Annotated in this window: 48 protein-coding genes, 1 tRNA gene and 3 rRNA genes (2 of these 52 running past the window's edge); 16 read left to right on the plus strand and 36 right to left on the minus strand. The window is 54.2% G+C overall.

The genetic code is table 11. From position 1 onward, the window contains the following. Positions 1-1,346 carry the 3' portion of a glycerol-3-phosphate 1-O-acyltransferase PlsB gene (gene plsB, locus AAEY27_RS20645; protein ID WP_342322648.1) on the plus strand. 1,078 nt of this gene lie to the left of the window's left edge, so 1,346 of the gene's 2,424 nt are visible here — the last part of the coding sequence; its start codon lies beyond the left edge, outside the window; it ends in the stop codon at positions 1,344-1,346. A 102-nt stretch (positions 1,347-1,448) separates the two neighbouring features. Here the strand turns inward: plsB and ubiA are convergent, their stop codons facing one another. The 5 genes from ubiA to malK all read right to left on the minus strand — a co-directional run bounded on the left by ubiA (position 1,449) and on the right by malK (position 6,636). Then, entirely contained in the window at positions 1,449-2,318 is an 870-nt protein-coding gene (gene ubiA / locus AAEY27_RS20650; protein WP_342322649.1) for a 4-hydroxybenzoate octaprenyltransferase, read from the minus strand. 13 nt (positions 2,319-2,331) lie between these two features. Further along, entirely contained in the window at positions 2,332-2,829 is a 498-nt protein-coding gene (gene ubiC / locus AAEY27_RS20655) for a chorismate lyase (protein WP_342322650.1), read from the minus strand. Between the two features lie 182 nt (positions 2,830-3,011). Beyond that, on the minus strand, positions 3,012-3,959 hold the full coding sequence (gene malM / locus AAEY27_RS20660; protein WP_342322651.1) for a maltose operon protein MalM: 948 nt from the start codon (positions 3,957-3,959) through the stop codon (positions 3,012-3,014). A 107-nt stretch (positions 3,960-4,066) separates the two neighbouring features. Then, positions 4,067-5,410: a maltoporin gene (locus AAEY27_RS20665; protein ID WP_342322652.1), complete on the minus strand. Its 1,344-nt coding sequence runs from the start codon at positions 5,408-5,410 to the stop codon at positions 4,067-4,069. Between the two features lie 116 nt (positions 5,411-5,526). Beyond that, on the minus strand, positions 5,527-6,636 hold the full coding sequence (gene malK / locus AAEY27_RS20670; RefSeq protein ID WP_342322653.1) for a maltose/maltodextrin ABC transporter ATP-binding protein MalK: 1,110 nt from the start codon (positions 6,634-6,636) through the stop codon (positions 5,527-5,529). A 371-nt stretch (positions 6,637-7,007) separates the two neighbouring features. Between malK and malE the strand changes: the two genes are divergently transcribed. The 3 genes from malE (at position 7,008) to malG (ending at position 10,725) form a co-directional block, all read left to right on the plus strand. Next, the gene (gene malE, locus AAEY27_RS20675; protein WP_342322654.1) at positions 7,008-8,189 is read left to right on the plus strand and encodes a maltose/maltodextrin ABC transporter substrate-binding protein MalE; all 1,182 of its coding nucleotides are present in this window, start codon (positions 7,008-7,010) and stop codon (positions 8,187-8,189) included. A gap of 86 nt (positions 8,190-8,275) precedes the next feature. Further along, a complete protein-coding gene (gene malF / locus AAEY27_RS20680) occupies positions 8,276-9,820 on the plus strand; it encodes a maltose ABC transporter permease MalF (RefSeq protein WP_342322655.1) in 1,545 nt (514 codons plus the stop codon). Positions 9,821-9,834: 14 nt separating this feature from the next. Then, complete coding sequence (gene malG / locus AAEY27_RS20685) at positions 9,835-10,725, plus strand: maltose ABC transporter permease MalG (RefSeq protein WP_342322656.1); 891 nt, start codon at positions 9,835-9,837, stop codon at positions 10,723-10,725. 99 nt (positions 10,726-10,824) lie between these two features. On the opposite strand, the gene psiE is transcribed toward malG, so the two are convergent. Further along, a complete protein-coding gene (gene psiE / locus AAEY27_RS20690; RefSeq protein WP_342322657.1) occupies positions 10,825-11,235 on the minus strand; it encodes a phosphate-starvation-inducible protein PsiE in 411 nt (136 codons plus the stop codon). A 152-nt stretch (positions 11,236-11,387) separates the two neighbouring features. Here psiE and AAEY27_RS20695 point away from each other — a divergent pair, with 152 nt between their 5' ends. Then, a complete protein-coding gene (locus tag AAEY27_RS20695; protein ID WP_342322658.1) occupies positions 11,388-11,897 on the plus strand; it encodes a GNAT family N-acetyltransferase in 510 nt (169 codons plus the stop codon). A 53-nt stretch (positions 11,898-11,950) separates the two neighbouring features. Here AAEY27_RS20695 and AAEY27_RS20700 read toward each other — a convergent pair whose 3' ends face one another. The 7 genes from AAEY27_RS20700 to pgi all read right to left on the minus strand — a co-directional run bounded on the left by AAEY27_RS20700 (position 11,951) and on the right by pgi (position 18,932). Beyond that, positions 11,951-12,286, minus strand: a complete 336-nt coding sequence (locus AAEY27_RS20700; RefSeq protein ID WP_342322659.1) for a hypothetical protein — start codon at positions 12,284-12,286, stop codon at positions 11,951-11,953. A gap of 1 nt (position 12,287) precedes the next feature. After that, on the minus strand, positions 12,288-12,866 hold the full coding sequence (locus AAEY27_RS20705; protein WP_342322660.1) for a glycoside hydrolase family 19 protein: 579 nt from the start codon (positions 12,864-12,866) through the stop codon (positions 12,288-12,290). A gap of 197 nt (positions 12,867-13,063) precedes the next feature. Then, positions 13,064-15,154 carry a YjbH domain-containing protein gene (locus AAEY27_RS20710; RefSeq protein WP_342322661.1) on the minus strand — a complete coding sequence of 697 codons (2,091 nt, stop codon included), beginning with the start codon at positions 15,152-15,154 and terminating at the stop codon, positions 13,064-13,066. A 2-nt stretch (positions 15,155-15,156) separates the two neighbouring features. Continuing rightward, complete coding sequence (locus AAEY27_RS20715; protein WP_342322662.1) at positions 15,157-15,894, minus strand: capsule biosynthesis GfcC D2 domain-containing protein; 738 nt, start codon at positions 15,892-15,894, stop codon at positions 15,157-15,159. Further along, positions 15,894-16,529 (minus strand): YjbF family lipoprotein, encoded by a 636-nt coding sequence (locus tag AAEY27_RS20720; RefSeq protein ID WP_342322663.1) that lies wholly within the window; start codon positions 16,527-16,529, stop codon positions 15,894-15,896. Before AAEY27_RS20720 ends, AAEY27_RS20715 begins: the two co-directional genes overlap by 1 nt. Before the next feature lie 64 nt (positions 16,530-16,593). Next, positions 16,594-16,836, minus strand: a complete 243-nt coding sequence (gene yjbE / locus AAEY27_RS20725) for an exopolysaccharide production protein YjbE (protein ID WP_342322664.1) — start codon at positions 16,834-16,836, stop codon at positions 16,594-16,596. Positions 16,837-17,282: 446 nt separating this feature from the next. Further along, entirely contained in the window at positions 17,283-18,932 is a 1,650-nt protein-coding gene (gene pgi / locus AAEY27_RS20730) for a glucose-6-phosphate isomerase (protein WP_342322665.1), read from the minus strand. A gap of 336 nt (positions 18,933-19,268) precedes the next feature. Here pgi and lysC point away from each other — a divergent pair, with 336 nt between their 5' ends. Continuing rightward, a complete protein-coding gene (lysC, locus tag AAEY27_RS20735) occupies positions 19,269-20,618 on the plus strand; it encodes a lysine-sensitive aspartokinase 3 (RefSeq protein WP_342322666.1) in 1,350 nt (449 codons plus the stop codon). A gap of 87 nt (positions 20,619-20,705) precedes the next feature. Here lysC and AAEY27_RS20740 read toward each other — a convergent pair whose 3' ends face one another. Further along, a complete protein-coding gene (locus AAEY27_RS20740) occupies positions 20,706-21,491 on the minus strand; it encodes a nucleotidyltransferase domain-containing protein (RefSeq protein WP_342322667.1) in 786 nt (261 codons plus the stop codon). A 61-nt stretch (positions 21,492-21,552) separates the two neighbouring features. Continuing rightward, entirely contained in the window at positions 21,553-22,695 is a 1,143-nt protein-coding gene (locus AAEY27_RS20745; RefSeq protein WP_342322668.1) for a slipin family protein, read from the minus strand. 474 nt (positions 22,696-23,169) lie between these two features. Between AAEY27_RS20745 and rtcR the strand changes: the two genes are divergently transcribed. Continuing rightward, positions 23,170-24,756 carry an RNA repair transcriptional activator RtcR gene (gene rtcR / locus AAEY27_RS20750; protein ID WP_342322669.1) on the plus strand — a complete coding sequence of 529 codons (1,587 nt, stop codon included), beginning with the start codon at positions 23,170-23,172 and terminating at the stop codon, positions 24,754-24,756. A gap of 179 nt (positions 24,757-24,935) precedes the next feature. Then, positions 24,936-25,877 carry a ketopantoate/pantoate/pantothenate transporter PanS gene (panS, locus tag AAEY27_RS20755; RefSeq protein WP_342322670.1) on the plus strand — a complete coding sequence of 314 codons (942 nt, stop codon included), beginning with the start codon at positions 24,936-24,938 and terminating at the stop codon, positions 25,875-25,877. A gap of 53 nt (positions 25,878-25,930) precedes the next feature. Here panS and AAEY27_RS20760 read toward each other — a convergent pair whose 3' ends face one another. Continuing rightward, complete coding sequence (locus AAEY27_RS20760; RefSeq protein ID WP_342322671.1) at positions 25,931-26,269, minus strand: helix-turn-helix domain-containing protein; 339 nt, start codon at positions 26,267-26,269, stop codon at positions 25,931-25,933. A gap of 97 nt (positions 26,270-26,366) precedes the next feature. On the opposite strand from AAEY27_RS20760, the gene AAEY27_RS20765 reads away from it, so the two are divergent. Then, complete coding sequence (locus AAEY27_RS20765; RefSeq protein WP_342322672.1) at positions 26,367-26,639, plus strand: DUF3811 domain-containing protein; 273 nt, start codon at positions 26,367-26,369, stop codon at positions 26,637-26,639. Here the strand turns inward: AAEY27_RS20765 and rluF are convergent, their stop codons facing one another. After that, complete coding sequence (rluF, locus tag AAEY27_RS20770; protein ID WP_342322673.1) at positions 26,640-27,503, minus strand: 23S rRNA pseudouridine(2604) synthase RluF; 864 nt, start codon at positions 27,501-27,503, stop codon at positions 26,640-26,642. Positions 27,504-27,743: 240 nt separating this feature from the next. Between rluF and AAEY27_RS20775 the strand changes: the two genes are divergently transcribed. Further along, the gene (locus AAEY27_RS20775; RefSeq protein WP_342322674.1) at positions 27,744-28,061 is read left to right on the plus strand and encodes a type II toxin-antitoxin system RelE/ParE family toxin; all 318 of its coding nucleotides are present in this window, start codon (positions 27,744-27,746) and stop codon (positions 28,059-28,061) included. Further along, positions 28,054-28,332 carry an addiction module antidote protein gene (locus tag AAEY27_RS20780; RefSeq protein ID WP_342322675.1) on the plus strand — a complete coding sequence of 93 codons (279 nt, stop codon included), beginning with the start codon at positions 28,054-28,056 and terminating at the stop codon, positions 28,330-28,332. The genes AAEY27_RS20775 and AAEY27_RS20780 overlap by 8 nt, the downstream gene beginning before the upstream one ends. A gap of 26 nt (positions 28,333-28,358) precedes the next feature. Here AAEY27_RS20780 and AAEY27_RS20785 read toward each other — a convergent pair whose 3' ends face one another. From AAEY27_RS20785 to metH, 4 genes are all read right to left on the minus strand, one after another. Beyond that, positions 28,359-29,990: a Na/Pi cotransporter family protein gene (locus tag AAEY27_RS20785; RefSeq protein WP_342322676.1), complete on the minus strand. Its 1,632-nt coding sequence runs from the start codon at positions 29,988-29,990 to the stop codon at positions 28,359-28,361. Positions 29,991-30,154: 164 nt separating this feature from the next. After that, the gene (locus AAEY27_RS20790) at positions 30,155-30,628 is read right to left on the minus strand and encodes a hypothetical protein (RefSeq protein WP_342322677.1); all 474 of its coding nucleotides are present in this window, start codon (positions 30,626-30,628) and stop codon (positions 30,155-30,157) included. Further along, complete coding sequence (locus AAEY27_RS20795; protein ID WP_342322678.1) at positions 30,612-31,421, minus strand: hypothetical protein; 810 nt, start codon at positions 31,419-31,421, stop codon at positions 30,612-30,614. Before AAEY27_RS20795 ends, AAEY27_RS20790 begins: the two co-directional genes overlap by 17 nt. Positions 31,422-31,649: 228 nt before the next feature. Beyond that, positions 31,650-35,336, minus strand: coding sequence for a methionine synthase (metH, locus tag AAEY27_RS20800; protein ID WP_342322679.1), 3,687 nt, complete (start codon positions 35,334-35,336; stop codon positions 31,650-31,652). Positions 35,337-35,529: 193 nt separating this feature from the next. Between metH and iclR the strand changes: the two genes are divergently transcribed. Further along, on the plus strand, positions 35,530-36,354 hold the full coding sequence (gene iclR / locus AAEY27_RS20805) for a glyoxylate bypass operon transcriptional repressor IclR (protein ID WP_342322680.1): 825 nt from the start codon (positions 35,530-35,532) through the stop codon (positions 36,352-36,354). A gap of 122 nt (positions 36,355-36,476) precedes the next feature. Next, positions 36,477-37,496, plus strand: a complete 1,020-nt coding sequence (locus AAEY27_RS20810; protein WP_342322681.1) for a hypothetical protein — start codon at positions 36,477-36,479, stop codon at positions 37,494-37,496. Between the two features lie 8 nt (positions 37,497-37,504). Here the strand turns inward: AAEY27_RS20810 and aceK are convergent, their stop codons facing one another. The 9 genes from aceK to AAEY27_RS20855 form a co-directional block, all read right to left on the minus strand. Then, positions 37,505-39,253, minus strand: a complete 1,749-nt coding sequence (gene aceK / locus AAEY27_RS20815) for a bifunctional isocitrate dehydrogenase kinase/phosphatase (RefSeq protein ID WP_342322682.1) — start codon at positions 39,251-39,253, stop codon at positions 37,505-37,507. 71 nt (positions 39,254-39,324) lie between these two features. Continuing rightward, on the minus strand, positions 39,325-40,629 hold the full coding sequence (gene aceA, locus AAEY27_RS20820) for an isocitrate lyase (protein ID WP_342322683.1): 1,305 nt from the start codon (positions 40,627-40,629) through the stop codon (positions 39,325-39,327). 34 nt (positions 40,630-40,663) lie between these two features. Then, entirely contained in the window at positions 40,664-42,265 is a 1,602-nt protein-coding gene (aceB, locus tag AAEY27_RS20825; protein ID WP_342322684.1) for a malate synthase A, read from the minus strand. A 245-nt stretch (positions 42,266-42,510) separates the two neighbouring features. Further along, positions 42,511-43,440, minus strand: a complete 930-nt coding sequence (gene metA / locus AAEY27_RS20830; protein WP_342322685.1) for a homoserine O-acetyltransferase MetA — start codon at positions 43,438-43,440, stop codon at positions 42,511-42,513. A gap of 134 nt (positions 43,441-43,574) precedes the next feature. Next, positions 43,575-44,003 (minus strand): YjaA family stress response protein, encoded by a 429-nt coding sequence (locus tag AAEY27_RS20835; RefSeq protein WP_342322686.1) that lies wholly within the window; start codon positions 44,001-44,003, stop codon positions 43,575-43,577. 180 nt (positions 44,004-44,183) lie between these two features. Then, positions 44,184-44,299: ribosomal RNA gene (gene rrf, locus AAEY27_RS20840) — 5S ribosomal RNA — on the minus strand. 102 nt (positions 44,300-44,401) lie between these two features. Further along, positions 44,402-47,307, minus strand: a 23S ribosomal RNA gene (locus AAEY27_RS20845). 231 nt (positions 47,308-47,538) lie between these two features. After that, positions 47,539-47,614 (minus strand) — tRNA-Glu (locus tag AAEY27_RS20850). A gap of 85 nt (positions 47,615-47,699) precedes the next feature. After that, positions 47,700-49,241, minus strand: a 16S ribosomal RNA gene (locus AAEY27_RS20855). Together the 16S, 23S and 5S rRNA genes with 1 tRNA gene alongside form the textbook arrangement of a ribosomal RNA operon. Positions 49,242-49,814: 573 nt before the next feature. Here AAEY27_RS20855 and purH point away from each other — a divergent pair. Together purH and purD are read left to right on the plus strand one after the other, a co-directional pair. Then, positions 49,815-51,404 (plus strand): bifunctional phosphoribosylaminoimidazolecarboxamide formyltransferase/IMP cyclohydrolase, encoded by a 1,590-nt coding sequence (gene purH, locus AAEY27_RS20860; protein ID WP_342322687.1) that lies wholly within the window; start codon positions 49,815-49,817, stop codon positions 51,402-51,404. Positions 51,405-51,419: 15 nt separating this feature from the next. Beyond that, positions 51,420-52,712: a phosphoribosylamine--glycine ligase gene (gene purD / locus AAEY27_RS20865; protein ID WP_342322688.1), complete on the plus strand. Its 1,293-nt coding sequence runs from the start codon at positions 51,420-51,422 to the stop codon at positions 52,710-52,712. Between the two features lie 192 nt (positions 52,713-52,904). Here purD and AAEY27_RS20870 read toward each other — a convergent pair whose 3' ends face one another. The 6 genes from AAEY27_RS20870 to nudC form a co-directional block, all read right to left on the minus strand. Then, positions 52,905-53,597, minus strand: a complete 693-nt coding sequence (locus AAEY27_RS20870) for a DUF1481 domain-containing protein (protein WP_342325665.1) — start codon at positions 53,595-53,597, stop codon at positions 52,905-52,907. A 12-nt stretch (positions 53,598-53,609) separates the two neighbouring features. Beyond that, positions 53,610-53,882 carry a nucleoid-associated protein HU-alpha gene (gene hupA / locus AAEY27_RS20875; RefSeq protein WP_035890328.1) on the minus strand — a complete coding sequence of 91 codons (273 nt, stop codon included), beginning with the start codon at positions 53,880-53,882 and terminating at the stop codon, positions 53,610-53,612. Between the two features lie 186 nt (positions 53,883-54,068). Further along, entirely contained in the window at positions 54,069-54,659 is a 591-nt protein-coding gene (locus tag AAEY27_RS20880) for a YjaG family protein (RefSeq protein WP_342322689.1), read from the minus strand. A 33-nt stretch (positions 54,660-54,692) separates the two neighbouring features. After that, positions 54,693-55,373 carry a deoxyribonuclease V gene (nfi, locus tag AAEY27_RS20885; protein WP_342322690.1) on the minus strand — a complete coding sequence of 227 codons (681 nt, stop codon included), beginning with the start codon at positions 55,371-55,373 and terminating at the stop codon, positions 54,693-54,695. 9 nt (positions 55,374-55,382) lie between these two features. Next, the gene (hemE, locus tag AAEY27_RS20890; protein ID WP_342322691.1) at positions 55,383-56,447 is read right to left on the minus strand and encodes a uroporphyrinogen decarboxylase; all 1,065 of its coding nucleotides are present in this window, start codon (positions 56,445-56,447) and stop codon (positions 55,383-55,385) included. A gap of 39 nt (positions 56,448-56,486) precedes the next feature. After that, positions 56,487-57,260 carry an NAD(+) diphosphatase gene (nudC, locus tag AAEY27_RS20895; RefSeq protein WP_342322692.1) on the minus strand — a complete coding sequence of 258 codons (774 nt, stop codon included), beginning with the start codon at positions 57,258-57,260 and terminating at the stop codon, positions 56,487-56,489. An 80-nt stretch (positions 57,261-57,340) separates the two neighbouring features. Here nudC and rsd point away from each other — a divergent pair, with 80 nt between their 5' ends. Next, on the plus strand, positions 57,341-57,671 hold the 5' portion of the coding sequence (gene rsd / locus AAEY27_RS20900) for a sigma D regulator (RefSeq protein WP_342322693.1). 173 nt of this gene lie beyond the right edge of the window; the window shows 331 of its 504 coding nt (coding positions 1-331); it begins with the start codon at positions 57,341-57,343; its stop codon lies off the right edge, out of view.

Raw genomic sequence — 57,671 nt, forward strand, 5'->3', positions numbered from 1 at the left:
AGCTCTATTCCACGGTGTTCCGCGAATATCTGGGCGAGTTGTTCAGCCGCGGTTATTCGGTGGAATATTTCGTCGAAGGCGGTCGTTCACGCACCGGGCGTTTGCTGGATCCGAAAACCGGTACGCTGTCGATGACTATCCAGGCGATGCTGCGCGGCGGCACGCGCCCCATCACGCTGGTGCCGATTTATATCGGCTATGAGCATGTGATGGAAGTCGGGACCTACGCCAAAGAACTGCGCGGCGCGACCAAAGAGAAAGAGAGCCTGTTGCAGATGGTGCGCGGCCTGAGCAAGCTGCGTAACCTGGGTCAGGGGTATGTGAACTTCGGCGAGCCTATTCCGTTGATGAACTACCTGAACCACCATGTGCCGGAGTGGCGCGAATCGATCGATCCGATTGAAGCTATCCGCCCGGCATGGCTGACGCCAACGGTGAATAACATTGCCGCCGATCTGATGGTGCGCATTAATAACGCGGGCGCGGCGAACGCCATGAACCTGTGTTGTACGGCGCTGCTGGCATCGCGTCAGCGTTCGCTGACCCGCGAGCAACTGACCGAACAGCTCAATTGCTACCTCGATTTGATGCGTAACGTGCCGTATTCCCCGGATTCAACGGCCCCGGCCGCCAGCGCGGCACAGCTTATCGATCACGCGCTGCAGATGAACAAGTTCGAGGTCGAGAAAGACACCATCGGCGATATCATCATTCTGCCGCGCGAGCAGGCAGTGCTGATGACTTATTACCGCAACAACATCGCACACATGCTGATGCTGCCATCGCTGGTAGCAGCCATTGTGACTCAGCATCGCGCGATTTCCCGCAGTGAGATCCTGCGCTACGTCGAGTTGCTCTATCCGATGTTAAAAGCCGAGCTGTTCCTGCGTTGGGAAAAAGCAGAGCTGGCGGAAGTACTGGAGAACCTGACACAAGAGTTGCTGCGCCAGGGTCTGATCATCATCAAAGAGGATCGCCTGAGCATCAACCCGGCGCATTCCCGCACCTTGCAGTTGCTGGCGGCTGGCGCGCGCGAAACCTTGCAGCGTTACGCCATTACCTTCTGGCTGCTGAGTGCGACCCCGTCAATGAACCGCAGTACACTGGAGAAAGAGAGCCGTACGCTGGCTCAGCGTTTGTCGGTGCTGCATGGCATCAACGCGCCGGAATTCTTCGATAAAGCGGTGTTCAGTACGCTGGTGTTGACGCTGCGCGATGAAGGCTACATCAGCGATACCGGCGATGCCGATCCGTCGCGGACGTTAGCTGTATATCAGATGTTGGCAGAGTTGATGACGTCGGATGTGCGTTTGACGATTGAGAGCGCGACACAAGCAGAAGCGTGATAACCCATGGCCCGGTGGCGCTATGTTTACCGGGCCAATGAGGTTTTGTCGGCCGGATAAGGCATAGCCGCCATCCGGCATGCAACACAAAACAGCGTTAAATCAGCGCAGGTAGCTCAACGCCAGCCCTAAAAACAGCACCAGCCCAACGTAGTTATTGTTCAAAAATGCTTTAAAACAGGCATCGCGTTCGCGGCCCGCAATCAGCACCTGCTGGTAAACAAACAGCGCGCCCGCCGCCAGCACCGTTGTGTAATAGATCCAACCCAGCCCGTTCAGCCAGCCAATCGCCGCCATCAGAGCCATCACCATAGCCTGCAAAATACCGATAATCAGCTTGTCGTGGCGACCAAACAAAATCGCCGTCGATTTGATGCCAATCTTCAGGTCATCATCGCGATCGACCATCGCGTACTCCGTGTCGTAAGCCACCGCCCACAGAATATTGGCGAGGAACATTACCCAGCAACTCAGCGGCACCGATTCACTCACGGCGGCGAAGGCCATCGGAATCGACCAGCCAAACGCCGCGCCCAGCACCACCTGCGGCAGATGCGTGTAGCGCTTCATAAACGGGTAGACCCACGCCAGCGCTAGTGCGGCAACCGAAAGCAGGATGGTCATCACATTCAGGGTAAGCACCAGCGCAAACGCCAGCAGCACCAGCACGATAAACAGCGCCCGCGCTTCATTCTCTGTCACGGCACCGCTGGGCAACGGGCGATTCGCCGTGCGCTTAACGTGACCGTCAAATTTTCTATCGGCGTAATCATTGACCACGCAACCCGCGGCACGCATCAGCCACACGCCCGCGACAAACACTAACAAAATCCACCACGGCGGCACGCCGGGCGTAGCCACCCACAGCGCCCACAGCGTCGGCCACAACAACAACAACGCACCAATCGGTTTGTCTGTACGCATCAGGCGATGAAAGGCCAACAGCTTATTCTGCGTGAGACTCCACTCCATTTTTTTATTCCTCTCAGTACAGCGGCGACGCAGGCAAAAACAGTTCGGTCAGTAGCAACGGTTTTCCGCCCAGACGCAGGCGGGAACGGCGTCCCCACAACTGCTCATGACGTCCAATTTCAATAAAGTCACGCGTTAGCGTAGAAGAGGTAAAGAGATATCGCCCCAGCGGCGTTTTACCCAATTGTTGCAGCGCCAGCTCCGGGCCGCTGAGTGTCGATTCCGGCACCACTGTACGCCCGGCGAGCCAGGGAACATCATCTGCGTAAAGAATGATTTCCCGCAGCCAGTAACGCGGCTCTTTCGGCAGTTGGTCGCGCTCTTGTTCAATCTCGTCTGGCGTGACAAAACCTTCGCGAATCAATGTGACGCTGACCTTTTTGCCCTGTTGCTCAAAACGTTTGGTCATCGAATCTTCCAGCAACAGCCAGTCCAGCAGTTGTGGTTCAAGCGCGGGGATTGCGTCCAGGTAGCGCAGCGCACGCAATTGCGTAAGCGCAGGATGTGACATGCCTTACTCTCCGGTACATAACGTAGCAATAGTGTATCGCAGAACAGGCAAACGGGTGGCGGGAAAAGTTCTTTCAGTTTTCATCAGCGCAACAGATACGCAACAGCGCGCATCTGCGCCGGAAAAAAAGGTGCGTCAGGCGACGCACCAGTTACTGCAAATATCAACATTGCGGGGAGAGATTACCCCTTGCCTTTTACACTGCTGATAAAAGTGGCGCGGGCAGTTTTCGACCCGAGACGTTCTGCTTCATTCAATAATTTCAACGCCTTATCGATATCACCTTTGGCAGCAGCTTCTTTAATCGCACGGTTGAAATAGCTTTCCGTATCGTTAAGCATCGGCTCACTTTTCGCCGCAGGTGCCGGAGCAGGCGCGGCGACCGGTGCTGGCGCAGGCTGCGCGCTATAGGCCGGTGCAGCCGTGTTGCCGACCGTCACCGCGCTCGGTGCGGACGAACCAAACAGCGGGCCAACCAGCACGCTGGAGCCGCTGCTGTTTTTCACTTTCAGGTTCACAACGCCATCGGCAATGTGGCGAGCCACCGGATCGGGAATGGAAGGAATCGCATTACCCACGCCCTTCGCATAGGCTTTGGCGGGATCGAGCAGCGTGGTGGTTTTTTGCAAATCACTTTCCGTGGTAAACGCGAGAATATAGAGCTTTTGCTGACCCAGCGCGGGCGTCAGGCGCATAACGCCCTCCAGCCGGTCAGCGCTCAATACGCCCGGTTCCTGGTAGGTAAAGTAACTACTCGGAAAGAACGCAGCAGGCGTCATATTTTGATCAAATACCAGCACGTTCGGTGCAAATACGCCGGTTTGTTTATTCACATCGCTGGAGAGCGTCAACGTGAGCTCGCCAATATTGGCCGGAACACTGAAAGCCGCCACTGGCCCGCTAATGCCCGCCACGTTCAGATGCTGTCCGCCAGTCGCCAGCTGAACGGTTTGGGTTTTTGACGTATCAACGGGCGTCCAGGTGAGTTGCTGTAATGCGGAAGTCGGAATCGACGGTGCTGCCGCCGTGTTTTGCGGAACGATATTGACATCAGCCAGACTGACGCCCGGCGCGCCTGCGAGCAAACCCGCAGAGAGACACAGAGCGATAACGTTTTTTTTCATTTTCATTGTGATCACCTTCATGATGCTAAACAGCGGTAGCCAGGCAATAGCGCGCTGTTTGTAAGGAGTAGAGGGGCTTGCGCCCCTCTTTTAGACATTACGCGATGACGCGCTTACCACCAGATTTCCATCTGCGCGCCGAAGGTCCACTCGTCGTTATCGCCACGACCAAAGGACTGACCGCCTGTACCATTGCGCGTTGCCAGCGCGTAGTCGGCGTTAGTGGCCGGCGTACCGTTAGTGTTGTAACCCCATTTTTCATCCCATTTCGCATAGGTTGCGAACACGCGGATAGCCGGACGGGACCAGATGCTGTCGCCAGCCTGCCATTGTTGCGCAAGGGTAATTTTGTACTGGTTGTTGGTGTCGTTGGTACGCTGGGACTTCACGTTGTCATAGCCAACTTCCAGCAGGGTGCTCATGATTGGCGTCCATTTGAACATTGGGCGCACACCAACGGTCCACCATTTGGTGCCGTTGTTGTTGTCCCAATCGATATCCTGATACATACCGACGTACATCAAGTCCCAGCTATCGCCAAGAGAGATGGCGCCGTGATCGAGGATACGCAGCAGGCTACCATTATTATTGGCGCTGTAAGGCAAGTTACTGTTGCTATCGATGCCAATACCCGAGCCCTGAGACAACCCTTTGCCCTGTGAAGTCAGCGCATCGGTCGCGTACTGAACGATAAATTTGTTATAGCCTTTCAACATGCTCTGGACGTGTTCTGCGGTGAACATCCAGCCATCTTTTGTTTCGGTCTCGTCAAATAAACGGTAACCGTCACGGGTGTTAGCACGACCGTAATCCACGCCCAGTTCTAATGTGCCGCCAGGGTTGATTGCCATCTCCGCTAAACGCACATCGAAGACATCGTTCGCGGTTTTTTCGGTGTAATCATAAATGCTGTCGCTGGCGAAGGTAGATGAACCGCCCGCTTCGGAAGAACGCGTCGCGGCTAAAGAGAGTTTACCGAAGCCGAGATCGACATTTTCCAGACCGGCGCCAGGACCAGAAATATCCCAGTAGTAGAAGTCGATCATGTGCACGTCATGACGCTGGTAGAAGCGTTTACCTGCCCAGATGGTGGCGCCTGGCAGCGCGTCAATCAGGTTTTTACCTTGTACGTTCGCTTCACGGAATGCCGGACTGGTGGCTTCCCAGTCATTTTGTTGAGCGACGGAATACGCGACGTTAGTGTCGAAATAGAAGCTTTTATCGCCTTCTTTCCACACTTCCTGACCGAGTTTTAATTCTGCATAGGTTTCGCATTCGTTACCGAGACGGTATTTACTTTGAGCACCGGTCGCCTGGAAGCATTGCTGCTCGCCGCCGCTGCCCGTCCAGCCAATGCCGGAACGCGCGTACCCTTTGAAGTCGACAGCGCCCGCCTGAGCAGACAAAATGCCTGCCGTAATGGCGAGAGCCAATGGAAGTTTGCGCAGAGTAATCATCGTTCTATCTCCTGAGAGCTTGCTTTTCTTTTTTACACGCCCCCCTTCGCGCTATCTCTTTGTTGGCTATCTCGATATAACGCGAATGGTTTGTGTAAACGTTTTATTTGGAATGCTTAAACGCCAGGTTCTTTATGCAACCGGCGGCAGGCGGTGCCATCTTCACGAAACAGATGACAACGCTCCGGCGGTAAGCCGATGGCGAATGTGGCACCCTCTTCTACCAGCACCACGTCGGACTGGCGGTACACCAAGTTCTGACGTATTGCGGGGATCTGGATATGAATCTGTGTTTCATGACCAAGTTGTTCGACGACCTGCACTTCGCCTTCCAGCGTGACATCGGCGATGTCACTGGGCAGCAGATGCTCCGGGCGAATGCCTAACGACATATTCGCGCCGACCTGCACATTGGCGCTGTCCACCGGCAGCCACACGCGCTGGCGGTTCGGTAGCTCAACCTGCACCTGTTCAATGGCCGTGGCGGTCACTTTTACCGGCAGGAAGTTCATCTTCGGCGAACCGATAAACCCGGCGACAAAGCGGTCTGCCGGGTAGTGATAAAGTTCCAGCGGCTTGCCGACCTGCGCCACGCGCCCGGCATCCAGCACCACGATTTTGTCGGCCAGCGTCATCGCTTCGACCTGATCGTGGGTGACGTAAATCATCGTGCGGCCCAGGCGCTTATGCAGGCGGGAGATCTCAATGCGCATCTGCACACGCAGAGCGGCATCCAGGTTGGAGAGCGGTTCATCAAGCAGGAAAACACGGGGTTCAGCGACCAATGTGCGGCCAATCGCCACGCGCTGACGCTGGCCGCCGGAAAGCGCTTTCGGTTTGCGCTCCAGCAAATGCGCCAGTTGCAGCACTTCCGCCACCTGCGTCACGCGCGATTTGATCAGATCTTTTTTCGCGCCCGCCAACTTCAGACCGAAAGACATGTTTTCCGCCACCGACAAATGCGGATAAAGCGCGTAAGACTGGAACACCATGCCGACACCGCGTTCGGCAGGAGGCACATCATTCATGCGGGCATCGCCAATCAGCAAATCCCCGCTGGTAATCGTTTCCAGCCCAGCAATCATGCGCAGCAGCGTCGATTTACCACAGCCTGACGGGCCGACAAACACCACGAATTCTCCTTCGTGGATGTCGAGACTGATCTCTTTGGAGACCACCACATCGCCCCAGGCTTTCGTTACATTACGCAGCGTTACGCTCGCCATGCCCTTCTCCCTTCGTTACAACCTGTCACCAACAGATACCTTCAACATTGGCTGACTATGGGGCATCGATTCAGCGGGGGAATCCTCCACCCCCCTGGTTTTTTATGGGGGAGGAGGCGGGAGGATGAGGCGCGCTGCTCTGCCCCCCTGGCGGGCGGGCAGCGGGCATTTTCGTGACGGGCTTTGCAAAAAACGGCGCAATATTGTGTGCGCTGACACACATAATAAAAATCTCTGTAACAGAGATCACACAAATCACCCCAGGGGCGTAGGGTTAAGGAGGATGAGAAGCGCTTGTCAACAAAGGAGACTAACCCCCGTCAAACCACCTTGCGCGTATCCACGAGCACATCACCTAAAGGACGGGATATATGAAAATCAAAACAGGCCTCGCATTGTCCGCACTGGCGACGATGGTGTTCTCTGCCTCTGCCCTCGCCAAAATTGAAGAAGGTAAGCTGGTTATCTGGATTAACGGCGATAAAGGCTATAACGGCCTTGCCGAAGTGGGTAAGAAATTCGAGAAAGATACCGGCATCAAAGTGACCGTTGAACACCCGGACAAACTGGAAGAGAAGTTCCCGCAGGTTGCGGCAACGGGCGATGGCCCGGACATTATTTTCTGGGCACATGACCGTTTCGGCGGTTACGCGCAATCGGGCCTGCTGGCGGAAGTCACCCCGGATAAAGCTTTCCAGGACAAGTTGTTCCCTTTCACCTGGGACGCGGTGCGTTACAACGGCAAGCTGATCGCTTACCCGATTTCGGTGGAATCCCTGTCGCTGATTTATAACAAAGACCTTGTGCCTAACCCGCCAAAAACCTGGGAAGCGATCCCGGCGTTGGATAAAGAGCTGAAAGCGAAAGGCAAGAGCGCGCTGATGTTCAACCTGCAAGAGCCGTACTTCACCTGGCCGCTGATTGCCGCCGATGGTGGTTACGCCTTCAAGTATGAAAACGGCAAATATGATGTGAAAGATGTCGGCGTCGATAATGCGGGCGCGAAAGCTGGCCTGGGCTTCCTTGTGAAGCTGATTAAAGACAAACACATGAATGCCGACACCGATTATTCGATTGCCGAAGCGGCGTTCAACAAAGGCGAAACCGCGCTGACCATCAACGGGCCATGGGCGTGGGCAAACATTGATAAGAGCAAAATCAACTACGGCGTTGCGCCACTGCCGACCTTCAACGGCAAGCCGTCTAAACCGTTCGTCGGCGTGCTGAGCGCTGGCATTAACGCCGCCAGCCCGAACAAAGAACTGGCGAAAGAGTTCCTCGAAAACTACTTGCTGACCGATCAAGGTCTGGAAGAGGTGAACAAAGACAAACCGCTGGGCGCGGTCGCGCTGAAAACCTACCAGGAACAACTGGCAAAAGATCCGCGCATTGCCGCCACGATGGATAACGCGAAAACCGGCGAAATCATGCCGAACATTCCGCAAATGGCCGCCTTCTGGTACGCCACTCGCACCGCCGTTATCAATGCCGTTAGCGGTCGCCAGACCGTTGACGCCGCGCTGAAAGACGCGCAGGGCCGTATCACGAAGTAAGCAGCATGGCAGGTGGCGCTCATCGTAGGTCAGGTAAGCGCAGCGCCACCTGACACTCGTTTTCACCGTTGTAAAAGGATGTTCCCATGGATGTTGTAAGAAAACGCCACTGGTGGCAAAGCTCAAAAGTTGCGTGGGCCGCCATCACCTTAATTGGGCTTTTAGTGGCTTACCTTGTCGTCATGATGTATGCCCAGGGGGAATACCTTTTTGCCATCACCACGCTCGTGCTTAGCTCGGCGGGCCTCTACATTTTTGCGAACCGCAAGGCCTACGCCTGGCGCTATGTTTACCCCGGCGTGGCAGGTATGGGGCTGTTTGTTCTGTTCCCGCTGATTTGCACCATCGCCATCGCGTTCACCAACTACAGCAGTACTAACCAGTTAACGCAGGAGCGCGCGCAGCAGGTATTGCTCGATCGCGCATATCAGGCGGGAAAAGCCTATAACTTCGGGCTTTACCCGGCGGGCGATACCTGGCAACTGGCGCTGACCGACGGTGACAGCGGCAAAAATTACCTCTCTGACGCGTTCAAACCTGGCACAGAACAGCAACTGACGTTAAAAGAAGTGGCGAACTTGCCCGCAGGTGAACGCGCCAATCTGCGTGTCATTACGCAAAACCGCCAGGCGCTGAACCAACTCACCGCAATTTTGCCGGACGAGAGCAAAGTCGCCATGAGTTCGTTGCGCCAGTTCTCCGGTACGCGCCCACTTTACCAGGTCGAACCGGACGGCACGCTGCTCAACAACCAGAGCGGTGCCAAATACCGCGCGAACAATGAGATTGGCTTCTTTCAGGCGATTAACGCCGACGGCAGTTGGGGCAGCGAAAAACTCAGCCCCGGTTATACCGTGACCATCGGCTGGGATAACTTTACCCGCGTGTTTGTTGATGAAGGCATTCAGAAACCGTTTCTCGCGATTTTCGTCTGGACGGTGCTGTTCTCGGTGCTCACCGTGGTGCTCACCGTGGCCGTGGGCATGGTGCTGGCCTGCGTGGTGCAGTGGGAATCCCTAAAAGGCAAAGCGATTTATCGCGTGCTGCTGATTCTGCCCTATGCGGTGCCGTCATTCATTTCGATCCTGATCTTCAAAGGCTTGTTTAACCAGAGTTTCGGTGAGATCAACATGATGCTGAGCGCGCTGTTTGGCATCAAACCGGCGTGGTTTAGCGATCCGACAACCGCCCGCGCGATGATCGTCATTGTGAATACCTGGCTCGGTTACCCCTACATGATGATCCTCTGCATGGGCCTGCTGAAAGCGATCCCCGACGATCTGTATGAAGCGTCGGCGATGGACGGCGCCGGGCCGTTGCAGAACTTTTTCCGCATCACGTTTCCGCTGCTGATCAAGCCGCTGACACCGCTGATGATCGCGAGCTTCGCCTTTAACTTTAATAACTTTGTGCTGATCCAACTGCTGACCAACGGCGGGCCGGATCGCATTGGCACCACCACGCCAGCGGGTTATACCGATCTGCTGGTGAGCTACACCTACCGCATCGCCTTTGAAGGCGGCGGCGGTCAGGACTTTGGGCTTGCTGCCGCCATCGCCACGCTGATCTTCCTGCTGGTGGGCGCGCTGGCTATCGTCAACCTGAAAGCCACGCGCATGAAATTCGATTAAGGAGGACGAAAATTATGGCTATGGTGCAGGCGAAATCGCAAAAGCTGCGACTGTTTATCACCCACGCGTTACTGCTGGTGTTTATTGCCGCCATTATGTTTCCGCTGCTGATGGTCGTCGCCATTTCGTTGCGTGAAGGCAACTTCGCGACCGGCAGCTTAATCCCGGAAAATATCTCGTGGGAGCACTGGCGACTGGCGCTGGGCTTTAGCGTCGAACACGCCGACGGACACGTCACACCGCCGCCGTTCCCGGTGCTGCTGTGGCTGTGGAACTCGGTGAAAATCGCCGGGATCACCGCCGTGGGCATTGTCGCGCTCTCCACGACCTGCGCGTACGCCTTTGCCCGCATGCGTTTTCGCGGCAAAGCGACGCTGCTGAAAGGGATGCTGATTTTCCAGATGTTCCCGGCGGTGCTGTCGCTGGTGGCGTTATATGCATTGTTTGACCGCCTCGGCCAGTACATTCCGTTTATTGGGCTGAATACACACGGTGGGGTGATCTTCGCTTATCTCGGCGGAATTGCGCTGCATGTGTGGACGATCAAAGGGTATTTCGAAACCATCGACGGATCGCTGGAAGAAGCGGCCGCGCTGGATGGCGCAACGCCGTGGCAGGCATTCCGCCTGGTGCTGTTGCCGCTGTCGGTGCCGATCCTCGCGGTGGTGTTTATTCTGTCGTTTATCGCCGCCATCACCGAAGTGCCGGTCGCGTCACTGCTGTTGCGCGATGTGAACAGCTACACGCTGGCGGTCGGCATGCAGCAATATCTCAATCCGCAAAACTATTTGTGGGGCGATTTTGCCGCGGCGGCGGTGCTCTCCGCCATCCCGATTACGCTGGTTTTCCTGCTGGCTCAGCGCTGGTTGGTTAACGGCCTAACCGCAGGCGGTGTGAAAGGTTAAGTTTCATCGTTGTTATTACTGAAGTTATTGCCACTGCACCCTCAACTTGTATTAACGCTAACTTGTGAAGTCATTGGCGGCCTTAAAGGCCGCCTTTTTTTATTCACGCTTCAGCCGTGATGAATTGCACAACCATAACGTGATCACCATCAGCAGGATCGCCGCTGAGTAGATCAGCACATCCATTGGCGACTGATGATCGATGATGATCAAGCGGACAATCGCGGTAATACCGATATAGATAAAATAGCGCAGCGGGAAGTGCAGACCGGACTGAAAGTATTTCACAATCAGGGCGATAAATTCGAAGTAGAGGAAATAGACCACCAGTCCTTCCACCAGCTCATATTTGCTGGTTTGTACCGGGGAAAACAGCACATCTGCCAGATGCAGCGTCTCTTTCCCCAGAAAGACAATCAGGATCAAACCCAGCGCCAGCAGGCCCAGGCTTAGCACGGTCTGCAAGATGGTCGAAATAAACTCAACGCGCGGACGAGTTAGCGACGTCATAACAGCACCTCGTTGTTCAGGGAGAAAAGTATGTGGAGACCCCTTTGTATATCCCGGAAATGTGATCCAGATCTACTTTTTTTACTTATCTTGCATAACGCCTCGTGATGAGATGCGTCATTGAAATTTCGACGCAGAAGGCCAAAAAGAGAATGGTGACAGTACGTAAGGCGAACACAGACGACGCGGCGTTGTTAAGTGAAATGGGCTATGCCAGTTACACGCACCATTTTGCCCCTCTGTGGCGTGAAAAAAGTGAATTAGCCGCTTTTTTGCAACAAGAGTATTCCCTGCCGGTGCTGCAAAAGAGCCTGCAAAGCGAGGCCAGCAGTTGGTTTATCGCGCTCGCCCCGGCACCGGTAGGTTTCGCGAAAGTCTCCTGGCATTGCGCCGTCGAAGACAACGGCCCGGCGGGAACATTACTGCATAAACTCTATTTTCTCCCCGGCGAAACGGGCAAAGGCTACGGCGAACAGGTGTTTGCACAGATGGTGCGCCTGGCGAAAAAACGAGGGGAAACCTTTTTCTGGCTGGAAGTGTTGGATGCCAATCCACAAGCGCGGCGTTTTTATACCCGCCAGGGGTTGGCACATATTAAAGATGTCGTATTTAGCACGCCGTCCCAGCAAAGCACGCTGCATATTTTGGGTAGACATATTTAACTTTTTGCGGGAAGCGTCGTTAACAGCGCTTCCCGAATGCGCAGGCGTTAAATTTATGGATTTGTGTATTCTAAAATCTCTTCGCCAAGCAATGTGCAGTCAGGAAGAAAAATAAATCGCATTCTGTATTTACCTTTATAAATATAGCCCCACGTTTCTAACACATCGAAATGCTGTAATTTATTTCCCGGGTTCGTTATTTTATTTAGCGGCGAAACCTTATCATCAATAACTATTCTGCTGTCATTATCACGAAAGTAGGCGAGTAGTTTGTTTGACTCCTTTAGCGCTTCGCCTTTACAAGCAAGTGAAGATTTCATTTCTGCTGCCGAGATATTAACGGCAGGAAAAAACAATAAACAAAATATTAGTGCAGTCAAGATTCTCATATTAAATACCTAATTCTCTTTTTGCTCTTACCAGGGCATTTTTTCTTTCCTGAAGCCCATTATAGCCACCGTTCACTAATAGCGTGACTTTGTTTATATCGTCTCTGTCTGCTGCGGCATTTACATTTCGCAAATCCCAATAGTAACAAGCGGCCTTGACGGCAACATAAGGGTTTGTGCCGACGCGGGTTGGGTTGTTAACGTAATCTTTGTTGAATGTCTTACCAAATTTATCGTAATTTTCCCTGCCGGTAAGGTGTAACAGCCCACGACCAATGAATGTGGGGCCATCTCCTTGCTGCGTATTTCCTAACCCTCGACCGATAGCCGTATCATAGTCATATTCCTTGCCGCCATACTTTGGCACCTCTGTTAACTGCGCGAAGTTCGCGGTCTCAACGCAAGCCTGTGCAAGAAAATGTGCGACCCTGAGCTTTGTATTAATTCGATAAATAGTAAACCAGTTATTCAAATGCGGTGCGATTGCATGAACATTATAATATTGAGAATTAAGCAAGCTTTCTTTGTGATTATAATGTCTGGCTATATTCCAAAGCATATCAGCACTAATATCCATCATCGTTAACCCCCACATCCTGTAGTGAGTGAATGAAATAACGCTGGATACGTTGTCAGATATTTTTTATGGCTACTTTGATTTACATCAGCGAATGAATTCTATTGCCAGAATATTTAAATGTGTGGATAGAGAAATAATTAAAAAATGAACCCCTCATCTCCTCTTTTTAGCGAGAGAAGATGAGGGGAAATAAATCATTACTGGAAGTTAATCGATTTATCGCTGGTCAAACTGTACAGGTCAAACTTACGACCCAGTTTCTGACCACCGTCACGCGTCAGCGGTGTCCAGCCAATGGCGGCACGGCTGCGAGTTGGGCCGGTGCTGAACAGATCCAGTGGAACAGAGACGTACACCCCTTTGGTGAAGCTCCCTTCCCCGTACTGCGCCGCGGAGACGTTAGTTTTCGTCGCATACGCACCGACCACAATGCCGCTGTCGAAGTGTTTCGCCACTTCCAGCGTCGCGCCTTTATCGCCCGCCAGATATTGACCAACGCTTGCTTTGATCAGCACATCTTCAGCAAACCACGGCGTCCAATAGGCGGTGAAATGGCCCGTCTTCACGCTGTAATCGCTGAACTTCATCATGTCCTGCGGGCTGCGCCAGTCACGCTGTTTAACATAGTTGGCGTCAATACCGAACGCAAAGTGGCTATCCACCGGACGCCACAACAGTTCTGCACCCGCCCCGCCGAACATCGTTTCCAGATAACCGGCATAGACCTGGCCATAAATGTTATTGCCCAGGTAGTGCATATAGTTGGCTTGCAAGTTATTGACGTAATAGTCGTTTTGCACGTATTCACGCACGCGGGTACGTACGCGCGGCAGCGCCGAGTCGCTGGAGGTGTAGTTAAATTTGTTGTAGTTGTTGACAAGGTTGACGAACAAGCTGCCGGTTGTCAGCAAGTGATCGCTCCACCACCAGTCGGCGGTGGCCATCGCACCAATTTGGTACAAGTAGAAACTTTCCGGCCCGCCGAGGGACTGGTTAAGCACCGGATCGATATGGAAATCGAACGGAGTTTTATCGATATACCAGCCCTGCTCGGTGCTTTCCGGCACGATCGGCGTGACACGGTTTTGCACCAGTTCGGTATCGTGTCCCAGCGGTTCGCCTTCAAGATGACGTTTCAGACTCGCGACATCCGTTTCGGTGGTCACTTCCGGCATATTGAGGCGGTTTTCCGTCACGCGAATGGTGCGAATGCCATCCGGCAAGTCATTCATAATGATGCGGTTTGCGCGTTCAACCCCTTCCTGGGTATGACGATATTTCACCTGTTCACCGGTGACATACAGCGTATCGTCTTTCACCTGAATTTGCGGATCGGCCAGGCCCGCGTTGTATTTCAGCAGCGTAAGCTGATTTGCCACTACCGAGTGTTGCAGGATCGCATCTTGCGGCTGCGGCTGATATTTCGGCCGCGCGTTGTCATTGTAGGACGGGCGCAAGTTATTGAAGTTATTGCGCAGAGTGAAACCAAACATCCAGGTATTGCCGCGCTCGTAGCTCAGGTTGATATCGGCCCAATCGGCCACGCGATAAATGGCGCCCACGTTCACCTTGGTGCGCTGCGGTAAGTCACCGGCGAAGTCCTGCGTGTAGTTATTGCCTTCATACTCCAGCTTCAAACGCAGCGGATTCCAGGGTGTTTGATATTCCACACCGCCGAACAGCGCGCTCGGGCCGTGGAACAACTGGCTGGTATCCGTAGAGCCCGCGGTGTTCAGATCGTTGTTACGCGAACAATATTTCACGTCATACGAACAGAGCGGGTTTTTAATATTGCCGCTGGTGCCGAGGTAACCCCAACCGATACCGAGAGAAAAATCGAACGGCCCCCAGGCTTTGTTCGCCACCAAATATTCACCATCGAACAGCCCTGTACCGCCAATATCGCGCGCGCCAATGGCGACCTGCGGCAACCAGTAACTCTCTTCCCACAGGCGTAATTTCAGATCGAAGGCTTTATCTTTATAAGTCTGATTACCGGAGAAGGATTCGACCGAGCTGTATTTACGCGTACGCACGTCGGTGTAGCGCAGTGTCGTTTCCAGCCACGGGAAAAGCTGCACCGAACCGGAGTAGTAGCGATATTCGTCGTTGTCGCGGTAGTTCAGGCTCAGCTCGCCTTCCGGCGCCATGCGCGCCGTCGGGGTTTGCAGCAAACCCACACCGCCGAAATCCGATTGCGAAGGGCCAATCGGGTCCGGATAAGATTCTGCGTGACAGGCGGCGCTAATTCCCAACGCCAACATGCTTATTACGAACGATTTTTTCATTATTATTCCGGTATCCGATGCGACAGGGACTGAAGAATGTCGGCATTGAGCTCGTCATACTCGTTGCTCCACAAACCCGGTGCAAAACCGACAAAAATCACGCTGCCGGGCATCGGCTCCACGTGACGTCGGTTCCAGTAACCCACCGGTACCTTTTGCGTTTTACCATTGGGATAAATCACCCAGGCGTAGCTGCGTTCCGCGCCGCTCAACAGGCTCTGATCATCCAGGTAACTCACCACATCCCGCTCCGGTGTGAACGGCTTTTTACCTGGGCTACTGACCAGGCCAACAATGGTGATAGAAGTCGGCTGCGGTCCCACCCACAGGGTGTACTCCCCTTGCAATGGTCGGTTGGCGAGGCGGTGCGTGCGCAGATAATCAGGATCCAGTTCGACGATTTGTCGGCCAGTCACTTTCACCGCTTGCAGTTGCTGACGTAACGCATTGATTGCGGCGGCACTGTTGCCGCTTTCGTCCGCCGCCAGCGCGCTGAGCCGTGCCAGCAACGCCTGGTGGCGCGCCTGCTGCGCAATGGTCGCCTGGCGTTCACTGACCACCGCGCCTGGCCACCAGCTATTTGCCAGCCGGGGTTGGCCGACAAGGTCAATCAAACGTTCGGCATTCGATAATTTTTTGGGAGTGCTGTCGCCTGCGGTATAGACATCTACCGTTCCGACAGCCAGCGCCAGCGGTGAGGCGAGGCTTGATAACACCATAAGGAGAGCGCGTATTTTCATTATTTGCCCGCCTTAATCAGTGTGGTTTTCACCGGGAACCAGTTCGCGCCAAGATATTGCTCTGACTGCCTGATCACACCTTCTTCATCCACCCAGTAACGGTTGCGCCAACTTTTGTTATCGGTAGTGACATCTTCGTCGAGAATGCGCACGTGCGTTTCATCACCCGCCAGTTTCACCGTGTCGGTGCCGTTCCAGTGGAATTCGGAACGGGCGGTGGCGTAACGCACCTGCTTGTGTTCGGTCCAGCCCATCGTGCGCGTCCAACTGGTGCCATCGATAATTTGATTCGGTTTCGCCAGAGGGTCAGATGCCAGGTTGTTCATATCAATCAGGTTGTCGCCGCCAAGATGCGTTTTCACGATGCGATAATTTTGCGTGACGATGGTGGCCTGATCTTGCGTCACCCATTTCTGTTGTCCGTTTTCGGAAAAAGCGAGCACGACAAACAGTTGCGGGCCATTGTTTAGCTGCATGTATTGGCTGGCGTACGGCATATTAAGAATGTCTTCATCGGTCAGCTGCACGCCCGGCGTGCCAAATACGCTATTCCAAAGTGAATTCCCGAGGCCTTTGATGTGGCCCGAACATGCCTGAAGGAGCAGGCAAATCAATATGATACCAGGTCGCTTCACGACTCTTCTCCGAAAGGGGCGAAATAACCACACCGAAGTGTGGTTATAGTTAATGCACTCGCTATTACTGAGTACTTGTGGTGGTGGTGGTCGTGGTCCCCGTGTTGGAGCCATCGCCGCCACCGGTTGCTGCTAGAGCAACACCAACCGCAGAACCTACGGTGCTGGCGCTCGTTGCTGCAGAACTACCTGCAGAAACAGAGGTCGCCGCGGACCCTGCCGCTTCACCGATTTGCACCGGTGCCGCAAAAGCAGAAGTCGCCGCAAGCGCGGATATGGCAAAAATGCCATACAGGACTTTTTTCATATCAATATCCCTTCATTGAATGAATGGAGATTTACCTGAAAAAACTCAGGCGATATGGAGTATACACAACTCAAGCATATGAATTACGCATCGGGAAATAGCGGGGAACCTTTTAGGAACATTGTCCCATAGCGTTTATTTGGAGTAGACACATTTAAAAAATGTGATGTAATTCAAATAATTAAATAATGACGCAAACATGACACAATAAGGCTAGTCCTAAAATTTATAGTAAACGATACGGCAATTGTCCTGTTTTTCAGATAAACCTGATGAATGATATCGGCGCTATCACGTCGGAATATTCCCGATAATTAAGCCATAAATAAAATAACGATATTGGAATTACTTATATATCCGTGAGATTGCGATACGGATATTTAGGGGCGGGAATTAAAAATATTCGGCGGGCAAAAAAAAGCGCCGCCGAAGCGACGCTTGCTGAATCAACCGCGCCAGGATTTGTAGCGGTTGATCAAACCATTGGTTGAACTGTCGTGGCTGGAGATGGATTTATCATCGCCCAGCTCAGGCAGAATGCGGTTCGCCAGTTGTTTACCCAGCTCAACGCCCCACTGGTCAAAGGTGAAGATGTTGAGGATTGCACCCTGCGTAAAGATTTTGTGCTCATACAGCGCAATCAGCGCGCCCAGGCTAAACGGGGTGATTTCACGCAGCAGGATGGAGTTGGTTGGGCGGTTGCCTTCGAACACTTTGAACGGCACAACGTGTTCCAGCGTAGCCGGATCTTTCCCCTGATCGCGATATTCCTGCTCAACCACCTCGCGGGATTTACCAAACGCCAGCGCTTCGGTTTGTGCGAAGAAGTTGGAAAGCAGTTTCTGATGGTGATCGGAAAGCGCGTTGTGCGTAATAGCCGGCGCGATGAAATCGCACGGCACCATTTTGGTTCCCTGATGGATCAGCTGATAGAACGCATGCTGGCCGTTGGTGCCCGGCTCGCCCCAGATAATCGGGCCTGTCTGGTAATCCACCGTGTTGCCGTTACGGTCAACGTATTTGCCGTTGGATTCCATGTTGCCCTGCTGGAAATAGGCCGCAAAGCGATGCATGTACTGGTCGTACGGCAGAATCGCTTCGGTTTCCGCACCGAAGAAGTTGTTGTACCAGATGCCGATCAGCGCCAGCAGCACCGGCAGGTTTTTCGAAAGATCCGTGGTGGAGAAATGTTTGTCCATCGCATGCGCGCCACTGAGCAGCTCAACAAAGTTGTCGTAACCGACGGACAGAATGATCGACAGACCAATCGCGGACCACAAAGAATAACGGCCGCCAACCCAATCCCAGAATTCAAACATGTTCGCGGTGTCGATACCGAACTCGCCCACCGCTTTCGCGTTGGTGGAGAGCGCTGCGAAGTGTTTCGCCACGTGTTTTTCATCACAGGCAGTTTTCAGGAACCAGTCGCGCGCGCTATGGGCGTTGGTCATGGTTTCCTGCGTGGTGAAGGTTTTTGACGCCACCAGGAACAGGGTGCTTTCCGGGTTCACTTTTTTCAGCACTTCGGCGATGTGCGTACCATCGACGTTAGAAACAAAGTGCATATTGAGGTGGTTTTTGTACGGGCGCAGCGCTTCGGTCACCATAAACGGGCCGAGGTCGGAACCACCAATACCGATGTTCACCACGTCGGTGATCGGTTTGCCGGTATAGCCTTTCCAGCTACCTGAAATGATCGCTTCAGAGAAGGTTTTCATCTTCTCCAGCACAGCGTTCACTTCCGGCATCACATCTTTGCCGTCGACCACGATAGGCGTATTGCTGCGGTTGCGCAGCGCGACGTGCAGTACGGCGCGATCTTCGGTGCGGTTAATTTTTTCACCGGAGAACATGGATTTGATGGCGCCGGCCAGATCGGTTTCTTTGGCCAGTGCAAGCAGGGTGTCGAGGGTTTCTTGCGTGATGCGGTTTTTGGAGTAATCCACCAGCATCAGATCGTCGAAGGTCGCGGAGAATTTGCTAAAACGGTCGCCATCTTTTGCGAAGAGATCCGCAAGGGTGACGTCCTTCATGTCAGCGTAGTGTTTTTGTAATGCCTGCCAGGCAGAGGTCTGCGTTGGATTGATGTTTTTCATAGCAATACTCTTCTGATTTGAGAATCGTGACTGCGGTCGATTGTAGCGCCTGCGAGGGAAAATTGTGATGGTTTTTGTGCCGAGGCCCTGGTTGCAACGGGCAGAACATGCGCGAAAACCGCCGAAAACAAGCACAACATAAGTCATTTTACTAACAGCAAAAGCAGCATGAAAAATCCGCATAATCCCGGCGTTGACAGTATGCCCGCTCACCCTTTATTTATAAATGCGCTATTTACTGAATGCTTTTCGCCGGATGGCATTTCGTTTATCCGGCCTACAGTTCGTTTTACCCAGGCCCCGCTGTGCCGAGAAAGTAAAATTACCGAGGTTGTTATGACGAGTTTCGTTGTCGCTAAATTTGGCGGCACCAGCGTTGCCGATTACGATGCCATGAACCGCAGTGCGGACGTGGTGCTTGCTGACACCAGCGTTCGCCTGGTTGTCCTTTCCGCTTCCGCCGGCGTCACCAATCTGCTGGTCGCCCTGGCTGAAGGGCTGGAAGCCACTGAACGCTTCGTCAAACTCGACGCGATTCGCAAAATTCAGTTCGATATCCTGGAACGCATGACCAACCAGGCTGTGATTCGCGAAGAGATCGAACGTCTGCTGGAAAATATCACTACCCTTGCTGAAGCCGCTTCACTGGCGACCTCAACCGCCCTGACCGACGAACTGGTCAGCCACGGCGAACTGATGTCGACCCTGCTGTTTGCTGAAGTGCTGCGTGAACGTAGCGCACAGGCGCAATGGTTTGACGTGCGCAAAGTGATGCGCACCAGCGATCGTTTTGGCCGCGCCGAGCCGGATATCGCCGCGCTGGCCGAGCTTGCCACGCAGCAACTGGCTCCGCGTCTCGCCGAAGGTTTAGTGATCACACAAGGTTTTATCGGTAGCGAAGCCAAAGGCCGCACCACCACGCTTGGCCGTGGCGGCAGCGACTATACCGCCGCGCTGCTGGGTGAAGCGCTGCACGCTGCGCGCGTTGATATCTGGACCGACGTGCCGGGCATTTATACCACCGACCCGCGCATTGTGCCGTCGGCGAAACGCATTGATGAGATTGCGTTTGAAGAAGCGGCCGAGATGGCGACATTCGGCGCGAAAGTGCTGCACCCGGCAACGCTGTTGCCTGCGGTACGCAGCGATATTCCGGTGTTTGTCGGCTCCAGCAAAGACCCGAAAGCGGGCGGTACGCTGGTGTGCAACGAAACCACCAACCCACCGCTGTTCCGCGCGCTGGCGCTGCGTCGCAAGCAAACGTTGCTGACGCTGCACAGCCTGAACATGCTGCATTCGCGCGGTTTTCTGGCGGAAGTTTTTGGCATCCTGGCGCGCCATAACATTTCGGTCGATCTGATCACCACCTCCGAAGTCAGCGTGGCGCTGACGCTGGATACCACCGGTTCAACATCGACCGGCGATACCCTGCTGACGCAAGCGCTACTGACGGAGTTGTCATCGCTGTGCCGGGTGGAAGTGGAAGAGGATCTGGCGCTGGTTGCGTTGATTGGAAATGCATTGTCGAAAGCCTGTGGCGTAGGGAAAGAGGTGTTCGGCGTGCTCGAACCGTTCAATATCCGCATGATTTGTTATGGCGCTTCCAGCCATAATCTCTGCTTCCTGGTACCGGGCAAAGAGGCCGAGCAAGTGGTGCAGAAGCTGCACCATAATTTGTTTGAGTAAGGATGATTGTTGCCTGATGGCGCTTCGCTTATCAGGCCTACGGGTGTATGTAGGCCGGGTAAACGCAGCGCCACCCGGCGATAGTGCTTAGCCCATCACCGTTTGATACAACAACTGGTCGAGATCGCCGACATTACCGCTGCGGCTTTCCGGCAACGCGTCCGCTATTTCGCCGCGCGCCAATTCCATGTGGATAAAATCATGCAACAACGGCCGGCGCGGGCCGTATTGTGCTTCTCCCGCGCGCTGTTTTAACACCAGCAATTCGTCTATCTCGGCGCGTAGCGGTGCGTCCAAATCACTGCCTGCCAGCAGCGTGGCGAAACGCATCGGCGGCATGCCTTTTCCGGCTTCTATCCAGCGCACCGCCAGCAACGGGCGCAGCACATAGAAATACTTTTTCAGCCGCACCTGCTCATCCTGCAAATGCTGGCGAACGTTTTTCTTCGCCATCGAGTAGTAATGCCAGCGCGCGCGAACCGGCGAAAACCAGTGCGGCACCTGCGTGCGCAGCGCCGCCAGCGTGGCGTCATCCTGCTGATAAACCACCGGCGAATCCAGCCACTCGATTAAGGTCGGGTTCGCGCTTTTCAGCAAGCCCAGCGCTTTGCGCCACTCCCAACCGCAAACATCCAGTTCATCGTCGATTGGCAACTCGATAACATCGCGCTGCGGCTCGACGCGCAGATACCACTGTGGCGCATGCACATACAAAAAGCGCACATCGTAATCGCTGTCCGGCGAGGCAAATCCCCACCCGCGGCTGCCGGATTCGCAGGCATACAGCACTTTCACGCCGTATTTGCGCTCCACCTCACATAACGCCTGGCGCACACGCTCACGCATGGCGGCATCAACACCTTGATATTCCATTTTTTTTATCCTTCTTATTCTTTTACACACGCCTTTATTCGCCGCCAGCAATGAGTCATCGTTATGCTGCACCATGAGGTCCTTTGATGTTTACAAGGCCGTGCAATACCTGGTCCAGACCACCGAAGACCGAGATCTTATCGATGCGTTCCGCTACACGCTCCAAAGTTTCCAGTTCTTTTAAGCGTAATGCCACCGGGTTGCTCTCCATCACTTTCGCCGTGTTCAGCAGCGAACGGGTCGCGGCGGTCTCTTCACGGCGGCGAATCACGTTGGCCTGCGCCGATTTTTCGGCTTCCACTAAGCGCGACAAAATGGCTTTCATCTCGCCCGGCAGGATGATGTCTTTCACACCCAGCGACGCCACTTCAATGCCAAACGCTGCCATGCGGTTCGCCACTTGCGTGCTCACCAACTCATCAATGATTTGCTTATCTTCCAGCAATTCATCGAGCGTGCGCGTCCCGACCGCTTCACGCAGGGCAAACTGCAACTCGCGATAGAGGTGATCCAGCGGTTTGCTCAACTGCGCAAACGCGCTCAACACGTCGGTATAACGCCAGTTCGCCGCAAGGTTCAGGCGCAACGTCACTTTGTCTTTGGTCAGGATCTCCTGGCCGCTCACTTCCAATACCTGCAAGCGCAGATCCACCACTTCCGCGTCGACCAGGTGGTTCACTTTCCAGTAACCGCTCAAACCCGCCGGTAACAGCGCCTGGGTTTCGCCATCAACTTTCAGCACGCCTGCGTGCCAGGCCGGAACCTGCACCACTAAGATGCTGTCGCGGCCTTTCACCGTGGCACCGCGTTTTGGCTGCAACACGGCGTTGAGGATATCGACCGGCACGCGCACGTCGCGGGTATCTATGCGTACCAAGTTCAGCGTCTCATCCGCTTTCCAGTACAGACGGCGCGTCGACGGCGGCAAAATTTCCAGTAACACGCCGTTGTGATACAGCGCGCCCGCGTCGTTATCATTCATATCAGCGATCAGGCAGTAACGCTCCACCCACTCCGGCTGGAAGCGGCGCAGGTACTCTGCAAGGCCAGGCGCCACTTCGCTGCCGTCAATGTTCACCACCAGCACTTCGGGTTTGCTGAACCATGGCAGGCGATGCTCGCCGGTTTCCAAAACGTTGTAGTAGTCGCCCTCTTTTGCCAGTAAACCTAACTGACCTTTTCGTATTGTGATTTTCGTGGTCATGTCTATCTCCTAAAATTATTTGCCTTAACGACCGCGGATGCAGGGGCGAAGCCGCAGGGGAAATACGGTTTTGCCTGCTGCCCGGCACCGTTATCGGCGGTCGCTGGGGGTCATCGTTAACGGCCCGACGACCGGGTACTGCATCGTGATTATCTGGAGAGATAATGGTTGCGAATTCGGGAGTCGAACCCGATTGAATAACCGACTTTCCGCACATGTCTTTGCGCTGACGGAACGCCTCATGGAAAACGGCGCGTGCCGCTCCTGATGCGCCGGCGGGCTTAATAACCCCTGCTGATTCAGCATGTTGACGGGGTAGTTATTGCCAGAAGCGTGCCAAACGCTAAAAACGCGTTAGAAAATTTTTAATTATTTGATAAATGAGGTTTTAATTTTTTAGGCTAAGAATGCGCGTTGCGATGCGCTACGACTTTTCTTATCTTTAGATATCGCTTTTTATCATTCAGGATAAACATGAAACGTCGGGTTGTGATTGGTGTATTGGGAACCGTGCTAGATAAGCGGGGCAAACGGCAAAACCGTTTTCGCAAATGGCGACCCACGGTCGGGCTGTGCCAGCAGCCCGGTTTCCCGGTCGACAGGCTTGAACTCCTGCACCAACCGCGCGATGAAGGGCTGGCGCAGCAAGCGGCGGAGGATATTGAACAACTTTCACCGCAGACCGAAGTGTGCAAGCACGCGATCACCATCAACGATCCATGGGATTTTGAGGAGGTGTATGCCGCCTTCCTCGATTTCGCCACCCATTATCCATTCGATACCGACAACGAAGAGTACCTGGTGCATATCACCACTGGCACCCACGTGGCGCAGATCTGCTGGTTTCTGCTGACCGAAGCGCGTTATCTGCCCGCCAGCCTGTTGCAAACCAGCCCGGCGGCGAAAGGCGCCACAGACGAGGTCATTGCGGCGGGAGTGTGCTCGGTTATCGATCTCGATTTGAGCCGTTACGCCACGCTGACCAGCCGCTTTCAGCGCGAGCAGCAGCAGTCAGTGTCGTTCCTCAAATCCGGCATTGATACGCGTAATGCCACGTTTAACCGCCTGATTGATCAGATAGAGCGCGTGGCGTTGCGCTCATCCGCGCCGATCCTGCTTACCGGGCCAACCGGCGCGGGCAAATCATTTCTGGCAAAACGCATATTTCAGTTGCGCCAGTCCCGCCATTTGGTCGCCGGGCGGTTGGTCGCGGTGAACTGCGCTACCTTGCGCGGCGATAACGCCATGTCGACGCTGTTCGGCCATGTCAAAGGGGCGTTTACTGGCGCACAACAGGCGCGAACCGGGCTGCTGCGTGAAGCGGATGGCGGCGTGCTGTTTCTGGATGAGATTGCCGAACTGGGGCTGGATGAGCAGGCGATGCTGCTCAAAGCGATTGAAGAGAAGACTTTTTTCCCGTTTGGCTCGGATAAAGAAGTGCACAGCGATTTCCAGCTGATCGCCGGGACGCACCGCGATATGCAGCAGTGGGTCGATGAAGGGTGTTTCAGGGAAGATCTCTTTGCGCGTATCAATATGTGGACGTTTGACCTGCCGGGGCTGGCGCAGCGCCGGGAAGATATCGCGCCGAACATTGAGTACGAATTGCAGCGTTTCGGTCTGGAGCAGCAGATGCAGATCCGCTTCGATAAAGGCGCACGCGAGCATTACCTGGCTTTCGCCTGCTCGCCCCATGCGGCGTGGCGTGGGAATTTTCGCGAGCTAAGCACCTCCATTGCGCGGATGGCAACACTGGCGGAACAGGGAAGAATTAGTGATGCGCTGGTCGATGAGGAGATCCAGCGGCTGGAGCATCACTGGCGCGGGACGCCTGTGCAGAGCGATATTCCGCTGGATGTCAGCACGCTTGATCTGTTCGATCAGCGCCAGCTTGAAACCGTCATCGCGGTTTGTCGCCGCAGCCAGACATTGTCGGAAGCCGGGCGCGAACTGTTTGCCGTTTCGCGGCAGAAAAAAGCCAACCCGAATGACGCGGATCGTCTGCGCAAATATCTCGCGCGCTTTGGGCTGAGTTGGGAAAGCCTACGCGGCGCAACATAAAACATCTTCATCATAATTTGTTTGAATAATATTCCTTAGCGCGATAAACAATAACTATGGTTGGGCTTGAACCCTGCCGCTAATAATCCCCTCAATCATTCGAGCCGCGACCACCACGCCAGCTGCTTGAGGTATGACGGGGAAAAAACACAACACAATAATCGCAAGGAATCCCCCCAATGCTCGCAACGTTCACGCGGCTGTTCCCGTTATGGGCCGTGCTGCTCTCTGTTCTCGCTTACTCTTTCCCTCCCACGTTTGTCGCTATCGGCCCGTGGGTCACCACGCTTTTGATGTTGATTATGTTCGGCATGGGCGTGCACCTAAAAATCGACGATTTCAAACGCGTGCTGTCACGCCCGGCACCAGTGGCGGCGGGGATTTTTCTGCACTACCTGGTGATGCCGCTGGCGGCATGGTTGCTGGCGCTGCTGTTTAAAATGCCGCCGGATTTATCCGCCGGGATGGTGCTGGTTGGCAGTGTTGCCAGCGGAACTGCATCGAACGTGATGATTTACCTGGCAAAAGGCGATGTCGCGCTGTCGGTAACCATTTCGTCTGTCTCAACATTGGTCGGTGTGGTCGCCACGCCACTGCTGACGCGCCTGTACGTCGATGCGCATATCCAGGTGGATGTGATGGGCATGCTGCTCAGCATTCTGCAAATTGTGGTGATCCCGATTGCGCTTGGGTTGGTGGTTCATCATCTGTTTCCGCGCGTGGTCAAAGCGGTGGAGCCGTACCTGCCAGCATTTTCGATGGTCTGTATTCTGGCGATTATCAGCGCGGTGGTGGCGGGTTCTGCGTCCTATATCGCCTCTGTCGGCCTGGTGGTGATTGTTGCGGTCATTCTGCATAACAGCATCGGCCTGCTCGGTGGTTACTGGGGCGGGCGCCTGTTCGGTTTCGACGAATCCACCTGCCGCACGCTGGCGATTGAAGTCGGCATGCAAAACTCCGGTCTGGCGGCAGCGCTGGGCAAAATCTACTTCTCCCCGCTCGCGGCACTGCCGGGTGCGCTCTTCTCCGTCTGGCACAACCTTTCCGGCTCGCTACTGGCAGGTTACTGGTCGGGAAAACCGGTCGACGGGCGTAAAACCGAAGCGGTGAAAGAAGGTTAACTGCAAGGTAACTGCCGGATGACGCTAGCCCATCCGGCGGTTTGCGCTTTCTGTCAACCGACCGTAATTCTCACCGGCTTGCCAAGTTTCCCCAGCATGGTAATCAGCGCATCCATCGTGAATTTGCCGGTCTTTTGGTTGACGACATCAGAGACTCGGGGTCGGGAAATATTTAATTTCGCCGCTACCTCCGCCTGCTTGAGGTTGTTTTCCTTTATCCAGTCTGAAATTTCCTGCATCAGTTGCTGTTTGATTTTCAGCAACTGCATCACCTCTTTTTCGGCATCCTCTGCAAGCACGCTTGCCTGGGCAGCGTCGAATCCCAACTCAGCAAAAATATTGGCATCGGCGGGAATAACATGGCCAATCTGGCAACGAGAATTCGTTTTCATTTTTGACGCCTATGGTGCTCGATAACATCGCGATAACGCACATGCACAACGCCCCCGCATCGCGTACACTCGATGCACTTCCCGAGGAGAGAGTCCCATGGCCCTGACCAGACTGACGCAAAAAGAGATGACGGAGAGTGAGCAACGGGAGTTAAAAACGTTGCTGGATCGCGCCCGCATCGCACACGGACGACCGCTGAGCAATTCCGAAGCGAATCATGTGAAAAAAGAGTACATCGATAAGCTGATGGCGCAGCGTGAAGCTACGGCAAAGAAAGCCCGCCAGGTTAAAAAGCAGCAGGCTTATAAACCGGATGAGAACGCTACATTCTCATGGTCCAGCAATACGCAAACGCGAGGACGGCGCTGATCAGCGCCCTTTCTTTTTCCTGCCCGGTTGGGTGAAGCGTTTACTGGCGGGTTTCGCCCGGCTTTTCTCTTCCGGCTTCGCCACTTTCACCGCGTTTTTTTTCGCCGCTTGTGGTTTCGTTTTGGCTTTTGGTTTGGCTTCCGATGACGAGTTTTCAATCAGCTTAAACAGGGCAATGAGTTCATCCGCGGTGAGGTCACGCCATTCGCCCGGCGGTAAACCCGTCAGGCTGACGTTCATAATGCGCGTACGTTCCAGCTTGGTGACTTCATAACCAAAATGTTCGCACATACGACGGATTTGGCGGTTCAGCCCCTGCACCAGGGTAATACGGAAGGTAAACGGCCCTTCTTTCTTCACCTTGCATTTTTTGGTCACCGTGCCGAGGATCGGTACACCGGCACCCATCCCGCGTACGAATTCGTCCGTCACCGGTTTATTCACCGTGACGAGGTATTCTTTCTCGTGATCGTTTCCGGCACGCAGGATTTTATTCACTAAGTCACCGTGATTAGTGAGAAAAATCAGCCCCTGCGAATCTTTGTCCAGCCGCCCAATCGGGAAGATACGGCTGCTGTGGTTGACGAAATCCACAATATTGTCTTTTTCGCCGTCTTCGGTAGTACTCACGATGCCAACGGGTTTATTCAACGCGATAAACACAAGATCTTCTTCGTTTCGCGGCTCGATAAGTTGACCATTCACTTTCACCACATCGCCGGCGACCACTTGATCGCCAATCCCGGCGCGTTTGCCATTGATGAAGACATTGCCCTGTTCGATATAACGGTCAGCCTCGCGACGTGAGCAAATCCCGCTTTCGCTAATATATTTGTTTAAACGTGTTGATTGGGTTGGCAGCATAAATTCTCCTGTAAAGGCGGAATATAACTGGCTTCAGGACAAGAGAAAAACGGATTTTTGCGCTGCAAAAACGAAAATGTGCACTAACACGATGAAAAGCATGTTCGTTAAGTGAAAAAGAAAATAATTCTGCGAGGTTTTTTCCACCCTTAAAAATGAGCGTCCCCTCACTTTTCTTTCCTGTGCAAAGCTTTCTTCCTTGTACCTCACGGATGTAGTTTATAAATTACAAGGGAAGTTATGCGAGAACTATTACAGACGGACGTTTTCAGGCGTTGGGAATCAAAACTCACAGATCCCAAATTAAGATCCATTATCGCAGCACGCCTTTTTCGTCTGGCCAATGGGCTGAGAGGTGACGTGAAACCTGTCGGAGAAGGGATAAGTGAACTGCATATACACTATGGCGCGGGTTACCGTATTTATTTCCACCAGCGCGGAAAGCCCCTTGTTGTACTGTTATGTGCAGGCGATAAAAGTACGCAACAAAAAGACATAATCCATGCCAAATGGTTGGCAAAACTCTCTGAAAATCAAAAGGCAACCTACCATGAGTAAATTGACACCTTATGATCCGATAGTGGCTCTGGTTAATGACGAGGCGATCTCGGTTTTCATGGCAGATGCGCTGGAAACGGGCGATGCAGCTTATATCGCCAAAGCACTGGGCGTAGTGGCACGCGCAAAAGGGATGGCGCAAATTGCGACAGAAACTGGTTTATCGCGCGAACAGTTGTATCGATCCTTCAGTGAAAAAGGTAACCCCACGCTGAAAACAACGCTGACCGTCATGAAAGCATTGGGCATTGGCCTGACGGTAAAACGTTAATCACCGCGCCCGCAGGCGCGGCGAAGTTAATACTCGTCGCGATCGTCGTCTTCGTCTGGCTGTTCCAGTACGCCGTAGGCCACGGAACAGAAGAGTGAGTTGAGGCGTTTCATATCGCCCAGCAAGCCCAGATGCAGGGAGCTGGTTTCGATGCTCTGTACGTTTTGCTGATGCAGGCGATCAACGTGCGCGTGCGCGTAACGGCGGTTCAGAATGCGGAAACGATGCTTGCTGCGGCGCAGACGGCGGGCGCTGGTGATATCACCGGAAAAGAACACAGACATCGCCAGCTTTAGATTGTTGAGCAATTGTTCGTGCAACACATCCAGTTCTTTCAATCCTTCGATAGAGAAGGCACGCCGCGCCGCCAACGATTTGTCAGCGATTTCGCTGCCCATGCGTTCCACGATATCGGAAGCCTGCTCGAGGTTGAGCGACATCTCGATAATTTCCGCCCAGCGTTTGGACTCCTCTTCCGCCAGCTCTTCCTTCGGCATGCGCGCCAAATACAGTTTGATTGCCGTATACAGCACGTTTACGTCATCCGCTTGTTTACGTAGCTCTTTTTCCTGACGTGGTTCGCCGTGCATCACTTTATGCAAGCCTTCCAGCATTAGCTCCATCGCATCGCCCATGCGCAACGTTTCCCGCGCGGCATTCGCTAATGCAAGTGTCGGCGTATCCAGCGCCGAACTGTCGAGGTGTTTCGGCTTCAGACGTGCATCCAGTTCCGGCTCCTCGCGAATAATACGTTTACAAAATTGTGCCATCGGACCGGCAAAGGGCACCATCGCCAGGCAACGAATCAGGTTGTAGAAGACGTGGAAATAGATAACCAGCTCGGCTTCCGGCAGCGGTAATTTCTGCATCGCGCTTGCCAGAACATGAACAAACGGCAGAATAATTAAGCTGCCCACCAGCTTAAATAGCAGGCTGCCGAGCGCTACGCGGCGAGCAGCGGCATTCGCACCGCTGTTATTCAGCATTGCCAGCAAACCGGAACCGAGGTTCGCGCCAATCACCAGGCACAGCGCCACCGGGAACGAAATAATCCCCGCCGTGGTTAACGTTGCGGTCAGCAGCACGGCTGCCAGGCTGGAATAGCTGATAATGGCGAACACCGCGCCAATCAATGCGTCCAGCATGATGTCGCCAGTCAGCGAGGCGAAAATAACCTGTACGCCATTGGCCTGGGTGATGGGCGTGACCGCCTGCACAATCAGCTCCAGCGCCAGCAAAATTAGCCCAAGACCAATACTGACGCGCCCAAGCTGCCCTTCGCGGGTTTGCTTGCGACCAAGGAAGAAAATCACGCCGATAAAAATCAGCAGTGGTGATAGCCACGAGAGATCAAAAGTCAGCACGCGCGCCATCAGCGCGGTCCCCACGTCGGCGCCGAGCACAATGACCAGCGCCGGGGTAAGTGCGACCAGATCTTGTGCGACAAACGAGGTCACCAGCATGGTGGTGGCGTTACTGCTCTGCACCAGCGCGGTTACGCCGATGCCCGCGCAAAAGGCGAGCGGTTTCTTTTCAACACTACGGCTCAGTACGGTACGTAAACGCGCGCCAAAAACGCGCATGACGCCGGTACGCACAATGTGCGTGCCCCACACTAGCAGGGCCACAGCAGAAAGAAGATGAAGCAAAGTCAGCACGGAATCAGGCTCTCCTTATCGTTATGCGTTGCCCGTTATCGGTCTCGATAACCTCAACATTATGAAGTAAGTATAAGGCTTTAAACCTAAGACGGATGCAGGACGCCGCTTAAGCGCCCTGTGAGTTGTAAGAAAAAATGACGGTTTTGTGACAGAGGCGGGGTTTAGCTATTCCCCGGAATTGCGGCATCAGAATGCGCGTTGCGGTTACGTTTAAGCCAAACGATTGAACCAATTTTTAACGCTTCCGACAGGATAAACAGCAGAATTGCGCCCCACGCGGAGCCAAAGCCACTGAGATGCATAATTTGCGGGATCAACGCAATTGAGCATTTTAAGGAAAATACGCGAGCAATTTCCTGCGCAATAAAGAAAACAGTATTGATATCTTTTTTTGCGATAAACGACCAGGCGGAAAACAGTAATGACACGATCAAGGCGATATTCACAAAAAACAGCAACTGAATTATTCCGCCCGCGAAACCACTGACGCCTAACTGCGCATAATTGGTATAAAAAGCGCTTATGTCAGAATAAAAAGGGACGTTGCCACTTTGCAGCGAAAAGAATAAATAGCCGACCACTGCCAGCACATCCATGATGCCCCAAAATACAAATATCTTATTTCTTAAATTCATAATCTTCATCCCTTACGCCTGGAATCCATTGCCATGATTTACCCGACTGCGTCCAGGCATCATCACCCTCAAGGTATTTCTGATTAACCGTGCGTTTTTCACCATAGCGCCTGATCACCGAACGAGTATAGAGGATTTCCCGCGTATCCGACGCGACGCTTGTTGGAATGGGCGTCCAGAGTTGAATTTTGTCGCGCGAGGTATTCATATAATCTTTGCCGTCGGAGCCAAAAACGCGTCCTTCTTCGCCCATGCTGGTGGCCCGATTGATCAGCATTACCGCTGCGTTTTTCACGCCGTGAAAGTCCGTTTCGCTGGTTTTCCAGTAGCCGGGGCCGTACTCCGGGGTGACCGGTACGAAGTTGCTGCGGGTCGGCGCCGGGCGCCCATGCATCGCCACGCTGTCCTTAAAACCGTTCACGATCGTGCGGATAAACACGGCGTTAAATGACAAGGATTGAACGCAAAAAAGCTCTGCGCTTTCAGAGATAAAGAACGGGTAATAAAAGCGGTTGCGGGCGCTGACATTCGCGCGCACCACCACCACCACGCCTTTATCTATCAGACTATCAATGTATTTTTCTTTTTGGTGGCCTAAAGGGTCATGCGGTAAACCATATTTAAAACCGTGATGCTGCTTAATGCTGTAGCCATCAATACTGCCCAACATATTATTGGGGCTGCTTTCTATGAAATATTCTCTTTTGATAATATTTTTCGCGATATCTGGCGCCAGGATGTTTTCATAATCCTTCGGCAAGAGATTTCTTTTTCTAATATCATAAATATCCATTTTTATAATACCTACATTAAAGTTATAACAGCCAAATGAACCGCAAAAGAGTAAGCAACCTTGCCTTTAAGTCTTTGCTCATCATACGCATGAAAAGGAACAAGGGTCTAAGAAAATATACCACTTTAAGAATGTTCTTAGTTTCAATCTGTATTATGTCTGCTTCACAATTGTGTCGTAGAAATGAAATGGCGAAAAAAAAGGGCATTTAAAAATGCCCCGTTTGGATTAATCTGCATCGTAGCCTAAATTCGACGCCAGCCAGCGTTCGACTTCCGTCACCGGCATCTGTTTGCGCCGGGCGTAATCTTCCACCTGATCGCGCTGGATTTGCGCCACCGCGAAATACTTGCTGTCCGGGTGGCTGAAATACCAGCCGGAAACTGACGCGCCCGGCCACATGGCGAAGGATTCCGTCAGTTTCATCCCCGTATGTTTCTCAACATCCAGTAATTCCCAGATGGTGCCTTTTTCGGTGTGCTCCGGGCAGGCCGGGTAACCCGGCGCGGGGCGAATACCCTGATAATTTTCGCGGATCAGTTCGTCATTGCTGAGATTTTCGTTGGGCGCATAGCCCCAATATACTTTACGCACCCGCTCATGCAGGTATTCGGCAAACGCTTCAGCCAGACGATCCGCCACCGCTTTGACCATGATTTTGTTGTAATCATCGTGCGCCGCGTCGTACGCCTCTGCCAGCGCGTCCTCTTCCAAACCGCCGGTCACGGCGAAAGCGCCAATATAGTCGGCTTTACCACTCAGTTTCGGGGCAACAAAATCCGCCAGGCAATAGTTGGCAAAACCGACTTTCTCGGTTTGTTGGCGCAGATGGCAACCTAACGCCAGCACCTGAGTGCGGGTTTCATCGCGGTAAATTTCAACGTCATCACCAACGCGGTTCGCCGGGAACAACCCGACCACGCCACGCGGGTTAAGCCGTTTTTCCGCGCCGAGCATATCGAGCATTTCATTGGCATCGGCAAACAGGCGTTTCGCCTCTTCGCCCACTACCTCATCTTCGAGAATGCGCGGATATTTGCCCGCCAGCGACCAGGTCATAAAGAATGGCGTCCAGTCGATGTAATTACGTAGCGTGTCAATGCTGGCGGTCACTTCTTGCACGCCCAGCCGATGCGCGACTGGCGGTGTGTAACTTGCCCAGTCGAAAGCCAGATCGTTTTCGCGTGCCGCCTGTAACGAAACCGGCGGCGTGCGCGGCTTTTTACGCGCGTGCTGAATACGCACGGTTTCATACTCTTTGCGGGTACGGGCGACAAAATCGTCATGCTGCGTGTCGGAAAGCAACGATGAAACCACGCCAACGGTGCGCGAGGCGTTCTGAACATACACCGTCGGCCCACTGTAGTTCTGCTCGATTTTCACCGCCGTATGCGCTTTCGAGGTGGTCGCGCCGCCAATCAACAGCGGAATGGTAAAGCCCTGGCGCTCCATCTCCTTCGCCACGTTGACCATCTCGTCCAGCGACGGCGTGATCAGCCCCGAAAGTCCAATCAGATCCGCATTCACTTCGCGGGCGGTTTTCAGGATCTTGTCGGCCGGCACCATCACGCCGAGATCGATGATCTCGTAGTTGTTGCACTGCAACACCACGCCAACGATGTTTTTGCCGATGTCATGCACATCGCCTTTTACCGTGGCGATCACCATCTTGCCGTTGCTGCTGCCCTTCTCTTTGCTGGCTTCGATATACGGTTCGAGATAAGCCACCGCTTGTTTCATCACGCGGGCGGATTTCACCACCTGCGGCAGAAACATTTTGCCCTCGCCAAACAGATCGCCCACCACGTTCATGCCGTCCATCAGCGGTCCTTCGATCACTTCAATTGGGCGCGCGGCCTGCTGGCGAGCTTCTTCGGTGTCCTGCTCAATAAATTCGGTGATGCCTTTGACCAGCGAGTATTCGAGACGTTTTTTCACGTCCCAACTGCGCCACTCCGCCTGCTGCGCGTTCGCGCCGTCATCGGCGGCCTTGCTGCCGCGATATTTTTCCGCCAGGTCCAACATGCGTTCGGTGGCATCGTCGCGACGGTTGAGGATCACATCTTCCACCGCATCGCGTAGCTCGGCGGGCAGATCGTCGTAAATCGCCAGTTGCCCGGCGTTGACGATCCCCATATCCATGCCGTTACGGATCGCGTAATAGAGGAACACGGCGTGAATCGCTTCGCGCACCGGGTCATTTCCGCGAAAGGAGAAGGAAACGTTCGACACGCCGCCGGAAATCAGCGCGTGGGGCAATTCGCGTTTGATATCTTCACAGGCGCCAATAAAGTCCTGCGCGTAGTTATTGTGCTCTTCGATCCCGGTCGCCACGGCGAAGATATTCGGGTCGAAAATGATATCTTCCGGCGGGAAGCCCACCTCTTCGGTGAGAATTTTGTACGCGCGGCGGCAAATCTCAATTTTGCGCTCGCGGGTGTCCGCCTGGCCAGTTTCATCAAAGGCCATCACTACCACCGCAGCGCCATAACGGCGCACCAATTTCGCGTGGTGGATAAACGGCTCAATGCCTTCTTTCATCGAGATGGAGTTGACGATGCCTTTGCCCTGAATGCATTTCAGCCCTTTTTCGATCACATCCCATTTTGAGGAGTCGATCATAATCGGCACGCGAGCAATGTCCGGTTCACCGGCAATCAGGTTCAGGAAACGCACCATCGCCGCTTCGGCGTCGAGCATCCCTTCATCCATGTTGATGTCGATGATCTGCGCGCCGCTTTCCACCTGCTGGCGCGCCACGTCCAGCGCTTCGCTGTACTTCTCTTCTTTGATTAAGCGTTTGAATTTGGCGGAACCGGTGACGTTGGTGCGCTCGCCGACGTTAACAAACAGGCTGTCGTCGCCAATGTTCAACGGCTCAAGGCCGGCAAGGCGACAGGCAACGGGCACGTCCGGCAGTTTACGCGGCGGCAAACCCGCTACCGCGCGGCTCATGGCGGCGATATGCTCCGGCGTGGTGCCGCAGCAGCCACCAACGATATTCAGGAAACCGGCTTCTGCCCATTCGCGAATTTGCGTCGCCATGGTATCGGCGTCCAAATCGTATTCGCCAAAGGCGTTCGGCAAACCGGCGTTCGGGTGCGCGGTGACATAACATTCGGCAATGCGCGACAGCTCCTGCACATACTGGCGAAGCTCATCCGGCCCCAATGCGCAGTTCAGCCCAAAGGTGAGCGCATCGGCATGGCGCAAAGAGTTATAAAAGGCTTCGGTGGTTTGCCCGGAGAGCGTGCGCCCGGAGGCATCGGTAATGGTGCCGGAAATCATGATCGGCAGTTCGACGCCCAGCGCGTCAAACTCTGCTTTCACCGCGAAGATCGCCGCTTTGGCGTTGAGCGTATCAAACACCGTTTCGATCAAGATGAGATCCGATCCCCCTTCCACCAGCGCTTTGGTCGACTCGCGATACGCGGTCACCAACTGATCGAAGGAGATATTACGAAATGCCGGATCGTTGACGTCCGGCGAAATAGAGGCGGTGCGGTTGGTCGGGCCAAGCACACCGGCAACATAGCGCGGCTTATCCGGCGTTTGCGCGGTCCACGTGTCAGCGCTCGCGCGCGCCAGTTTGGCGGCGGCAAAGTTGATTTCCGCCGACAGGGATTCCATCTGGTAATCCGCCATGGCGATGGTCGTGGAGTTAAAGGTGTTGGTTTCGATGATGTCCGCGCCCGCCGCAAAATAGGCGTCATGGATGGCGGTAATCACCTCCGGCTTGCTGAGCACCAGCAAGTCATTGTTACCTTTTAGATCGCAGGGCCAGTCGGCGAAACGCTCGCCGCGAAAATCCTGCTCGCTCAGACGGTAGCTCTGGATCATGGTGCCCATGCCCCCATCCAGAACCAGAATTCGTTTATTTAACTGTTGCTTCAGTTGCTCAACTTTGCTGCTCACACGTGCTCCCGACGACGCTCAATCAGGCCAAAAGGCCAGCAGGACATAGTGGCATAAACTGACAGACCGGAAAAGCGACACGGGGTAAACATGAGAGATGTTCAGCATCACTCATCCGATCAGTCAGTAACAGAGTTACGTTATACTCTGGAAAAACGAAAACTATTTCCACGATACAGAAAAAGGAGCCGTTATGGTCGCATCCGTTCCCGCTAAACGAGGCCGAAAAGCCACCGCACCCGCCGCACCGGCGGGTGGACAAGTTCAGTCTTTAACGCGTGGCCTGAAATTACTGGAATGGATCGCCGAATCACACAGCAGTGTCGCGCTGACGGAACTGGCGCAGCAAGCGGGTTTACCGAACTCAACCACACACCGTTTACTGACCACGATGCAACAACTCGGCTTTGTTCGCCAAGTCGGCGAACTGGGCCATTGGTCTGTGGGTGCGCATGCGTTTATCGTCGGCAGCAGTTTTCTGCAAAGCCGCAATTTGATGGCCATCGTCCACCCGATTCTGCGCACGCTGATGGAAGAGTCAGGGGAAACGGTCAACCTGGCTGTGTTGGATAAGAGCGATCACCAGGCGATTATTATCGATCAGGTGCAATGCACGCAGTTAATGCGCATGTCCGCGCCGATTGGCGGCAAGCTGCCGATGCACGCTTCCGGCGCGGGAAAAGCGTTTTTGTCACGGCTGGATGATGACCAGGTGGGCAACTTGTTGCACCGCCAGGGGCTGCATGCGTATACCCACGCGACGCTGGTTTCGCCGGTACATTTGAAAGAGGATCTCGCCCAAACGCGTAAACGCGGGTATTCGTTTGATGATGAAGAGCACGCGCTCGGCCTGCGCTGTGTGGCGGCCTGCATTTTTGATGAACACGGTGAACCGTTCGCGGCGATCTCTATTTCCGGGCCGATTTCACGCATGACCGACGACCGCGTCACCGAACTCGGCGCGATGGTGATTCGTGGGGCGAAAGAGGTGACGCTGGCGTATGGCGGAACACGCTAACGCGCGCGAAGAGTTGTCTTAATCATTGCGAGCAGGCTCGCAGATAACCAAAGGGATATCTCATTGTCGCGCCCGCCAGGCAGTGGCAAGTTGGCGGCAACGTCACTCCTGAGGTCCTTTCGATGAAGCCTAACGCTCGCATTATTATTGCCGCCATGCTCATGGCGCTGCCCGTTTCCGCCTGGGCACATGTTAAATGGTTCGTGAATTACAATGCCAGTATGGCGCCTGAATCGCTGGCGTTTATCGCCAGTTCGACGAGTTTCTGGGCATTGCTGGTTTTCGCGACCGCCGTGATTTTTGCCACTTCCGTGGTCGATCGCAATGTTCTCTCGTTGACCGATTGCCCGCGTTTTCAGCCGCTGATAGCGCGTGCTCAAAACGGGGTTCCGGGGATTATGCACTGGGGAATCGGCGCGTTTTTTCTGGTGCTGGGGGCTTTCTATCCGAATGTGATTCTCACCCCCGAGCTGATCGTGGCGAACCCGTGGCTGGTGTATGTTCACCTCGCTATCGCCATTACCGCCGTTTCACGAAAAACCAGTGTCATTGCCGGGTGTTTAATCCTTTTTCTGTATAGCTACGCGGTTCAGCTGTATGGCGCGTTCCATATGCTGGATTACCTGCTGTTTGTTGCGCTGGCCATCTATCTCATCACTCAAAATCTATTGCCCACAGGTGCCAATGCGCGCGTGCTGGCCTTGCTGCGCCTGGTTCTTTGCTACTCGTTTTTGTGGGGTGGCGTGGAAAAATTTATGCAGCCCAATTTGTATTATCAGCTCCTTGCCAATCACCCTTATTTGGCGATGGGCCTGGATTGGGCGTTTTTCGTGCGCGGCTGCGGTTTTGTGGAATTATGCCTGGTCTGGCATATCTATAGCGGGAAACTGGCGGGTTACGCGAGCATCGCGGTGTTCGCATTGATTGCCGTATTGGCGTTTATTCCGTTTGGCTTAACCGACGTGGTTGGTCATTTCGCTTTTATCATCCCGTTAGTGGCGATTTTGCTCACGCCACGGAAAACGGTGTTGTTTCGCAGCGCGACCGCAAACACCGCTGCCTTTTTAGGGCTGTTGCTGTTCTTATTGTTGTTTGGCGCGATGAGCCACGCGGTTTTGCAGTTCAACACACAAATGCACTAACCGCCATTTTACCCCGCCTGTCGCAGCGCATCGTTGCCAAAGCGAATGCTAAAACGCTGGCGCTTGCGATAGGCATAAACATCTTCCACATGTCCTTCACGAATGCGCGCTTGCAAGCCACGCCAGTAGTCGGCGCGCAGTAAATCCGCATGCATCTCTTCGAATAACGGACCGATTTCCGCATCGGCGCACAGCCAGTGGCGAAACTCCTGCGGGAAGACATCGCCCGGCGATACGCTGTACCACGGCTCGGCGCTGAGTTCATCTTCCGGGTAACGCGGCGCGGGAATGTCGCGGAAATTCACCTCGGTCATATAACAAATTTCGTCATAGTCATAAAACACCACGCGCCCGTGGCGCGTGACGCCGAAGTTTTTAAACAGCATGTCGCCGGGGAAGATATTGGCGGCAGCAAGCTGGCGAATGGCGTTGCCGTACTCTTCCACCGCATCGCGCAATTGCTGGCCTTTGACCTGCTCAAACCAGATATTCAGCGGCACCATACGCCGCTCGATATAAAGATGGCTGATGGCGATGCGGTCGCCGAGATCGGTAATTTTGCCTGGTGCCTGCTCCAGCAATAGCGCCATTAATGCTGGAGCGATCTGCCGCTTTTCCAGCACGAAGTTTTCAAACTCCTGGGTATCGGCCATGCGCCCGACGCGGTCGTGCTCTTTCACCAGTTGGTAGCAGGCGCGCACATGCGCGGCGCTCATCTCCTTTTGCGGCGGGAAAACGTCTTTGATCACCTTAAACACCCGGTCGAAACCTGGCAGCGTAAATACCAACATCACCATGCCGCGAATGCCCGGTGCTTCAATAAATTGCTCATCGCTGGCGGTGACGTATTTCAGGTATTCGCGATAACTTTCTGTTTTGGCGTGCTTTTGGCAACCAATCGCCATATAGAGTTCCGCAGTGGTTTTTCCGGGCAAGATTTCGCGTAACCATTCGACAGTAGCGGCAGGCAGCGGCGCATAAACCATAAAGTACGAGCGCGCGAAGCCAAACACGATGCTGGCTTCGGCGTGGGTTGTCAGGCAGGTATCAACAAACAATTCGCCGTCATCCGTGTGGTGAATCGGCAACAAAAAGGGCAGCGTGGCCACGGGCGTTACCAGCTTGCCGACCAGCCAGGCGGCTTTGTTGCGATAAAAAAGCTCGTTCGCCACCTGCAAATGCGACTGGCTGAGGAGATCAGAACCAAAAGCCTCCAGTAAATGGGCGGCGATGTAATTCACATCCCGCGTTTTGTCCTGCCACGGCAAGCGCAGTGGCAAATCGGACAGCACTTTCGTCAGCAGCGTTTCCCAGCCGCGATCCGGCCAGAAAGCTTTCGCCAGCGGGCGCGGAATGGTACGAAAACGCCGTTCGGGCTGTGAACTGAAGATAAACAGCCGTTCGGGCGTCAGCGAGCGGTGATCAAACAGGCGACAATAGACCGAGTTAAAGAAGCTTTCGGCAATTTCAAAACGCGGGTAATCGGGCAGCAATTGCGTGTAGTGCTCTTTTACCCGCAGCAGAAAGGCGGCGTCCGGGCCGAGGCCATCGGTGATACATCGCAGTTGTTCCACCACCAGGCCGACGTGATGATCATAGAGATGAATGCGCTGCTTCATCGCCTGCTGGACGGCCTGCCAGTCGGCTTGCTCGAAGCGCTGTTGCGCGCCGGAGGTCACTTCCAGAAAGCGTCCATACTGCGCATCGAAACCTTGCAGAATGGTTTGGGCAATTAACAGTTCCAGACCACGCGCCATCGTCTTCTCCATGATGTAGGCCGGATAAGCGCAGCGCCATCCGGCGATTACAACGTTACCAGCGAGTTCGTTTAGAACTGCGCTTCTTCCGTCGACCCCGTTAGCGCGGTGACCGACGAGACGCCGCCCTGAATAATGGTGGTGACTTTGTCGAAGTAGCCGGTGCCCACCTCCTGCTGATGCGAAACGAAGGTGTAGCCCTCTTTGCCGGCGGCAAATTCCGGCTGCTGCACTTTCTCAACGTAATGTTTCATCCCTTCGCCCTGCGCATAAGCATGGGCCAGGTCGAACATGTTGAACCACATACTGTGAATGCCCGCGAGGGTGATGAACTGGAATTTGTAGCCCATGTCCGACAACTCCTGCTGAAAGCGGGAGATGGTGTTGTCGTCGAGGTTCTTTTTCCAGTTAAACGATGGCGAGCAGTTGTAGGCCAGCAGCTTGTCGGGGAATTTCGCGTGGATAGCGTCGGCGAAACGGCGCGCCAGCTCCAGGTCGGGCGTTGAAGTTTCGCACCACACCAAATCGGCATACGGCGCGTAAGCCAGGCCACGGCTGATCGCCTGTTCAACGCCGGCACGCGTGCGGTAGAAGCCTTCGCTGGTGCGCTCACCGGTAATAAAGGCGCTGTCGTAGGGGTCGCAGTCGGAGGTAATTAAATCGGCGGCATCCGCATCGGTGCGCGCGACCAACAAGGTCGGCACGCCAAGCACATCGGCAGCCAGACGCGCGGCCACCAGTTTCTGCACCGCTTCTTGCGTCGGCACCAGCACTTTGCCGCCCATATGACCGCATTTTTTCACCGACGCGAGTTGATCTTCGAAATGCACAGCCGCTGCACCGGCCTCAATCATCGATTTCATCAGTTCAAAGGCATTCAACACGCCGCCAAAACCGGCTTCGGCATCGGCTACGATCGGCAGAAAATAATCGACATAGCGCGGGTCGTTCGGCTCAATGCCGGATGACCACTGGATTTGATCCGCGCGGCGGAACGTGTTGTTGATGCGTTCCACCACTGACGGCACGGAGTTTGCCGGGTAGAGCGATTGGTCCGGGTACATGCTGGCTGCAAGGTTGGCGTCGGCGGCGACCTGCCAGCCGGAAAGGTACACCGCTTCAATCCCTGCTTTCGCCTGCTGCAATGCCTGCCCGCCCGTCAGTGCGCCGAGACTGTTGATATAGCCCTTTTTCGATTCGCCATGCAGCAAGCGCCACATTTTGGCCGCGCCGAGCTGCGCCAATGTGCACTCCGGGTTCACCGAACCGCGTAATTTCACCACCTCTTCCGCGCTATACGGGCGGCGAATGCCGTTCCAGCGCGCTTGCGTCCACTCTTGTTGTAATTCTTCGATTTGTTGGGTACGGGTTTTCATGTGCAGATGCTCCATATTTTGTAGGGGGGGTGAATTACGCCAGCAAGCGGTAGCCAGGTAGAGTCAGGAAATCGATCAACTCATCAGACGTCGTAATCTGTTCCATCAGCCGCGCCGCCTCATCAAAACGGCCGCTGCTGAAACGGTGCTCGCCCAACTCTTCCTGAATAACCAGCATCTCTTCAGCCAGCATCTGGCGGAACAGCGCTTTGGTTACCGGTATGCCGTTGCTCAGCGTTTTTTCGTGATGGATCCATTGCCAAATGGAGGTGCGGGAAATTTCAGCGGTGGCGGCATCTTCCATCAGACCGTAAATCGGTACGCAGCCATTGCCGGAGATCCACGCTTCAATGTATTGCACCGCGACACGAATGTTGGCGCGCATGCCTTCTTCGGTACGCTCGCCTTCGCAAGGCGCCAACAGCTGCTCGGCGGTGATCGGCGCATCGTCTTCGCGGGTAACGAACAGCTGGTTTTTGTTTTCACCCAGCGCCGCGTTAAAAATTTCCATGACGGCATCGCCAAGACCGGGGTGAGCAATCCAGGTGCCGTCGTGACCGTTACTCGCCTCCAGCTGTTTGTCGGCTTTCACTTTATTGAGCACCCAATTATTGCGCTCGGCGTCTTTGCTGGGGATAAACGCCGCCATGCCGCCCATGGCAAAGGCGCCACGGCGATGGCAGGTTTTGATTAGCAAGCGAGAGTAGGCGCTGAGGAACGGTTTATCCATCGTTACCACCTGGCGGTCTGGCAACACGCGATCCGGGTAGTTTTTCAACGTCTTGATATAGCTGAAGATGTAATCCCAGCGCCCGCAGTTCAGCCCGACAATATGGTCGCGCAGGGCGTGCAGGATTTCGTCCATTTGGAACACAGCGGGAAGGGTTTCAATCAGCAAAGTGGCTTTAATCGTGCCGCGCGGCAGATTAAAGCGGTCTTCTGTATAGCTGAAGACTTCACCCCACCAGGCGGCTTCTTGCCAGGACTGGGTTTTCGGCAGGTAAAAATAGGGGCCACTGCCTTTGGCGAGGAGGCTTTTATGGTTGTGGAAAAAGTAGAGCGCAAAGTCGAACAGGCTCCCGGGGATCGGTTCATCACGCCAGGTGACGTGTTTTTCCGGCAGGTGTAAACCACGCACGCGGCATACCAGCACCGCCGGATCGGGCTTCAACTGATAGATTTTACCGGCTTCATTGGTGTAGCTGATGGTGCCGTTGACCGCATCGCGCAGGTTGATCTGCCCGTCGATCACTTTCTCCCAGTTCGGCGCCAGTGAATCCTCGAAATCTGCCATGAACACTTTTACGTTGGCGTTGAGGGCATTGATCACCATTTTGCGTTCCACCGGCCCGGTTATTTCAACGCGGCGGTCCAGCAGATCGTTCGGAATGCCGCGAATTGTCCAGTCGCTTTCACGTATGGAAGCTGTTTCCGAAATAAAATCAGGCAACGTACCGTCATCAATTTGTTGCTGCTGGCGCAGACGTGCTGCCAGGAGTTGGTTGCGTTTTGGCGTAAAGCGCGTCACTAGCTCGCTCAGGAATTCCACCGCTGCGGGCGTCAGAATTTGCTCCTCCTGCTCGCCATTCGGCTGCGTAAAGGCCAGTTCATCGGTTGTTGTCGCCTGTTGTGTCATAGTGCGGTTCCTCTTTTTGCAGCAAAGACATTTCCCAATGCAAACGAAGATCGGTTGTGCAGTTTTCGTTCGGCAGGATCAATCCTGGTCAATAACTTTTCCAAAATCAAAAACAATTTCCATTTTTAATTTTAAATACCATTAACCAACTGATAAAAAAGAAGTTATATTTTTATTGCGCTGTGAAGTGGTTTTCGCAAACAAAAAAGGCACCCGAAGGTGCCTGCAATAAGGGGCTGAAACGCTTAATCCAGCGTCGGATTCATATGGCGCAGATCGTATGGTGTGATCTGGTAGACGTAGTAGTTGAGCCAGTTGATGAACAGTAAATTGCCGTGGCTGCGCCATGAAGCGCGCGGTGTATTTTGCGGATCGTTGTGCGGGAAATAATTGTAAGGCAGCTCTGGTGCGAGGCCCGCATCCACATCGCGGAAATACTCGCCCGCTAAGGTATTGGCATCGTATTCCGGGTGACCGGTGACAAACGCAATGCGTTTATCTTTGCTGGCGAACAGATAAGCATCGCCCTCATCCGTTTCAGCGAGGATTTCCAGATCGGTGTAATCACGGATCAAGGCAGACGGGAAATCAGCGTAGCGCGAGTGTGGTGCGAGAAACGCATCGTCGAAACCGCGCGTCAGCAGAGCATGTGGATGAAGAATGTGATGTTCGTAGACGCCTGAGAGTTTTTCGCTGCGGGTCTGTTTGGGGATGCCATAAAGGATATTTAATGCGGCTTGTACCGCCCAACAGACAAACAACGTGGAAGTGACGTGATCTTTTGCCCATTCGAGAACTTGCTCGATCTGCGGCCAATAAGCGACATCATTGAATTCAACTAAGCCTAACGGCGCGCCGGTGACGATCAAACCATCAAAGTTCTCGTCGCAAACCTCATCAAAGTTGCAGTAGAAGGTGTTCAGGTGTTCGGCCGGTGTGTTACGCGACTCGCGGGAATCAATGCGCAGCAGGCGAACATCAACCTGCAACGGTGAGTTCGACAGCAAGCGCAGGAACTGGTTTTCCGTCTCGATTTTTTTTGGCATCAGGTTGAGGATAAGCACTTTAAGGGGACGAATTTCCTGGACGGTCGCGCGTGAAGCCGTCATCACGAAGACGTTTTCATCACGTAAGAAATTGACGGCTGGCAGCTCGTCCTGCACCCGAATAGGCATAACTTATATCCTCACAACATACGTTTAAACGTTTAGACATCCAGACCGCTGACAATACCCAGGAATGGCAAAAATGTCGAGCTTGCATGTGGAAGGTGAGAAAGTTTCACATCACGGCTTACGCCGCAATGGCATCAGCTGATAATGGTGAGCTTGTTATTGTCCTGCGAGGCGGAATTTTTAGCCTGGTTGAGGGCGGCCAGCACCTGTTGATCGCTGAGGGGAGCCTGGCTAGCAACCACTTGCGGGATGCGGCACCGTCCGCGCGAAGCGCCATAGGTCATTTCCAGAATAGCGCGCTCTTCCACAGGCGATAAGCCGCCTTCATTCATCTCCAGCGCATGCGATAAAATAGCCAGGCACCCCATGCCTGGCAGCTTATGCCAAAAGGAACGAGGCGCGACTTGATGAATGAGACCATGCAGCAGTTTTTCCGCCGGGAAGAAATCCGCGATGAGTATGCGCTGGTTACTGAAAGTGTGATTGCCGGAGGCTTGTTGCTGGGTGGTCAGATTGCGTACAACCATGCGATTGTTATAAAGCTGAACATACAGAACGACCATGGCTACTTCCTTTAGCGGTAAGTTCGGGTGAAGTATTGCAGGTAAACAATAGCAAAAAAGCCCCATGCTTTCGCATGAGGCTTGTCTGTTTGTTCCGGCTGCCGGTGGAATGCCCACCGACAACCAGGAGACAGAACGCAAAAAGGCCATCCTGACGGATGGCCTCTTCACCTGTCTGATGCCTGGCAGTTCCCTACTCTCGCATGGGGAGACCCCACACTACCATCGGCGCTACGGCGTTTCACTTCTGAGTTCGGCATGGGGTCAGGTGGGACCACCGCGCTAGTGCCGCCAGGCAAATTCTGTTTACCGCGCGCAGACTTCTCCTCCGCACCCGGCTTTATCTGTATCAGGCTGAAAATCTTCTCTCTCTCACACCAAAACATCTTCGGCGTTGTAAGGTTAAGCCTCACGGTTCATTAGTACCGGTTAGCTCAACGCATCGCTGCGCTTACACACCCGGCCTATCAACGTCGTCGTCTTCAACGTTCCTTCAGGAGACTTTAAGTCTCAGGGAGAACTCATCTCGGGGCAAGTTTCGTGCTTAGATGCTTTCAGCACTTATCTCTTCCGCATTTAGCTACCGGGCAGTGCCATTGGCATGACAACCCGAACACCAGTGATGCGTCCACTCCGGTCCTCTCGTACTAGGAGCAGCCCCCCTCAGTTCTCCAGCGCCCACGGCAGATAGGGACCGAACTGTCTCACGACGTTCTAAACCCAGCTCGCGTACCACTTTAAATGGCGAACAGCCATACCCTTGGGACCTACTTCAGCCCCAGGATGTGATGAGCCGACATCGAGGTGCCAAACACCGCCGTCGATATGAACTCTTGGGCGGTATCAGCCTGTTATCCCCGGAGTACCTTTTATCCGTTGAGCGATGGCCCTTCCATTCAGAACCACCGGATCACTATGACCTGCTTTCGCACCTGCTCGCGCCGTCACGCTCGCAGTCAAGCCAGCTTATGCCATTGCACTAACCTCCTGATGTCCGACCAGGATTAGCTGACCTTCGTGCTCCTCCGTTACGCTTTAGGAGGAGACCGCCCCAGTCAAACTACCCACCAGACACTGTCCGCAACCCGGTTCACGGGTCCACGTTAGAACATCAAACATTAAAGGGTGGTATTTCAAGGTCGGCTCCACGCAGACTGGCGTCCACGCTTCAAAGCCTCCCACCTATCCTACACATCAAGGCTCAGTGTTCAGTGTCAAGCTATAGTAAAGGTTCACGGGGTCTTTCCGTCTTGCCGCGGGTACACTGCATCTTCACAGCGAGTTCAATTTCACTGAGTCTCGGGTGGAGACAGCCTGGCCATCATTACGCCATTCGTGCAGGTCGGAACTTACCCGACAAGGAATTTCGCTACCTTAGGACCGTTATAGTTACGGCCGCCGTTTACCGGGGCTTCGATCAGGAGCTTCGCTTGCGCTGACCCCATCAATTAACCTTCCGGCACCGGGCAGGCGTCACACCGTATACGTCCACTTTCGTGTTTGCACAGTGCTGTGTTTTTAATAAACAGTTGCAGCCAGCTGGTATCTTCGACTGGTTTCAGCTCCGTGAGCAAGTCACTTCACCTACGCACCAGCGTGCCTTCTCCCGAAGTTACGGCACCATTTTGCCTAGTTCCTTCACCCGAGTTCTCTCAAGCGCCTTGGTATTCTCTACCTGACCACCTGTGTCGGTTTGGGGTACGATTTCGTGTTACCTGATGCTTAGAGGCTTTTCCTGGAAGCAGGGCATTTGTCACTTCAGCACCGTGGTGCCTCGTCATCACGCCTCAGTGTTAAAAACAACCGGATTTGCCTGGTCGTTCCACCTGCACGCTTAAACCGGGACAACCGTCGCCCGGCCGACATAGCCTTCTCCGTCCCCCCTTCGCAGTAACACCAAGTACAGGAATATTAACCTGTTTCCCATCGACTACGCCTTTCGGCCTCGCCTTAGGGGTCGACTCACCCTGCCCCGATTAACGTTGGACAGGAACCCTTGGTCTTCCGGCGAGCGGGCTTTTCACCCGCTTTATCGTTACTTATGTCAGCATTCGCACTTCTGATACCTCCAGCATGCCTCACAGCACACCTTCAACGGCTTACAGAACGCTCCCCTACCCAACAACGCATAAGCGTCGCTGCCGCAGCTTCGGTGCATGGTTTAGCCCCGTTACATCTTCCGCGCAGGCCGACTCGACCAGTGAGCTATTACGCTTTCTTTAAATGATGGCTGCTTCTAAGCCAACATCCTGGCTGTCTGGGCCTTCCCACATCGTTTCCCACTTAACCATGACTTTGGGACCTTAGCTGGCGGTCTGGGTTGTTTCCCTCTTCACGACGGACGTTAGCACCCGCCGTGTGTCTCCCGTGATAACATTCTCCGGTATTCGTAGTTTGCATCGGGTTGGTAAGCCGGGATGGCCCCCTAGCCGAAACAGTGCTCTACCCCCGGAGATGAATTCACGAGGCGCTACCTAAATAGCTTTCGGGGAGAACCAGCTATCTCCCGGTTTGATTGGCCTTTCACCCCCAGCCACAGGTCATCCGCTAATTTTTCAACATTAGTCGGTTCGGTCCTCCAGTTAGTGTTACCCAACCTTCAACCTGCCCATGGCTAGATCACCGGGTTTCGGGTCTATACCCTGCAACTTAACGCCCAGTTAAGACTCGGTTTCCCTTCGGCTCCCCTATACGGTTAACCTTGCTACAGAATATAAGTCGCTGACCCATTATACAAAAGGTACGCAGTCACCCCATTAATGAGGCTCCCACTGCTTGTACGTACACGGTTTCAGGTTCTCTTTCACTCCCCTCGCCGGGGTTCTTTTCGCCTTTCCCTCACGGTACTGGTTCACTATCGGTCAGTCAGGAGTATTTAGCCTTGGAGGATGGTCCCCCCATATTCAGACAGGATACCACGTGTCCCGCCCTACTCTTCGAGCTCACAGCATGTGCATCTTCGTGTACGGGGCTTTCACCCTGTATCGCGCGACTTTCCAGACGCTTCCACTGACACACAAACTGATTCAGGCTCTGGGCTGTTCCCCGTTCGCTCGCCGCTACTGGGGGAATCTCGGTTGATTTCTTTTCCTCGGGGTACTTAGATGTTTCAGTTCCCCCGGTTCGCTTCACAGCACTATGGATTCATGCTGTGATGATGCACCTGAGTGCACCGGGTTTCCCCATTCGGACATCGCCGGCTATAACGGTTCATATCACCTTACCGGCGCTTTTCGCAGATTAGCACGTCCTTCATCGCCTCTGACTGCCAGGGCATCCACCGTGTACGCTTAGTCGCTTAACCTCACAACCCGAAGATGTTTCTTACGCATCATCACGTTGCGAAAATTTGAGAGACTCACGGAACAGTTCGCACTGTTCCGCGTTTCAATTTTCAGCTTGATCCAGATTTTTAAAGAGCAGATATTTCAAACGTGACTTTACAAGTCAGTTTTGAAATATCAGGGCCGGTGACTTTCACTCACAAACCAGCAAGTGGCGTCCCCTGCGAGGTTCAACCTCATCAGTTAACGCGTGGCGTCCCCTAGGGGATTCGAACCCCTGTTACCGCCGTGAAAGGGCGGTGTCCTGGGCCTCTAGACGAAGGGGACACTGAAGTCTCAATCGCAAGACGCCTTGCTTTCTGCTTTTCATCAGACAATCTGTGTGGGCACTGCAGGGGCAGGTTCTTTCAGGTAAGGAGGTGATCCAACCGCAGGTTCCCCTACGGTTACCTTGTTACGACTTCACCCCAGTCATGAATCACAAAGTGGTAAGCGCCCTCCCGGAGGTTAAGCTACCTACTTCTTTTGCAACCCACTCCCATGGTGTGACGGGCGGTGTGTACAAGGCCCGGGAACGTATTCACCGTGACATTCTGATTCACGATTACTAGCGATTCCGACTTCATGGAGTCGAGTTGCAGACTCCAATCCGGACTACGACGCACTTTATGAGGTCCGCTTGCTCTCGCGAGGTCGCTTCTCTTTGTATGCGCCATTGTAGCACGTGTGTAGCCCTGGTCGTAAGGGCCATGATGACTTGACGTCATCCCCACCTTCCTCCAGTTTATCACTGGCAGTCTCCTTTGAGTTCCCGGCCGGACCGCTGGCAACAAAGGATAAGGGTTGCGCTCGTTGCGGGACTTAACCCAACATTTCACAACACGAGCTGACGACAGCCATGCAGCACCTGTCTCACAGTTCCCGAAGGCACCCCGGCATCTCTGCCAGGTTCTGTGGATGTCAAGACCAGGTAAGGTTCTTCGCGTTGCATCGAATTAAACCACATGCTCCACCGCTTGTGCGGGCCCCCGTCAATTCATTTGAGTTTTAACCTTGCGGCCGTACTCCCCAGGCGGTCGACTTAACGCGTTAGCTCCGGAAGCCACGCCTCAAGGGCACAACCTCCAAGTCGACATCGTTTACGGCGTGGACTACCAGGGTATCTAATCCTGTTTGCTCCCCACGCTTTCGCACCTGAGCGTCAGTCTTCGTCCAGGAGGCCGCCTTCGCCACCGGTATTCCTCCAGATCTCTACGCATTTCACCGCTACACCTGGAATTCTACCTCCCTCTACGAGACTCAAGCCTGCCAGTTTCGAATGCAGTTCCCAGGTTGAGCCCGGGGATTTCACATCCGACTTGACAGACCGCCTGCGTGCGCTTTACGCCCAGTAATTCCGATTAACGCTTGCACCCTCCGTATTACCGCGGCTGCTGGCACGGAGTTAGCCGGTGCTTCTTCTGCGGGTAACGTCAATGAAAATGGTTATTAACCATTTCCCCTTCCTCCCCGCTGAAAGTACTTTACAACCCGAAGGCCTTCTTCATACACGCGGCATGGCTGCATCAGGCTTGCGCCCATTGTGCAATATTCCCCACTGCTGCCTCCCGTAGGAGTCTGGACCGTGTCTCAGTTCCAGTGTGGCTGGTCATCCTCTCAGACCAGCTAGGGATCGTCGCCTAGGTGAGCCTTTACCCCACCTACTAGCTAATCCCATCTGGGCACATCTGATGGCAAGAGGCCCGAAGGTCCCCCTCTTTGGTCTTGCGACGTTATGCGGTATTAGCTACCGTTTCCAGTAGTTATCCCCCTCCATCAGGCAGTTTCCCAGACTTTACTCACCCGTCCGCCACTCGTCAGCGAAGCAGCAAGCTGCTTCCTGTTACCGTCCGACTTGCATGTGTTAGGCCTGCCGCCAGCGTTCAATCTGAGCCATGATCAAACTCTTCAATTTAAGTTTGATGCTCACTGAATTAAACTTCGTAATGAATTACGTGTTCACCCGTGAGACTTGGTATTCATTTAGCGTCTTGCGACGTTCAAGAATCCATATCCCCTGAGTGCCCACACAGATTGTCTGATAAATTGTTAAAGAGCAGTTGCGACGCGCCCTGGCGCTCTGTCGCGAGGTGGCGTATGTTACGCTTTCCTCTTTCAGAGTCAACCCTGAATTTCAGGATTTTTTCTCTTCAACCGAACCGGCTGTTTGTGTGAAGTGATTCACATCTGCCGTGTCGATGGAGGCGCATTATAGGGAGTTCTCCGCACCCCGCAATAGAAAAATGACATAAAAATGACTGACTGCTGCATTCCACAGCAAAACCCACCCTTATACCCATTTACACACAGACTTATCCACAATCCGCCAAAAGTACAAAAATTCGCGAGCGCTGCGCAAACGTTTTCGTTACAATGCCCGCGCAAAAATAGCCTGCCCTTCCTGGGGTGTTAGCTGAGTTTTTGCTTATATAAAGAAGAAAAAATTCAGCTAACGCTCTCTGTTAAAGTCAAATCCAGGGGATTTACCATGCAACAACGTCGTCCAGTCCGCCGCGCACTGCTCAGTGTTTCTGACAAGGCCGGTATTGTCGAATTCGCACAGGCGCTCTCTCAGCGTGGCGTAGAACTGCTCTCTACTGGCGGAACCGCTCGTCTGCTGGCAGATAAAGGTCTGCCGGTGACCGAAGTCTCCGACTACACCGGGTTCCCGGAAATGATGGATGGACGTGTAAAAACCCTGCACCCGAAAGTGCACGGCGGCATTCTTGGTCGTCGCGGTCAGGATGACGCGATCATGGCGCAACACGCGATCGCGCCGATCGATATGGTAGTTGTTAACCTTTACCCGTTCGCCCAGACCGTCGCACGTGAAGGCTGTTCGCTGGAAGATGCGGTTGAGAATATCGATATTGGCGGTCCAACCATGGTGCGCTCCGCCGCCAAGAACCATAAAGATGTCGCCATCGTTGTAAAGAGCAGCGACTACACCACCATTATTAATGAAATGGATGCCAACGAAGGTTCGCTGACGTTAGAAACCCGCTTCGACCTCGCAATTAAAGCTTTCGAACACACCGCCGCTTACGACAGCATGATTGCCAACTATTTCGGCAGCCTGGTTCCGGCCTATCACGGCGAGAGCACAGAGCCTGCCGGTCGCTTCCCGCGCACGCTGAATCTGAACTTCATCAAGAAGCAGGATATGCGCTACGGTGAGAACAGCCATCAGCAAGCAGCTTTCTATATAGAAGAAGAAGTAAAAGAAGCTTCGGTTGCCACTGCGCAACAGCTGCAAGGTAAAGCGCTCTCCTATAACAACATTGCGGATACCGATGCGGCGCTGGAATGCGTGAAAGAGTTCAACGAACCCGCTTGCGTGATTGTGAAACACGCCAACCCGTGCGGCGTGGCCGTCGGCGGTTCTATTCTGGATGCTTACGATCGCGCTTATAAAACCGATCCGACCTCCGCGTTCGGCGGCATTATTGCTTTTAACCGCGAACTGGATGCCGCGACCGCGCAGGCGATTATCTCCCGCCAGTTTGTTGAAGTGATCATTGCGCCATCTGCTAGCGAAGACGCGCTGAAAATCACCGCTGCCAAGCAGAATGTCCGCGTATTGGTGTGTGGCGAGTGGGCGCAACGTGTGCCGGGTCTGGATTTCAAACGCGTGAACGGCGGTCTGCTTGTTCAGGATCGCGATCTGGGCATGGTCAGCGCAAATGACCTGCGCGTGGTCAGCAAGCGTCAACCGACCGGGCAAGAGCTGCGTGATGCGCTGTTCTGCTGGAAAGTCGCGAAGTTCGTGAAATCCAACGCCATTGTTTACGCTAAAGAGAACATGACCATCGGCATTGGCGCAGGCCAGATGAGCCGCGTGTATTCTGCGAAGATTGCCGGGATCAAAGCCGGTGACGAAGGGCTGGAAGTGAAAGGCTCGGCAATGGCGTCTGACGCCTTCTTCCCCTTCCGCGATGGTATCGATGCCGCGGCTGCGGTCGGCGTGACGTGCGTTATCCAACCGGGTGGTTCCATCCGCGATGACGAAGTGATTGCCGCCGCCGACGAGCACGGCATTGCGATGATCTTCACCGACATGCGTCACTTCCGCCATTAATCCACGGAGCAGACAATGAAAGTATTAGTGATTGGTAACGGCGGGCGCGAACACGCGCTGGCCTGGAAAGCGGCACAGTCACCGCTGGTTGATACCGTTTTTGTCGCGCCGGGTAACGCTGGCACAGCGCTGGAACCCACGCTGCAAAACGTGGCGATTGGCGTCACCGATATTCCGGCGCTACTGAGCTTCGCGCAGAACGAGAAAATCGATCTGACCATTGTTGGCCCGGAAGCGCCGCTGGTCATTGGCGTGGTCGACGCATTCCGCACTGCTGGCCTGAAGATTTTTGGCCCAACACAGGGTGCAGCCCAACTTGAAGGTTCGAAAGCCTTCACCAAAGATTTCCTTGCTCGCCACAACATTCCTACGGCGGAATACCAGAATTTCACCGAGATTGAGCCTGCACTGGCTTACCTGCGCGAGAAAGGTGCGCCTATCGTTATCAAAGCCGATGGTCTGGCGGCGGGTAAAGGTGTGATCGTCGCCATGACGCTTGCAGAGGCCGAAGCAGCCGTCCACGACATGCTGGCCGGTAACGCGTTTGGCGATGCAGGCCATCGCATCGTGATTGAAGAGTTTCTCGATGGCGAAGAAGCCAGCTTTATCGTAATGGTAGATGGCGAGCATGTGCTGCCAATGGCCACCAGCCAGGATCACAAGCGTGTTGGCGATGGCGACACCGGGCCGAATACCGGCGGAATGGGCGCTTACTCTCCTGCACCGGTAGTCACCGATGAAGTGCACCAGCACGCCATGGATCGCGTAATATGGCCAACCGTGCGCGGCATGGCGGCAGAAGGCAATACCTACACCGGCTTCCTGTATGCCGGTCTGATGATCGACAAACAGGGCAACCCGAAGGTTATCGAATTCAACTGCCGTTTTGGCGACCCGGAGACCCAGCCAATCATGCTGCGTATGCAGTCCGATCTGGTGGAGCTGTGCCTGGCGGCCTGTGAAGGTAAGCTGGACGAGAAAGTATCCAAATGGGATGAGCGTGCGTCGCTGGGCGTGGTGATGGCGGCCGGGGGTTATCCGGGCAACTATCGCAACGGTGATGTGATCCACGGTTTGCCGCTGGAAGAAGTGGCGGACGGTAAAGTGTTCCATGCAGGCACCAAACTGGCTGCCGACGACCAGGTACTCACCAACGGCGGGCGCGTTTTATGCGTTACCGCGCTGGGTAACAGCGTTGCCGAAGCGCAGCAGCGCGCTTACGCGTTAATGACGGATATCCACTGGGATGGCAGCTTTAGCCGCCGGGATATCGGTTACCGCGCGATTGCACGCGAGCAGGACAAGTAACTCATCACGCCTGTTGCCGGGTGGCGCTGCGCTTACCCGGCCTACACTTCTTACCCAATGCTCAATCCGCAGGCCTGATAAGCGAAGCGCCATCGGGCAATTCGCCGGGTGGCGCTGCGCTTACCCGGCCTACATTTCTTACCCAATGCTCAATCCGCATGCCTGATAAGCGAAGCGCCATCAGGCATGCCGTTAAAAGCTTTTTTCCGTCGGCTGCCAGTGGCAGAAATCTTCATTCGCGACCAGCAACAGCTGCGCGCCTTCTGGCGCTTTCAGCCACGCCACACTGACCGCACTCGCCGTGCGGCTCTGCCGCTGTGCTATATGGTTTAGCGCCAACGTATCCAAATCAGGCTTCACCGTCTGCCCTTCGCAGGTTTGCACGGTGTTATTCCCCTGCCAGCGTCCCTGACGCAACACCACACGCCCCTGACGCAGCGCATCGCTGGTCTGGCGGATCTGTTCGGCGCGATAGCGATACAAAGCAATCTGGTCGCTGGAGAGCTGCTGTTTTTGGCCGTCGACTTCACGCTGCATAAAGCTCAGCTCGCCGCGATCGTCAAAACGCACGCGGATATGCTCTGGCGGTTTGCCGTAGATATTCAGTTCGATGAGGGTTAACGCATCGCCTTGCCAGCGGTACTCACCCAGAGACGTGTTCCCGTGATGCCACGGGCTAATAGCGGAAAGCAAATGGGTTTCGCCGCCGGAATCTTTACGCCAGATTCGCACCGCGCCCTGATCGCCGGCAAAACCGCTGGCGGTAAATGGCGGCAACGATGAGTCGTGGCTACAGGCGGTCAGCAACAGTAAACCTGCCAGCGCCAGCGGGCGACGCCAGAATGACAAAAGGGGCGAAACCGCCCCTTCGACAAAACTGTTCACTGCCACGCTGTCTTACTTAACAGAGTCTTTCAGTGCTTTACCAGAAACAAATGCCGGCACGTTTGCTGCGGCGATTTTGATTTCTTTACCGGTCTGCGGGTTGCGGCCAGTACGCTCAGCGCGGTGGTTCACTTTGAAGGTACCGAAACCAACCAGTTGTACCGCATCACCTTCTTTCAGAGACTCAGTAATAGCAGCCAGGGTGGATTCCAGTGCAGCTTTTGCCTGCGCTTTAGACAGATCAGCCTTGTCTGCAATTACATCAATCAGTTGAGTCTTGTTCATAAGTTATCCTTTCAATGTGTTTATCGCTTGCTAAGCATCGAGTGCGACGGAAATGCCTCAAAAGCACTCTCCTGCATACACGCACCGATAGCCACTTTTTTTCGCCCCCCAAATGTAGACCAGACGGGGGTATGAAGGGAAGCCTTCTGGCGCGACAAAACAGGCCTTAAATCACGTTTTATTGTCTCATTGCTGCAAATTTATACCGATATTGCTGTCTCCGGCCTCACGCAGGTCTGCGCGCAGGCCTTTAATCAGCTCAATATCGCGTTCTTCGCAAGCAGCCAAAAGGCGGAAAATCTCCCACTGAATGTCCCATTCCTGCTCGACAGCGGGGTTCAACCTCAGCTCTTCATCGGTCATTTCACGTCCCGCCTGGGTCATCTCCAGCATCGCAACGGTGGTGATCGACGTTTTACTGACTTCAATCGCGTGCTCCAGCGTTTCACCGCTCAAGCGCGAATGCACCAACTCACTCAGCGCAACGCAGGCGTCAATTGCCGGATACACGCCGTACAGATCGTAATCATCGGCAGAAGGAATCGCCTCTTCCAGCTTCTCAAGCTGGCTGTCGAAATTCACTTTCGCATCTTTAACGATCTGCGTTTCCCACACCAAATCGAGGATCCGGCGATAAATCTGCGCATCGCCAAACTCGGTCTGCTGACAAAACATAGCGTAATTGGGATACATGCGCTCGCACAGGCAGGCCATGAAAACAACGTGCTGCCAACTTTCCTGCTTTTCCAGCCGCAGATGAATGGGGTTTTGTAACATGATCGCTTCTCAGAATCGGTAATGCGCGGCAGTTTACCTGATATCGCGCTGAATTGCCTGCCAACGCGCAAATGCCGGGCGGCCAGATGCCACCGCATCCGCCCAGCGCGTCGGTTCCGGCAACCGGTAACCTTTCACACAGCGCTGCACCCACGACAAGGCGCTATCCTGGCTGACACGATGACCCGTGGTGATAAACAGCGGATTGCAGCGCGCTTTACTGCGCCACACCCACGCCAACTTTTCGCCTTTGTCGAAAAGCGGCGACAGCGCGCCCGGCTCATCGGCGAGCGGCTCAAACTTACCGCACAGCCGTTTCTTCGCCACACCAATAGTTGGCACATCCACCAGCAGGCCAAAATGGCTGGCCACACCGAGCCGACGCGGATGGGAAATGCCGTGCCCATCCACAAAGAGCAAGTCCGGCTTTTGCGACAACATCTCCCACGCCGCCAGCAGCGCGGGATATTCGCGAAAAGAGAGGAAACCGGGGATATAAGGCATAGTGGTGGCGATACGCGCCACCTGATACTCCACCAGTTCGAGAGACGGCCATGACAACAACACCATCGCCGCTCGCGTCACTTCTCCGCCCTGTTCGAACCCGACATCCGCCCCGCCGATCAACCTCGGCGGATCGTTATCCAGGCGATCCTCGTGGATCACGGAAGAAGCCAGTTCACGTTGTTGTGCGCGTAGTGACGCGAGATCCATATTCTCTCCTTACTGGTGCCAGGAGGCCGATAGACGGTGCACCGCCTCGGCAAACACGCCTGCATGTTCCGGCGGAACATCCTGATGGATGCCGTGACCGAGATTAAACACGTGGCCTTCGCCTTTGCCAAAGCCAGCCAAAATTGTCGCCACTTCTTCTTCAATGCGAGCGGGTGCGGCATAAAGCATGGAGGGATCCATGTTGCCCTGCAACGCCACTTTATCGCCCACGCGGCGGCGCGCATCGGCAATATCCGTTGTCCAGTCGAGGCCCAGCGCGTCGCAGCCAGTGGCCGCCATCGCTTCCAGCCACTGCCCACCGCCTTTGGTGAACAGCGTGACCGGCACACGGCGGCCGTCGTTTTCACGCAGCAGGCCATCGACGATTTTATGCATGTAGTAGAGCGAGAACTGTTGATAATCGCGCCCGGTCAGCACGCCGCCCCAGGTGTCGAAAATCATCACGGATTGCGCACCCGCGCGGATCTGCGCGTTGAGGTACAACGTGACACTTTGCGCCAGCTTATCGAGCAGCGCATGCAGCGTGAGCGGCTCGGCGTACATCATTTTTTTGATAACGGTAAAAGCTTTGCTGCTGCCGCCTTCGACCATATAAGTCGCCAGCGTCCACGGGCTTCCCGAAAAACCGATCAACGGCACGTCGCCTTTCAGCTCGCGGCGAATGGTGCGCACGGCGTTCATCACATAACCCAGTTCATCTTCCGGGTCGGGGATGGGCAGCTTATCGACATCCGCCTTGCAGGTGATTGGCGAGGTAAAACGCGGCCCTTCACCGGCTTCAAAATAGAGGCCAAGCCCCATCGCGTCTGGCACGGTGAGGATATCCGAGAAAAGGATCGCCGCATCGAGCTTATAGCGGCGCAGCGGTTGTAACGTCACTTCGCAGGCCAGTTCCGCATTTCTGCACAGCGACATAAAATCACCCGCTTGCGCGCGAGTCGCCTTGTATTCCGGCAAATAGCGGCCCGCCTGGCGCATCATCCATACCGGCGTCATATCTACTGGCTGGCGCTGAAGCGCGCGCAGGTAACGATCGTTTTTCAAGTCGGTCATTGTCAGTTCCTTAAGCGTCAGGGCGCCAGTATATACACCTTATTCATCGTCTGCCCGACACATCGCCACCGTGTCTTCGATCAAGCGACGCGCCACGGTGCCCGGCGAAGGTAACAGCGGCAGGTTGTCATAACGATACCAACCCGCATCCAGCAGCTCTTTCGGATCTATGTGAATCTCGCCGCTGTCGTATTCCGCCATAAACGCCGTCATCAGCGATTGCGGGAAAGGCCACGGCTGAGAAGTGACATAACGCAAATTCTTGATTGTGATACCACTCTCTTCCATGACTTCACGCGCGACCGCCTGCTCCAGGGTTTCGCCGACTTCAACAAACCCGGCGAGCACGGTGTAAACGCCGTTACGGTGACGTGTGTGCTGGGCCAGCAAAATGCTGTCGTCCCGGCGGATCGCCACAATGATGCAGGGCGCGATTTGCGGATAGTAACGTTCGCGGCAGTGATCGCAGAGCATCGCCCATTCGGTTTTACTGGGGTGCATGGTATGCCCGCAATAACCGCAAAACTGGTGCGAACGGTAAAACTCCGCCAGTTGCACGCCGCGCCCGGCTAACTGGAACAGGCCGACATCCTGATCGATAAGCTGGCGAACCGATCCCATCTCCTGGCGACGATTCTGGCGGATCATCCAGACCGCTTCGCCCTGCCACTCGCCAATGTGCAGTGCGCTTTGCCCCACAAGATCGAAATTTCCTGCCTTGCCATGTGGTAATTCTCCTGCGGGCAACCATAATTTTTGTTCATGGCTGACGATCCACCAGCCCTGATCGCTTGCTTCTATAAGACGGACCATTGCACTACCTTAGCTTCACTGGCATGTTGTTAATATTATTATTACATCGTTTTCACACTTACATTTTTGCGGAGCCATTTATGCTGAACCAGCTAGAAAGCCTGACAGAGCGCGTTGGTGGAAGTAACAAACTTGTCGATCACTGGTTAGATGTGCGTAAGCAACTTCTCGTTTCTTACTACAATCTGGTTGGCATAAAGCCTGGCAAAGGATCGTTTGTGCAGCTTAACGAAAAAGCGCTGGACGATTTTTGTCATAACCTGGTTGAATATCTTTCCGCGGGTCATTTCAATATTTATGAACGCATCATCAGCGAAATGGAAGGCGCCAGCCCTCTTTTAGCCGCAACTCAGCTCTATCCGCAACTGGAAGCCAATACCCTGGAAATCATGAAATATTATGATTCGAGCC

Origin of the sequence: Kosakonia sp. BYX6 (genome assembly GCF_038449125.1) — a bacterium.
Classification (GTDB): Bacteria; Pseudomonadota; Gammaproteobacteria; order Enterobacterales; family Enterobacteriaceae; genus Kosakonia; species Kosakonia calanthes.

Coding starts and splice junctions, on each gene's coding strand:
- ubiA (WP_342322649.1), bottom strand. CDS start 2,318: ATGGAGTGGAGTCTCACGCAGAATAAGCTGTTGGCCTTTCATCGCCTG.
- ubiC (WP_342322650.1), bottom strand. CDS start 2,829: ATGTCACATCCTGCGCTTACGCAATTGCGTGCGCTGCGCTACCTGGAC.
- malM (WP_342322651.1), bottom strand. CDS start 3,959: ATGAAAATGAAAAAAAACGTTATCGCTCTGTGTCTCTCTGCGGGTTTG.
- AAEY27_RS20665 (WP_342322652.1), bottom strand. CDS start 5,410: ATGATTACTCTGCGCAAACTTCCATTGGCTCTCGCCATTACGGCAGGC.
- malK (WP_342322653.1), bottom strand. CDS start 6,636: ATGGCGAGCGTAACGCTGCGTAATGTAACGAAAGCCTGGGGCGATGTG.
- malE (WP_342322654.1), top strand. CDS start 7,008: ATGAAAATCAAAACAGGCCTCGCATTGTCCGCACTGGCGACGATGGTG.
- malF (WP_342322655.1), top strand. CDS start 8,276: ATGGATGTTGTAAGAAAACGCCACTGGTGGCAAAGCTCAAAAGTTGCG.
- malG (WP_342322656.1), top strand. CDS start 9,835: ATGGCTATGGTGCAGGCGAAATCGCAAAAGCTGCGACTGTTTATCACC.
- psiE (WP_342322657.1), bottom strand. CDS start 11,235: ATGACGTCGCTAACTCGTCCGCGCGTTGAGTTTATTTCGACCATCTTG.
- AAEY27_RS20695 (WP_342322658.1), top strand. CDS start 11,388: ATGGTGACAGTACGTAAGGCGAACACAGACGACGCGGCGTTGTTAAGT.
- AAEY27_RS20700 (WP_342322659.1), bottom strand. CDS start 12,286: ATGAGAATCTTGACTGCACTAATATTTTGTTTATTGTTTTTTCCTGCC.
- AAEY27_RS20705 (WP_342322660.1), bottom strand. CDS start 12,866: ATGATGGATATTAGTGCTGATATGCTTTGGAATATAGCCAGACATTAT.
- AAEY27_RS20710 (WP_342322661.1), bottom strand. CDS start 15,154: ATGAAAAAATCGTTCGTAATAAGCATGTTGGCGTTGGGAATTAGCGCC.
- AAEY27_RS20715 (WP_342322662.1), bottom strand. CDS start 15,894: ATGAAAATACGCGCTCTCCTTATGGTGTTATCAAGCCTCGCCTCACCG.
- yjbE (WP_342322664.1), bottom strand. CDS start 16,836: ATGAAAAAAGTCCTGTATGGCATTTTTGCCATATCCGCGCTTGCGGCG.
- pgi (WP_342322665.1), bottom strand. CDS start 18,932: ATGAAAAACATCAATCCAACGCAGACCTCTGCCTGGCAGGCATTACAA.
- lysC (WP_342322666.1), top strand. CDS start 19,269: ATGACGAGTTTCGTTGTCGCTAAATTTGGCGGCACCAGCGTTGCCGAT.
- AAEY27_RS20740 (WP_342322667.1), bottom strand. CDS start 21,491: ATGGAATATCAAGGTGTTGATGCCGCCATGCGTGAGCGTGTGCGCCAG.
- AAEY27_RS20745 (WP_342322668.1), bottom strand. CDS start 22,695: ATGACCACGAAAATCACAATACGAAAAGGTCAGTTAGGTTTACTGGCA.
- rtcR (WP_342322669.1), top strand. CDS start 23,170: ATGAAACGTCGGGTTGTGATTGGTGTATTGGGAACCGTGCTAGATAAG.
- panS (WP_342322670.1), top strand. CDS start 24,936: ATGCTCGCAACGTTCACGCGGCTGTTCCCGTTATGGGCCGTGCTGCTC.
- AAEY27_RS20760 (WP_342322671.1), bottom strand. CDS start 26,269: ATGAAAACGAATTCTCGTTGCCAGATTGGCCATGTTATTCCCGCCGAT.
- AAEY27_RS20765 (WP_342322672.1), top strand. CDS start 26,367: ATGGCCCTGACCAGACTGACGCAAAAAGAGATGACGGAGAGTGAGCAA.
- rluF (WP_342322673.1), bottom strand. CDS start 27,503: ATGCTGCCAACCCAATCAACACGTTTAAACAAATATATTAGCGAAAGC.
- AAEY27_RS20775 (WP_342322674.1), top strand. CDS start 27,744: ATGCGAGAACTATTACAGACGGACGTTTTCAGGCGTTGGGAATCAAAA.
- AAEY27_RS20780 (WP_342322675.1), top strand. CDS start 28,054: ATGAGTAAATTGACACCTTATGATCCGATAGTGGCTCTGGTTAATGAC.
- AAEY27_RS20790 (WP_342322677.1), bottom strand. CDS start 30,628: ATGAATTTAAGAAATAAGATATTTGTATTTTGGGGCATCATGGATGTG.
- AAEY27_RS20795 (WP_342322678.1), bottom strand. CDS start 31,421: ATGGATATTTATGATATTAGAAAAAGAAATCTCTTGCCGAAGGATTAT.
- iclR (WP_342322680.1), top strand. CDS start 35,530: ATGGTCGCATCCGTTCCCGCTAAACGAGGCCGAAAAGCCACCGCACCC.
- AAEY27_RS20810 (WP_342322681.1), top strand. CDS start 36,477: ATGAAGCCTAACGCTCGCATTATTATTGCCGCCATGCTCATGGCGCTG.
- aceK (WP_342322682.1), bottom strand. CDS start 39,253: ATGGCGCGTGGTCTGGAACTGTTAATTGCCCAAACCATTCTGCAAGGT.
- aceA (WP_342322683.1), bottom strand. CDS start 40,629: ATGAAAACCCGTACCCAACAAATCGAAGAATTACAACAAGAGTGGACG.
- aceB (WP_342322684.1), bottom strand. CDS start 42,265: ATGACACAACAGGCGACAACAACCGATGAACTGGCCTTTACGCAGCCG.
- metA (WP_342322685.1), bottom strand. CDS start 43,440: ATGCCTATTCGGGTGCAGGACGAGCTGCCAGCCGTCAATTTCTTACGT.
- AAEY27_RS20835 (WP_342322686.1), bottom strand. CDS start 44,003: ATGGTCGTTCTGTATGTTCAGCTTTATAACAATCGCATGGTTGTACGC.
- purH (WP_342322687.1), top strand. CDS start 49,815: ATGCAACAACGTCGTCCAGTCCGCCGCGCACTGCTCAGTGTTTCTGAC.
- purD (WP_342322688.1), top strand. CDS start 51,420: ATGAAAGTATTAGTGATTGGTAACGGCGGGCGCGAACACGCGCTGGCC.
- hupA (WP_035890328.1), bottom strand. CDS start 53,882: ATGAACAAGACTCAACTGATTGATGTAATTGCAGACAAGGCTGATCTG.
- AAEY27_RS20880 (WP_342322689.1), bottom strand. CDS start 54,659: ATGTTACAAAACCCCATTCATCTGCGGCTGGAAAAGCAGGAAAGTTGG.
- nfi (WP_342322690.1), bottom strand. CDS start 55,373: ATGGATCTCGCGTCACTACGCGCACAACAACGTGAACTGGCTTCTTCC.
- hemE (WP_342322691.1), bottom strand. CDS start 56,447: ATGACCGACTTGAAAAACGATCGTTACCTGCGCGCGCTTCAGCGCCAG.
- nudC (WP_342322692.1), bottom strand. CDS start 57,260: ATGGTCCGTCTTATAGAAGCAAGCGATCAGGGCTGGTGGATCGTCAGC.